We start from the raw sequence: 57,295 nt of genomic DNA on the forward strand, positions 1-57,295 counted from the left end.
GACTGCTCGGCGGCAGCTGGGTGACGCCGGTAGAGGTCACCGCGGCGGCGTTGGTCATCGTGGGTGTGGGCATGCTGGTGGGTGCCTGGCTCCGCAGCGGCTACGCCCTGCTCTTTCTGGCAGTCCCGCTGGCCGGATTCGTCATCGTGGCATCCTCGATAGGGCCGCTGGAGGTGTCTCTCAACATCGGCGACCAAAGCTACCGCGTCACAGAGGCTTCCGATATCGACGACTACTACGAGGTCGGCATTGGCACCATCACCCTTGACCTGACGGAGGTCACACTCACCGGCGACAAGACGGTGAACCTCGACGTCGGGATGGGCGATATCCACGTGCTGGTTCCGTCATCCATGAACGTGCGAAGCAGATGCGAGGTGAGCGTCGGCAGTTTCGACTGCCTACCCTCACCAGCCGGCACCGGCCCGGTACTGACCATCAACGCCACGGCCAACGTAGGAAGTATTGAGGTGCAACGTGTCTGAGAACACCGACGAACCAGTGACCAACGCCGATAGTGCCGACTCCGAGGTGCAGAATCAGGCGGAATCCGCACCTGAGGCCGTCGACAGCGAGAAGACCAGGCCCTCCATCACCCTTGCCCTGTCCGGACTGATCGCCGTGCTCGTCGGCGGGTGGGCCCTCACGGGCGAGGACTTCGTCGCGCTGATTCACAGCGATCTGCTCGGCTGGGTCGCAATCGCCATAGCGATCGCCATCGGCGTTGCGCTGGTGGCAGTTCCGACCCGGCATAACCGCAGTTAGAGGATCACTCCCATTCGATGGTGCCGGGCGGCTTGCTGGTGATGTCCAGCACCACCCGGTTCACCTCGGGAACCTCGTTGGTGATTCGCGTCGAGATCCGCTCCAGCACTTCGTAGGGCAGCCGCGTCCAGTCCGCGGTCATCGCGTCCTCACTGGAGACCGGTCGCAACACGATGGGATGCCCGTACGTGCGTCCATCGCCCTGCACCCCGACCGAGCGCACATCGGCCAACAGCACCACCGGGCACTGCCAGATATTGCGGTCTTGGCCCGCGGCGGTAAGTTCCTCGCGCGCAATGGCATCGGCACGACGCAAGGTATCCAGCCGGTCGGCAGTGATCTCGCCGACGATCCTGATGGCCAGACCCGGTCCCGGGAAGGGCTGGCGGCCAACGATCTCCTCAGGTAGACCCAGCTCGCGGCCGACGGCGCGCACCTCGTCCTTGAACAGCAGCCGTAGCGGCTCCACCAAGGTAAAGGTCAGGTCCTCGGGCAACCCGCCCACATTGTGGTGGCTCTTGATGTTGGCCGTACCGCTGCCGCCCCCGGACTCGACAACATCCGGGTACAGCGTGCCCTGCACCAAAAACTCGATTCCGTCCTCGGAGTTGCCGATCGCATCGGAGACAGCGCCCTCGAACGCCCGGATGAACTCACGGCCAATGATCTTGCGTTTGGTTTCCGGGTCGCTGACACCGGCGAGCTCACCGAGGAACTTCTCCGCTACATCAACAGTCACCAGCTTGGCGCCGGTGGCTGCCACGAAATCGTGTTCCACCTGCTCACGCTCTCCGCTGCGCAGCAGACCGTGGTCAACGAACACACAGGTCAGCCTGTCTCCGATGGCGCGTTGTACCAGGGCTGCCGCCACCGCCGAATCGACCCCACCAGAGAGCCCGCACAATGCGCGGCCGTCACCGATCTGCGCGCGCACCTGCTCGACCAGGGTCTCGGCGATATTGGCTGCCGTCCACGCCGACTCAATGCCCGCGAACTCGTGCAGAAAGCGGCTGAGTACCTGTTGCCCGTGCGGCGAATGCAGCACCTCGGGGTGATATTGCACCCCGGCCAGGCGCCGCGCCCGGTTCTCGAACGCCGCCACGGGAGCACCCTCGCTGCTGGCTACCACGGTAAAGCCTTGGGGCGCTTCGGTTACCGCATCGCCGTGGCTCATCCATACGGGCTGAACGCCGGGCAGACCGTCATGCAGGTCTCCGCCCACCACGTTCAGCTCGGTGCGGCCGTACTCGCTGGTACCGGTGTGCGCGACGGTTCCGCCGAGCACCTGCGCCATGGCCTGAAAGCCGTAACAGATACCGAAAACCGGAATGTCCAAATCGAATACGCCGGGGTCGAGCTGGGGTGCACCCTCTTCATAGACGCTCGACGGGCCACCGGACAGCACGATCGCCCGGGGGTTGCGTTCCTTGATCTCCTCGATACTCGCCGAATGAGGAATCACCTCAGAGAACACCCGCGCCTCACGCACGCGACGTGCGATCAGCTGTGCGTACTGTGCCCCGAAGTCGATGACCAGAACCGGTCGGTCGCCATGCTGCTCCGTTTGCGCCACCGGCTTAGCTTAGTGGTGCAGCTATCCCGGATCTAACTGGCCGAGCTCACCGGTTCGATCGGTAGACGCCGCAATGCGCCGGGAGCACCGGCCGGGACCACCGGGTGCGCCGGGGGCACCGGCGCCATCCGCTGATAGGGCAGACCCTGCTCCGGGCGCAGATCTATCTCCCCCTTGTTGGGCCACAACGACGCCGCCCGTTCGGCCTGCGCGGTGATGCTCAGCGACGGGTTGACGCCCAGGTTCGCCGAGATCGCCGCGCCGTCCACCACGTACATGGTCGGGTAGCCGTACACCCGGTGGTAGGGGTCGATGACGCCATCTTCGGGGCTTGTCCCGATGACGGCGCCGCCCAGGAAGTGCGCGGTGAGCGGGATGTTGAACAGCTCGCCCCAGGTGCCGCCCGCGACGCCGTCGATCTTGGCGGCGAGGCGGCGAGTCGCTTCGTTGCCTGCGGGAATCCAGGTGGGGTTGGGCTCACCATGGCCCTGCTTGCTGTCCAAACGCCGCCAGAACAGCGTCTTCTTGGTGAACGTGGTGATCGAGTTGTCCAGGTGCTGCATGACCAGCGCGATGACAGTGCGCTCACTCCACTGCGTCACGTTGAGCATGCGCATGGTGCCGCGTGGATCCGCACGCGCCGCCTCGATGAGCTGGCGCCACCGCGACTTCTCGCCATCGCCGTCGGTCATCAGAGTCTGCAGCAGGCCCATCGCGTTGGAGCCCTTGCCGTACCGCACCGGCTCGATGTGCGTGTCACTGGTCGGGTGGAACGAGGACGTGATGGCCACACCGTGGGTGAGGTCCAGATCGTCCTTGTACTCCAATCGCCCTGCACCGACGATGGATTCGGAGTTCGTGCGGGTCAGCACACCCAGGCGCTGGGAGAGTTTGGGCAGCAGGCCCTTGTCCTTCATCTTGAACAAGAGGTTCTGCGTGCCCCAGGTGCCGGCGGCCAGCACCACGTGCTTGGCCGTGTAGGTCTTGCGCTGTTTACGCAGCCAGCGACCGGTGGACTTGGTGGACACCCGCCAAACCCCGTCGGCACCCTGCTGCACCGCGGTGACCGTGGTCAGCGGAATGACCTGGGCGCCAGATGATTCGGCCAGTCCCAGGTAGTTCTTGACGAGGGTGTTCTTGGCGCCGACCCGGCATCCGGTCATGCAGGAACCACATTCGGTGCAGCCCACCCGGTCGGGGCCTGCACCACCGAAGTAGGGATCGGGCACCTTGACGCCGGGTGTCTTGGTGCCATCGGGGCCGAAGTACACACCCACGGGGGTCGCGACAAAGGTGTCACCGGCACCCATGTCGTCGGCGACCTCCTTGATGAGCCGGTCGGCGTCGGTGAAGGTGGGGTTCTTGACCACGCCGAGCATCCGCTGGGCCTGCTCGTAGTGCGGTGAAAGCTCGGCGCGCCAGTCGGTGATGCCCTTCCACTGCGGGTCGTTGAAGAACGGCTCCGGCGGCACATACAGGGTGTTGGCGTAGTTCAGCGAGCCACCGCCCACCCCGGCACCGGCCAGGATCATGCAGTTGCTCAGCAGGTGGATCCGTTGAATCCCGAAGCACTTGAACATGGGCGCCCACAGGAACTTGCGCAGATTCCAGGACGTCTCGGCGAATTCTTCGTCGGAGAACCGGCGACCGGCTTCCAGGACACCTACGCGGTAACCCTTTTCGGTCAACCGCATGGCGGTGACACTTCCGCCGAATCCGGATCCGACGATGAGCACGTCGAAGTCGGTGTCTGCTTCAGGTTTCACAGGGACTGCTACCGGTGATGACATCGTTGGCCTACCTCCGCATGGTCACGTTACCGACCAGTATGGAATACAACGAGGGGGGTATTGTAAATTAGGTCACCCTAAGTAGACACATGTCTAAGAGTTGACGGTCAGCCCGACCTTCTGAAATTCCTTGAGATCGCAGTATCCGGACTTGGCCATCGAACGGCGGAGCCCACCAACAAGATTCAAGGTGCCAAACGGGTCATCGGACGGGCCACCGAGAACCTCGCTCAACGGCGGCCGCTCCCCCACCGCCACCTGCAGCAGCGCGCCACGAGGCAACGAGGGATGCGCGGCGGCATTCGGCCAGAACCATCCGTCACCGGCGGCCTCCTGCGCCGCGGCCAACGGGGTCCCCAGCACAACGGCGTCGGCACCACAGGCAATGGACTTCGCAAGGTCTCCCGAGGTGTGGATGTCGCCGTCGGCCAAGACATGTACGTACCGGCCGCCGGTCTCGTCCAGATATTCGCGGCGCGCGGCCGCGGCATCGGCGATGGCGGTCGCCATAGCGACGCTGATGCCCAGCACCTCTCCGCTGGTCGTCGCGCCCGCGGTCTGCCCGTACCCGACGATGACGCCCGCGGCTCCGGTCCGCATCAGGTGCAGGGCCGTGCGGTGATCGATCACGCCACCGGCGACAACGGGGATATCCAGCTCGGAGATAAAGGTTTTCAGGTTCAGCGGCTCGCCGTCGCGGGCCACCCGTTCGGCCGACACGATGGTGCCGTGGATGACCAGCAGATCGATACCCGCGGCGATCAGATGCGGGGTGAGCAGCTGCGCGTTCTGCGGGCTCACCCGCACCGCCGTGGTCACGCCGGCCCCACGCACCTCGGTGATGGCCGCCGCCAGTAGCTCCGGATCGATTGGTGCCGAATGCAATTGCTGCAACAGGCGAATCGCGGCGGAGGGCTCAGGCTCCTTCTGCGCAACCTCGACCACCTCGGCGATGCGGGCCTCGACATCGGCGTGCCGGCCCCACAACCCCTCGCCGTTGATGACGCCGAGCCCACCGGCCTTACCGAGTTCAATGGCGAAACGCGGCGAAACCAGCGCATCGGTCGGATGCGCCACCACCGGAATCTCGAATCGGTAGGCATCGAGCTGCCACGACGTCGACACGTCCTGCGATGAACGCGTGCGGCGCGCCGGGACAATGTTCACGTCATCGAGTTCGTATGTGCGGCGGGCGGTTCTGCCCATGCCGATTTCGACGAGGTCACGCATGTTGGCTTCCTTTACCGTGCCGAGGTGTTAACGCACGTAGTAGTTCGGCGCTTCGGCCGTCATGGTGATGTCATGCGGATGGCTCTCCTTGAGCCCCGCCGCGGTGATCTGTACGAACTGAGCGCGCTGAAGCTCCTCGATGCTCGACGCCCCGGTGTACCCCATGGCAGCCCGCAGGCCACCCGTCAGCTGATGCATGACCGTCGACAACGGGCCACGGAACGGAACCCGGCCCTCGATGCCTTCGGGCACCAACTTGTCCTCGGACAACACGTCGTCCTGGAAATAGCGGTCCTTCGAGTAGCTCCGCCCGGTGTTCCCGGCCGCGCCGCGTCCCTGCATGGCACCCATGGATCCCATGCCGCGGTAGCTCTTGAACTGCTTGCCGTTGACGAAGATCAGTTCACCGGGCGACTCTGCCGTACCCGCCAACAGTGACCCGAGCATCGTCGTGGACGCACCGGCGGCAAGCGCCTTGGCGATATCGCCCGAATACTGCATGCCGCCGTCGGCGATCACCGGAACACCGGCCAGGTGGCAGACCGCCGAGGCCTCCAGAATCGCGGTGATCTGCGGGGCACCGACACCGGCCACCACACGGGTGGTGCAGATGGAGCCCGGGCCCACACCGACCTTCACCGCGTCGGCGCCCGCCTCGATGAGCGCCGCGGCACCCGACCGGGTGGCGACGTTCCCGCCGACCACGTCGACGCGCTCGCCCACCTCGGCCTTGAGCTTGCCGACCATGTCCAGCACCTTGCGGTTGTGCGCGTGCGCGGTGTCCACGATCAGTACATCGACACCCGCGTCCACGAGCGCCATGGCCCGCGTCCACGCGTCATCGCCCACACCGACAGCCGCGCCGACCAGAAGCCGACCGTCGCTGTCCTTGGTGGCATTGGGGTGCTGCTCGGTCTTCGCGAAATCCTTGACGGTGATGAGGCCGGTCAGGCGGCCGTCGCCATCGACGATGGGCAGCTTCTCGATCTTGTTGCGCCGCAACAGCCCTAGCGCAGCGTCGGCAGTCACTCCCTGGCGTGCGGTGATCAGTGGCGGCTTGGTCATCACCTCGGCGACGGGCTTGGACAGGTCGGCCTCGAACCGCATATCCCGGTTGGTGATAATCCCCACGAGCGCGCCCTGCGGGTTCACCACCGGCAGACCCGAGATACGGAACCGTGCACATAGCGCGTCGACCTCGGCAAGGGTGTTCTCGGGCGAGCAGGTCACCGGGTTGGTGACCATGCCGGCCTCGGATCGCTTAACGGTCTCGACCTGCCCGGCCTGATCCTCCAGCGAGAGATTGCGGTGCAGTACACCCATGCCGCCGGCACGTGCCATCGCGATGGCCATTCTGGCCTCGGTGACAGTGTCCATCGCCGAGCTGACCAGCGGGACGTTGAGCCTGATCCGCTTCGTCAGCTGAGAGGAGGTATCGGCGCCGTTCGGCAGCACATCCGATGCCGCGGGCAGCAACAGCACATCGTCGAACGTCAACCCGAGCATGGCGACCTTGTGCGGGTCGTCGCCGCCGGTGTGGACGGACCCTGCCGCAATGGTCATTCAAGCCTCCATGCCAGATAGCCGTCGTATACATCCCAGGGGTGATATGGGAAGGAGTGCATCCATCCTATCGGCTCGCTCCGGCTCCGATATCCAAGGATATGTGCTCGGACATACCCCACGTGAGCTGGCGCACGAACCGGCGAACTGCGTACTCTAAGAGTGTGCGCGACCACTTTCCGCCGGGATTGCCACCGGACCCGTTCGCCGACGACCCCCACGATCCGTCGGCCGCGCTCGATGCGATCGAGCCTGGTCAGCCGCTCGACCCGCAGGAGCGGATCGCGGTCGAAGAGGATCTTGCGGACCTCGCGGTCTACGAAGCATTGCTGGCCCATAAGGGAATCCGCGGTCTGGTGGTTTGCTGTGACGAATGCCAGCAGGATCACTATCACGACTGGGACATGCTCCGCGCGAATCTGCTGCAGCTGCTGGTCGACGGCACCGTCCGCCCGCACGAACCGGCTTTCGATCCCGAGCCGGAAGCATATGTGACCTGGGATTATTGCCGCGGGTACGCCGATGCCTCACTCAACGAGGCCGCCACGGACCGCGACGGATTCCGCTGATCTTTCGCTTTTCGGCCTACCCGCCGACGTGCGAGCCCGATCCACTTCCCTGATTCGCCGACCCGCCTCCCGGATTGGCCGGAGCCACTGGAGCTGACGTCATCACCGGCATGTGCCGTGACGGGCCGTCGGCGCCCGAACCCGCGTTCCCGCCGCTGCCCGGATACCCGTGAAGGTTCCCCGACCCGGGGATGTTGACGGGTGCCTGATAGTTCGGCACCTGGTTGTCGGGAGTACGGGTAATCGGCGTCGGAGCTTCGATCGTCGTCGGCGCGGTGATCACGGGAGTGTCAACAACTCCGGGCCGGGTGGTGACGATGGTCACCCCTTCCGGAGTCGTCGGGACGGTCACGATGGGCGCAGTCGACGGCGCCGTGGTGCTCGCAATCACCCCCGGAGCAGAGACGGACGTGGTGGGCGCGGAGGGTGCCGTCGTCGTGAGTGTCACGCTGGACGACGTCGAGGTGGACGGGGTCGACGTGATCGCCGACGTGGAGCTCGGCGGCGTCGTGGTGGTGGTGGCCGACACGGTGGTCGACGTCGACGTGGACGTCTGGACAGATGTGGACGTGGAGCTCGTCGACGTGGAGCTGGAGGTGCTCGTCGATGTCGAACCGCTTGTCTCCGTCGTCGACGAGGACGTGGATGTGGACGACGTCTCCGACGTCGTGGTTGATGACGTTGTCTCGGACGTGGTGGTTACCGGCGTCGTCGAGGTCGTGGAACTGGTTGTGCTCGTGATGGGTGCGATCGCCGGCGGCGACAACATGATGCGCGGCGTCTCGGTCACCATCTCCGGCGGCACGGTCGCCTGCGGGTTCTTGGCGTCGATCCTGACTTCGGCCTGTTGCACCCGGCTGGCCAGCTCGGCCTTCTGCTGGGCGTCGCCCACCTCGTTGACGCGCGCAGCGGCAACCCCGAGCTGTTGCTGCGCCCCTTCCCAATCCCCTTGGGAAATAAGCTTTTCCACCTGCGCAAGTTCGGTTTGCGCCGAGAGCACCACCGGGTCCGTGCGCACCGTCGGGCCCGTGCCGAACAACGAGCTACGCAGCCCATACAACGCGTCACCGGGATGCGACTGGTACACGGCCGCACCGAATCCGCCGAACAGCAGCGTCACCGCGGCCGCCGAACCCACCGTCGTGGCCAGCAGCCGCGAACGGCCACCACGGTCGCGCAGTGCGTTACGCGCCTGCCCGAGTGTGGGTTTCGCCGGCATCGGATCGCGCCCGACATCCTCGCGCCAGGCCGCCAACATCATCGCCACGGCGTACTCGTCGGAATCGGACGTGGCCACCGGCAGATCCGCCGCGATGGCATCGATCATCCGGTTGGTGCGCCGCAGCGCCGCCAGGTCTTCGGGCCCCTCGTTCTCTTGCCAGCCCTGCGGACCGGGGAACCATCCGCGTCCATCAGCCACGGTGATCACCCGCCCGAGTCATCTCTGCCTTGAGTTTCTGCAGTGCCCGATGCTGCGCCACCCGGACCGCGCCCGCACTGCTGCCGACCGCGTCGGCGGTCTCCTCCGCCGACAGGCCGACGACCACACGCAAGATGAGGATTTCGCGTTGCTTCTCGGGCAGCACCTCCAGCAGCGCTTGCATGCGCCGCGAGGATTCGGAGTTCAGCGCCTCCTGTTCGGGGCCCGCATGGCGGTCGAACTGCTCCGGCAGGGTCTCGGCGGGGTCGGACTTGTCGCGGGCCATCGCGCGGTGCGCATCGGCTACCTTGTGCGCGGCGATGCCGTACACGAAGGCCAGGAACGGACGTCCCTGATCTTGGTAGCGAGGCAGCGCTGCGATCACCGCGAGACACACCTCCTGCGCTACGTCGTCGGCGGAGAGACCACTTCTTTCCGCCGTTCCAACTCGAGCGCGGCAATATCGCACCACGACGGGCCGGATGGCACTAAGTACCTCAGAGAGCGCGTCGCGATCGCCTTTGACGGCAGCAGCAACGACGTCGTCGAGCCCGCTCTCCGTACTTGTCATCGACTGCGCATTCCCCAGCGTTACGTGTGGTGCACCGTGGTGGTGCTGTCACCTAGGACAATAGCGTTGGACATCAGCGGGCAGCGCATTTAGTCCACCACCTCGAGGCGCCAACGCCCACCCGCGCGGGCTATCCACGCGGCACATTCGCGGCGAACAGCAACGAGGTCTTCACGAGGTTGCCCCGCCCCGTCGAACGACGGCAGACCGGACAACATCGCCGCCAGCGCCCAGCGCAGCGGCACCAGCTCATTCGCCGTCGCGGCCTGCAGCCCGCGCGCGGCGACAACCGCCGATTCATTCATATCGCCAACGCTGCTGAGCGCCGCGGCCAGCACCATCGCCGTCTTGACCTGGTGTCTTACCGAAGGCACATCACGCGCGAGCTGCTCGGCCGTGCGCGCGTACCGCAGCGATCGCTCCCCGTCGCCGGACACCATCGCCAGCTCGGCGTGCACCCAGGCCAACCGCAGGGGTAGGCGCCATGGCCACCGAACGTCACCGCGCACGGATAGCGCATCGGCCCGTTCCAGTAACGCGTGAGCAAGCGGAAATCGCCCCAGTCCCAGTGCATCCGCCGCCAACCCGACGAGTGCATCGGACCGCGCCTCGGCGTCGGTGCCGGCCAGCATCAGTGCGCGGCCATCCAGCCCGCGCGCATGCGTGTGCCAGCCGAGCTGACGCACCAGTGATGCGCGTGTACTCAGCGCCAGCGAGGCACGTCTGCCGGGGCGCGAGGTCACGATGCCGCTCAATTCGGCGTGCGCCGCCGCATAGCGTCCCGCTCCACCCAGCGCGACGGCACGAAACCAGGCATCCTCAGGTGTTGAAGCGCACGGAAGCGGCCACGTAGCTGGACTCGGACCAAAGGCGGCATTGCTGAGCACGGCCGTTACGGAGGTAAGGGAAGTCACCATGGGAGCGGCCACCGTACCAATTCCGTCAAATATGGCGTTAACAGTTGATGCTGCGGATGTTAAATCGATGTCAACCGGACCTGTGAACACTTCACCAACACAGCATTAAGGAAACGGAAAACCCACGGCCAAAACCCGCTGACCACGCAGGTGAGCGACCGCTACGTACCAGTCATGAGCAAAGACGATGAACGTGATGTTAATTCTGGACCTAATGGCGTGATGTTGCCATGATCATCGCCTATTGACTGGATTTCTACCGCGCACCTACGTTGTGTACACCGCTTGTCATTGGCGACACGTCTGGTGCAACTTCACTCACGCGCAGGTCGACTGCGCGCGCAGCGAGAGGGTTAACCACATGCCGCAGCCACAGCAGTTGCCTGGGCCCAACGCAGATATTTGGGATTGGCAGATGAAGGGCGTTTGCCGAGGAGTCGATTCGTCGGTCTTCTTCCATCCCGACGGTGAACGCGGCCGTGCCCGCGCACAGCGGGAGATGAAGGCCAAGGAGATGTGCCGGGCATGCCCGGTGCTGGTGCAGTGCCGCGCACACGCGCTGGCTGTCGCCGAGCCGTACGGAATCTGGGGCGGGCTCTCGGAGTCCGAACGTGAACTGATTCTGCGCCGCGGAGTACGCCGCACCGCGTAATACGCTGAGCAAACGTTGGGCCCCCGCACCCAGATGGTGGCGGGGGCCCAACGTTTGCGGGGGTCTTTAGGTAACGGGGCCCGCCGGCTGGTCATCGACCTTCCAGTTGAAGAAAATCTGCGATCCCTGCACATCGGTAGTCCTGACGGTGACCCCGATCGTCTTGCCCTCGCCGTCGACGACCGCACACCGCTGAGTGGCACCCTTCTCGCCCTTCAACGCCCCCTCACAGCTGACGCTGGCGAGCGTGACACCGGTCTTCTCCTTGATCCCGTCCTTGAGCCCGGCCTCCAACTTGGCCTTGGTGAGCTCAGGGGAAGACGACCCCAAGCTGAAGTGCGCCTCGCAGCCCGAGAGCAGCAGCCCCGCCAGGACCAACGCCGTCAGCCGCGACATGTGACTAGCCATCCGCTTAGTAAACCCCCGTTTTAGCGCGGCGCCACGGCCACCCTGGCCGATCGACGAGGACGGCAACCCCATCGACGTTGACGATCGCGAAGGCCACTAGGCCGCCCACACCGCCTTGTACGGGCCCCATTGCCACAAAACGCAAGACGCCCCCGACCCGTGGGCCGAGGGCGTCTGCATTGCTCTCTAGTGGGCGTGACCGTGGTGACCGTGACCGTGACCGTGGTCGGCCTCGACGGCCGGCTTCTCCACGATGCTGGTTTCGGTCGTCAGGATCATCCGCGCCGCCGACGCCGCGTTGATGACGGCCGAGCGGGTCACCTTCACCGGATCGATGACGCCATCGGCGATCAGGTCGCCGTACTCGAGCGTCGCCGCGTTGAAGCCATGCCCGGCATCCAGCTCCGCCACCTTGCTCACCACGACGGCTCCATCCAGCCCGGCGTTGGTGGCAATCCAGAACAACGGCGCGGACAGCGCGGCTTCGAACACGTCGACACCCTTGGCCTCATCGCCCTTGAGCTCCACACGCAATCCGTCCAGCGCCGAACGAGCCTGCACCAGGGCGCTACCGCCGCCGGCGACGATGCCCTCTTCCACGGCAGCCTTGGCCGCCGCGACAGCATCCTCGACGCGGTGCTTGCGCTCCTTGAGGGCGGTATCGGTGGCAGCACCCACCTTGATCACCGCAACACCGCCGGCCAGCTTGGCCAGACGCTCCTGCAGCTTCTCGCGATCCCAGTCCGAGTCGGTGGTTTCGATCTCCGCCTTGAGCTGCGCGACGCGCGCCTTGATGGCCTCCTCGGAACCGCCACCCTCGACGATGACCGTCTCGTCCTTGCTCACCACGATGCGGCGGGCGGTGCCCAGCACCTCGATGCCGACCTCACGCAGCGACAGGCCCACATCGGGGTTGACCACCTGAGCACCGGTGACGATCGCCAGGTCCTCCAGGAACGCCTTGCGGCGGTCACCGAAGAACGGCGCCTTGACCGCGACGGCCTTGAGGGTCTTGCGGATCGCGTTGACGACCAGGGTGGACAGCGGCTCGCCCTCCACGTCCTCGGCCACGATCAGCAGCGGCTTGCCCTCCTTGGCCACCAACTCCAGTAGCGGCAGCAGGTCCGGCAGCGAGCTGATCTTGTCGCGGTGCAGCAGCACCAGCGCGTCTTCCAGGATCGCCTTCTGCTCGTCGAAGTCGGTCACGAAGTACTGCGACAGGTAGCCCTTGTCGAACTGCACACCGTCGGTGATGACGAGCTCGGTGTTGATGGTCGAGGACTCCTCGACGCTGACGACACCGTCGCCGCCGACCTTCGTCATGGCCTGGCCGACCAGCTCGCCGATCTCGGGATCGCGCGAGGACACGGTGGCCACCTGCGCGATGGCGTGCTCGCCGGACACCGGCGCGGCCACTGTCAGCAGCCGCTCGGACACGGCGTCGGCGGCGCGGGCGATACCGGTGCCGAGCTCGATCGGGTTGGCACCCGCGGCCACATTGCGCAGACCGGCCTTGACCAGTGCCTGCGCCAGCACCGTGGCGGTGGTGGTGCCGTCACCGGCAACGTCATTGGTCTTGGTGGCCACCGACTTGAGCAGCTGGGCGCCCAGGTTCTCGAACGGATCTTCCAAGTCGATATCGCGGGCGATGGTGACGCCGTCGTTGGTTACGGTGGGCCCGCCGAATGCCTTGGCCAGCACCACGTTCCGTCCGCGTGGACCGAGCGTGATCTTGACCGCGTCGGCCAGCTTGTTGACCCCGGCTTCCAGGGCGCGGCGCGCGGTCTCATTGAATTCGATCAGCTTGCTCATGTGTTCTCTCTAGTCGGCTGATTCAGCACTGGACAGGTTTGGGCAAAACGCGTGCCGCCCCGGAAACGCCTGCAATACAGGTGGTTTCCGGGGCGGTCACAGGGTGTTACTTGCTAACGACAGCCAGCACGTCGCGAGCCGACAGGATCAAGTACTCCTCGCCGTTGTACTTGATCTCGGTGCCGCCGTACTTGCTGTAGATGACGACGTCGCCCTCGGACACGTCCAGGGGGATCCGCTTCTCGCCATCCTCATCCCAGCGGCCGGGGCCAACTGCGACGACGGTGCCTTCTTGCGGCTTCTCCTTGGCAGTGTCCGGGATAACCAGACCGGAAGCGGTCGTGGTCTCGGCCTCATTGGCCTGCACGAGGATCTTGTCCTCGAGTGGCTTGATGTTCACGGCCACAGTGATCCCTTTCCCTCTCAGGGTGGCTCGGTGGGCCTGGTGCCCATGAGCCTGGATTGTCAATAGATGTTTCGGCGGCCGGATGAGTGTCGCGTCGTCGTCGCGGGTGCCGACACAACGTCAACCGATCGCCATCTAGCACTCTATACATGAGAGTGCCAGCGCTCAAGAGTGGGCTGTGACCTAACCGCTCAAAGCACCCGGATCCATGAGCAGATGGGCCGACACATCACCGACCATCTCGACATCTACCCGGCGCGAGCTGAAATACCACCCGTGCTCGTCGCGGCCGAAGGTGTCGCGGTATCGGCCCACGACAATCGCCTGCAGCGGCAGCTGTTCGGTGGCCTGCACCACGCAAAACGTCGATCGGGCCGAGGCCGTGCCGTCGTCGCCGACCTCCACGATCGGGTTGAGCACCAAGTGCCGGGTGCGCGGCGTGCCACCGGTCTCCCGATAGCGGCGGGTGGTGGTGACGAAGAGCTTGGTGATCGCCGAGGCACCGGACCCACTCCCCTGTTCCCCACCGAACGAACCGCGGCCAAGGAGCTCGCCGACCCCACCGAAATCGCCTGCGTCCATCAGCTCGGCGTACCGGTACAGCAGATCGGTGATGGCGAGCCGGTCTGCGATGCTCACCGCACCTGCCCCTTCACCACGGGTAACCCGGGGTCCGCCGCGGCCTGCAACGAGGACGGCTGCGCGCCCGCGGCCACCAGGTGCGCCGCGAAGGAGGCGATCATCGCGCCGTTGTCGGTGCACAACCGCGGCGGGGGCACCCGCAGTGTCACGCCGGCCTCGGCGCACCGCTGCTCGGCCAATGCACGCACCCGCGAGTTGGCGGCCACACCACCGGCGATCAGCAGGGTCGATACCCCGAGGTCGGTGGCCGCGCGCACCGCCTTCATGGTCAGCACGTCGGCCACCGACTCCTGGAAGCCCGCAGCCACATCTGCGGGAGAGAAATCGCATGTTTCACCGTGTTTTTCCAGGTAACGGGCCACCGCGGTCTTGAGTCCCGAGAAGCTGAAGCTGTGTCTGTCGTCGCGTGGTCCCGTCATGCCCCGCGGGAACGGAACCGCCGACGAATCACCGTGTTGTGCAAGCTCGTCGAGCACCCTGCCACCCGGATAACCCAGCCCGAGAAGCCGCGCCACCTTGTCGTAGGCCTCACCGGCGGCATCGTCGACCGTGGCGCCGAGCTCTTCGATGGGCTCGGCCAGCGACCGCACGTGCAGCAGACTGGTGTGTCCGCCCGAAACCAGCAGGGCCACGCATTCGGGCAGCGGCCCGTTTTCGTAGACGTCGGCGGCGATGTGGCCGCCGAGATGGTTCACGCCGTAGAACGGCACACCCCAAGCCAGCGCCAGCCCCTTGGCGGCGGAGACCCCGACAAGCAGCGCACCCGCCAGGCCCGGCCCGATGGTCGCGGCGACCACATCGGGCTTCTGCACCCCCGCGATGTCCAGCGCACGCCGCGCGGTGACGCCGAGCGCCTCCAGATGCGCGCGGGAGGCGATCTCGGGCACTACCCCGCCGAAACGTGCGTGCTCGTCGACGCTGGAGGCGACCTCGTCGGCCAACAGCACCACCGACCCGTCGGGGGTCAGCTCGGCGATACCCACTCCGGTTTCGTCGCAGGAGCTTTCGATGGCGAGGATGACTGTCATAGCAGCGTCAGCCTATTTCACGATGCCGTGTGCAGGGCGTTTCATGGTGAAGGCATCGGCTCCGCTGCCCGGGTAATACCGCTTGCGCAGGCCGACGGTCTCAAACCCGGTGCCGTGATACAGCGCGATCGCGGCCTCGTTGTCGGTGCGGACCTCCAGGAACACCGGGCCCGGATCCTGGTCGGCGTGCGCGAGCAGCGCATCCAGCAGACGCCGTCCCAAGCCCTGTTTCTGGTAGGCGAGATCCACCCCGATGGTGTGGATCTCGTACTCCGGCTCCTGATGCCCCAAGCGGGAGATGCCGCCGTACCCCACCAGCGTGCGTCCGTCCCTGGCCGCGAGGTAGAAGACGTGCGCCGCGGCGAGCTCGGAGCGGAAGGCCGACTCCGGCCACGGATCGTCGCCCTGAAACAGGATCGCCTCGAGTTCGGCGCACCGACGGGCATCGCGGCGGCGCAGCGGGCCGAGCTCGATGGTCATCGGCCAGGTTCTTTGGCGTCGGGGCGACGCAGATACAGCGGAGTCAGGGCATCCGGGGGCCCATCCCAGTCGGCCACCTGGACCAGCCGGGACGGCGACGGGTACTGGCGGTCCAGCACCGGGAGATCGAAAAGCGTTGTGTGATCTGGCGATCCGGCTACCTGGGCGTAACCCTGGACCGACACGTCGGCGGGCGCATCGACGGCCGGACCGCTGATGCGCGCGCCATCGCGATATCCGGCCCAATACACCTCACGCCGGCGGGCGTCGGTGACGACGAGGACGCCGCCGGTGGTGCCGTAGCCGATGGCATCGAGGGTGCACACCGGGTACACCGGAATGTCCAGCGCCAGGCCCATGGCCGCCGCGGTCGCCATGCCGACACGCAGTCCGGTGAACGGGCCCGGTCCACAGCCCACCACGATCGCGCCGAGCTCGCCGACCGCGACGCCGGCATCGGCACATGCCGCTGCGATGTTCGGCGTGAGAGCCTCGGCATGGCCCCTGGCGCCCATGGTGATTCGTTCGGACAGTGGCTGTACCGATCCATCGGGGGCGCGCCTCACCAGCCCCGCCGTGATGGCGGGGGTGGCGGTGTCCAGGGCGAGTATCACGCTCACGGCTCACAACTCCAATGCCAGGTTGCGGTGCGTTCATCGGAGTCGGCGGCGCGTTCCAGCCGGATGTCCAGGTGATGTGCCGAGAGCCGTTCGGCCAGGCCTTCTCCCCATTCGACGACGACCACCGAGTCGTCCAGCTCCGTGTCCAGGTCCAATGAGTCCAGTTCGCCTAGCAGGTCCGCACTTTGGTGTTCCAGCAGCCGGTAGACGTCCACATGCACCAACGTCGGCGCTCCCGGCTGCCGCGCCTCGTGGACCCGCGCCAGCACATACGACGGCGAGGTGACGGGACCATCGACGTCCATGCCCTGCGCAATCCCCTTGGTCAGCGCGGTCTTTCCCGCCCCCAGCGGCCCGCTGAGTACGACGACGTCACCTGCGACGAGGTCGCGTCCGATACGTGCGCCGAACTCCAGCGTGTCCTGCAGCGTCGGCAATGCGACACTTCCCGATTCGTCGATCAACGGCCGGTCCGATCGCGCAGACGCTGCTTGATGGCGGCGAAAAGTGTTGGTGTCGAGCGCCTGACAAGCCGGTCAATACCGTCGTTGACGATTCCCGGGTGTTCCAGCTGCACGAGGTGCCCCGATTCACGCACCAGGATCAGCTCATTGTGGCCGCTGGGCCCCAATTGTGCTGCCATGGACTCTGATTGGGTGTGTGGGGTGAGCATGTCGGTGTCGCCGCATATCACCAGGCTGGGTAGTGGCGCGATGGTCGGCAGCGCCGCTGTCTCGTCGTGCTCCTCCAGTGCGCGCAGGAAATCCACGATGGTGGTGACGGGCGTCTGGTGAATCATCCGCTCGCTGAACCTCACCAGCGTGGGACTCACCCGCTGGCCCCCATACGACGCGGCCTGCAGGACCGGGCCCACGAGTGATTTGACGGCGCCGCGCCCGTGGTGAGCCGGCCGCGGCGCGTAATGCACGGCCGTGCGTAGCACGCGCAGCGCCGGATTGCGCAGCCCCGCGCCGATCGCGGTGTGTGAAAGACCTTCGGCGGCACTGGCGATCAAGCCGACACCGACGATCCTGCGGCCATACTGCTCGGGGTGGCGCCCGGCGTGCGCCAGGATGGTCATGCCGCCCATCGAGTGGCCCACCAGGACCGCGTTGCCCCGTGGCACCAGCACGCGCAGCACCGACTCGAGGTCGTCGCCGAGTTGTCGGATGGTGCACGACGCCGGGGCGGGTAGGCCCGAACGCCCATGTCCGCGTTGGTCGTAGAAGACCATCCGGACATTGTCGCCCCAGCGGCTCGCCAGCTCGCGGCGTTGGAAATGAAACGACGCCATCTGCAGACAAAAACCGTGCACGAACACAACGGTCAGTGGCGCGTTCGACGGGCCTACCTCGCGAACCGCAAGCGGGATACCGTCATCGGTCATCACGATGCTGCCGCGATCGGTCTCCAGCAGATCGAAATCCTCACCGCGATAGGGGTCATCGAAGCTGCGTCGACCGATGGAGCGCGCGGTGCCGACACCGGCCACAGTGACCACGGCACCGATCCCCGCGACACCGGCCAGCCAGGCGTTCGACTTATTGCTCAACGGTCCTGGAATCCCGGTACGTCCGCACCACCCGGCCCCGTGGGCCGGTGACCACTTCGTAGGCGATGGTGTCGAGCAGCTCCGCCCATTCCTGCGCTGTCGGCTCACCCGCCGCACCCGGCCCGAAAAGCGTTGCGACATCGCCGGCTTGCACTCCGGCCCCGTTGTCACCCAGATCGACCACGAACTGGTCCATGCACACCCGCCCGATGTTCGGGTATCGGCGCCCGCCGATGGCCACCTCGAAACGGTTGCCCAGCCCGCGGACCACGCCATCGGCATAGCCGAGCCCGATGAGCGCCGCGTTGGTGTCGCGTGGGGCGGTCCACACGTGCCCGTAAGAGACCCCCTCACCGGCCCGCACCGGCTTGACCGAGGACACCGCACACGTCAGCGACATCGCCGGGATCAGCTCGGTCTCCACGGCCCCGGGCATCGGGTTGATCCCATAGACCGCGATACCCGGACGCACCATGTCGTACCGCGTATCGGGACGGGTCAACGTGGCCGCCGAATTCGACAGATGCGCCAGCTCGTAACGCAACCCAAAGCTGCGCGCCACCTCGAGCGCGTCGTTGAACCGGCCGATCTGCATGTCGATGGTGGAGTCGCCGGGCTGATCGGCATACGCGAAGTGAGACATGATGCCGCGCACCCGGATTGACTCCTCGGCCTGCGCCTTGGCCAACGCCTCGAAGAGATCGCGGGTGTACTCGGCCGGCACTCCGTTGCGGTTGAGCCCGGTGTCCACCTTGATGCACATGATCGCCTGTCGCCCGGTGGACCGCGCCGCCGTGAGCAGCTCACCGAGCTGATCGAGCGATGAAATCGCGACCTCGACATCCGCGTTCAGCGCGGCGGCGTAGTCGGCTCCCGGTGCGTGCAACCAGGCGAGCAGTGGCGCGTCGATACCGGCGGCACGAATCTGCAGCGCCTCGGTGACGGTGGTGACCCCGAGCTCGTCGGCCCCCGCAGCCAGCGCGGTACGCGCCACCCGCACCGCGCCGTGCCCGTAACCGTCGGCCTTGACCACTGCCATGAGCCGGGCCGGGCCCGCGTACTCACGCAGCAACCGCACATTGTGCGCGACGGCACCCAGGTCGATGACCGCCTGTGCGGTCGTCTCGCCTGTGTTCGGCGGGAGGCCGCCCGTAGTCGTCGAAGTCGTGGTCACCGGCTCCATTGTCCCATCCGCTCGCTAATGGGCGAACGGCTGCACCTCGTCGAAGTGCCCATTGGGTTTCAGCTCGTCCAGACCCTTGAGCACGGTGATGAGGTCATCGCGCAGCGCCCTGGCCAGGTCGCCTGAGAAGCCCTCGCGCACGACCACCCGCAGCACCGCGATATCGGTGACGTCGTCGGGCATGGTGTACGCCGGAACCTGCCAGCCGAAGGCACGCAACGAATGCGAGATATCGAACTCGGTGTACGGGTGATTGCCCTTCAGCCGGAACGACACCACCGGGATCGCCGAGCCGTCGGTGATCACCTCGAAATGCTCACTCTTACCCAGCTCATCACCGAACCAGCGCGCGGTCTCCGACAGACAACGCATCACCTGGGCGTATCCGGCCCGGCCCAGTCGCAGGAAGTTGTAGTACTGCCCCACCACCTGGTTGCCCGGCCGGGAGAAGTTGAGGGTGAACGTCGGCATGTCACCGCCCAGGTAGTTGACCCGGAACACCAGCTCTTCCGGCAGGTGTTCCTTACTGCGCCACACCACGAAGCCGATCCCGGGATAGGTCAGCCCGTACTTGTGCCCGCTGACGTTGATCGACACCACCCGCGGCAGCCGGAAGTCCCAGTGCACTTCGGGGTGCAAGAACGGCACCACGAAACCGCCACTGGCGGCGTCGACATGCACCGGGACATCGGGCTTGCCGGGCGTGGCGGCGAGTTTGTCCAGTGCGGCGCAGATCTCGGCGATCGGCTCCAACTCACCGGTGAAGGTGGTGCCCAGGATGCCGATGACACCGATGGTGTTCTCGTCCACCGCATCAAGCACTTGCTCGGGCGTGATCACGTACCGGTCCCTGGCCATCGGCAGATACCGCGGCTCGACATCGAAGTACCGGCAGAACTTCTCCCACACCACCTGCACGTTGGAACCCATCACCAGATTGGGCGTGCGCCCCTTCCAGTCGTCACCCACCTTGGCGCGCCAACGCCACTTGAGGGCCAGCCCGGCGAGCATCACCGCCTCACTGGATCCAATGGTCGACACACCCACCGCCGACGACGGGTCCTCGGTGGACAGATCTTCGGCGTGAAACAGGTCGGCCACCATGGCCACGCACCGCGACTCGATGGCGGCGGTCGCCGGGTACTCGTCCTTGTCGATCATGTTCTTGTCGAACGTCTCGGCCATCAGCTTCTCGGCCTCGGGATCCATCCACGTCGTGACGAAGGTCGCCAGGTTCAGCCGGGAGCTGCCGTCGAGCATCAGCTCGTCGTGAATGAACCGGTACGCGGCCTGCGGGTCCATCGGCTCATCGGGCAGCCGCAGTGCCGGGATGGGGGCCGTGGACAACCGGCCGGTATAGGCGGGGCTGAACGAGGAGGCGTTGATCTTGCCTGCATGGGCCGAGAGGCGGAACTGATCGCGGGTATTCGACATAAACCGATTCTCACCCTATTTCGGCGATTGCCCACCGCAGATGTCCAAGAAGACGGGAAGCCGAAATGGGAGCTTTACCCGGACCCGGGTCTGCCGCGGCGGCAGCAGCCGCACGCGCGTGCACGTAAGCCCCCATCGCAGCGGCCTTGTGCGCCGGAATTCCCGCCGCCAGCAGCGTCCCGATCACCCCGGCAAGCACATCACCCGAGCCCGCGGTGGCGGCCCACGAACCATGGGCCCGATTCAGATACGCCGTCCCATCCGGCTGGGCGATGACGGTGACGTTCCCCTTGAGAAGGACCGTGGCCCTGAGCCGTGCGGCCAGTGACCGCGCCGCACCGACCCGATCGGGACCGGGCGGTGCGCCTGCCAACCGCGCGAACTCACCGGCGTGCGGGGTCAGGACGGTGGCCGCGGCGCGCGATGCCACCAGCTCGGTCAGATCGTGATGCTCGGCCAGAATCGTCAGAGCGTCGGCGTCGACGAGGACGGGCAGGCCACCCGACAGCACCCGGCGCAGGGTCCGCGTCTGACGCTCGGCGGTTCCGTACCCCGGACCGATCACCCAGGCCTGCACCCGGCCGGCAGCCTCTTCCGTCTGCGTGGTGATCGTTTCCGGCCAGTGCGAAACCACCTCGGCGGCAGCCGTTCCCGCGTAACGAACCATCCCGGAGGTCGCGGCGACGGCGGCACCGGAACACAGCACGGCCGCTCCCGGGTAGGTGCTCGATCCGGCCAGCACGCCCGTGACGCCCTGCGTGTATTTGTCGTCGGCCGGTCCGGGGATCGGCCACGCGGCCGCCACATCATGGGCATCCAGTTCCCGCAGCGTCGACGCGGGCAGCTCCAACCCGATGTCGATAAGCCGGACGTCACCGCAATCACCAAGAGCATGAACGGGTTTGTGCCCACCGAACGTCACCGTGACCGCGGCGCGAAAGGCCGGGCCGTCCACCGCCCCGGTGTGTACGTCGACGCCGCTGGGAATGTCCACCGCGATCACGGGTATGCCCGCGGCGGTGACCTCATCGGCGATCTCGGCGGCGCCGGGCCGCAGCGGGCCGTTACCGGAGATGCCCACCACGCCGTCGACGACGAGGTCGGTGTCAGAGGGCACCGCGGACACCACCCGGCCGCCGGCCTTACGAAAAGCCGTCAGCCCGTCACGGTGGGCGCGATCGGGGTTCAGCAGCACGGCGGTGACCGACACGCCACGCCGACGCAGGAACGTCAACGCCCACAAGGCGTCTCCCCCGTTGTCCCCAGAACCCACGATGGCGCATACGCGGCGCCCGGCCACCACACCCGCGCGCCGCGAGAGCTCGCCCGCGATGACCGTAGCCAGTCCATATGCCGCGCGCCGCATCAGCGCCCCGTCCGGCAGGGCAGCCAGCAGGGGGGCCTCGGCGTCTCTGATCTGTTGGGCGCTGTAGTAGTGCCTCATCACGCTATCTTCGCCGAGAACGCGTAATGCACGCTGTTCCTGCGGCTTTTGCGCGCTCCGTGTCGTCTGGATCCGGAACTATTCGACGGTGACCGATTTGGCCAGGTTCCGCGGCTTATCCACGTCATACCCGCGAGCCTGCGCCACTGCCGCGGCGAAAACCTGCATCGGAATCGTGGACAGTAGCGGTTGGTACAGCGTCGATACGGCGGGAATCTCGATCAGATGGTCGGCGAAGGGGCGGATCGTCTCGTCGCCCTCTTCGGCGATGACGATCGTCCGCGCTCCACGGGCCTGAATCTCACGGATATTGCTCAGCAGCTTCGAGTGCAGCAGCCCCATGCCCTTAGGTGACGGCATCACCACGATGACCGGCAATCCCTCTTCGATCAACGCGATCGGCCCGTGCTTGAGCTCGCCGGCCGCGAAACCCTCGGCGTGCATGTACGCCAGTTCCTTGAGCTTGAGCGCACCTTCGAGCGCCACCGGGTATCCGACGTGGCGCCCCAAGAACAGGATGCTGGAGGACTGCGCGTACTGCCGGGCAAGGTCGGCGACCGGATCCATCGCGGAGATCACGCGCTGGATCAGCTCGGGCATGGCCTCCAGCTCGTGGAACTCACGGGCCACCTCGTCCGGGTACTTGGTCCCGCGGGCCTGCGCCAACGCAAGGCCCACAAGGTAATTGGCCGTCACCTGCGCCAGGAAGGTCTTCGTGGCGGCCACACCGATCTCCGGCCCGGCGCGGGTGTACAGCACCGCATCGCACTCACGGGGAATCTGCGAACCGTTGGTGTTGCAGACGGCCAGCACCTTGGCCTTCTGTTCCTTGGCGTGCCGCACCGCTTCCAGGGTGTCCGCCGTCTCACCGGACTGCGAGATGGCGACCACCAACGTGCTGCGATCCAAAACCGGATCACGGTAACGGAACTCGCTGGCGAGCTCGATTTCCACGGGCAGCCGCGTCCAGTGCTCGATGGCGTACTTGGCCAGCAGACCAGAGTGGAAGGCCGTGCCGCACGCCACCACGAACACCTTGTCGATATCGCGCAGCTCCTGATCGGAGAGCCGCTGCTCGTCGAGCACTATCCGACCGAGGTCGAAGTGGCCCAACAAGGTGTCGGACACCGCGGCGGGCTGCTCGGCGATCTCCTTGAGCATGAAGTACTCGTAACCGCCCTTTTCCGCGGCCGACAGATCCCAATCGATCTTGAACACCCGCGCGTTGTCGGTGTCGTCATTGCCGTCGAAGTCGGTGATGCGGTAACCGTCCGCGGTGATGACGACAACCTGGTCCTGCCCCAATTCGACAGCATCCCGGGTGTATTCGATGAACGCGGCGACATCGGACCCGAGGAACATCTCACCGTCGCCGATGCCGACAACCAGCGGGGTGGACCGGCGGGCGGCCACAATCGTGCCCGGGTCGTCGGCGTGGGAGAAGACCAGAGTGAAATGCCCCTCCAACCGTCGCACGACGGCCTGTACCGAGGCCACGAAGTCACCCGCCGTGTCCCCAGATTCATACTGGCGCGACACCAGATGCACGGCCACCTCGGAATCGGTGTCGCTGGCGAACTCGACGCCGGCAGCCTCCAACTCGGCGCGCAGCGCCGGGAAGTTCTCGATGATCCCGTTGTGGACCACCGCGACCTTGCCGGTGGCATCGCGATGCGGGTGGGCGTTGCGGTCCGTGGGGGCACCGTGGGTGGCCCAGCGGGTGTGTCCCATCCCGGTGGTCGCGGCGAAGGATTCACCAGATTCGGCGATCGCGGACTCCAGGTTCGCCAGTCGACCGGCCTTCCGCTGCACCAGCAGCCCGCCGCTGCCGTCGGCCAGCGCAACCCCCGCGGAGTCGTAGCCGCGGTACTCGAGCCGCCGAAGCGCCTCAAGGACGACACCAAGAGCGTCCCGGTGGCCGACGTACCCGACGATTCCGCACATAGCCCAACAGGGTAGTTCAGTTCCCGCTGCGGTCCGCAACGCCGGCGATCAGCTACGGTCATGCAATGGTTGTCGGTCTTCGCGCAAGCGGCTCATCCCATGGCTAGCACCCGCACCCTATTCAAAGCCCTGACCCGCCGTGGTCCGCACAAGGTTCTGCGCGGCGACCTGGCCTTCGCGGGGGTGACCGGCGTCGTCTACACACCGGATTCGGGCTTCAATCTGCCTGCGGTGGCGTTTGGCCACGACTGGCTGACCGGTACGGACAAGTATCGAGGGACCCTCGAACACCTCGCGTCCTGGGGAATCGTCGCCGCCGCCCCGGACACCGAGAAGGGGTTGATCCCGTCACACCTGAATCTGGCCGCCGACTTGGCCACAACACTCGAGATCGTGACTCGGGTGCGCCTCGGCGACGGCAAGATCAGCGTGCATCCCACCAAGCTGGCACTCGCCGGCCACGGCCTGGGTGCCTCCGCAGCGGTCTTCGCGGCGACCCGGACCCCGGCCCTGGTGGACAAGAAAAATCGGCCGGTAGGCGCCAAGGCCGTGGTCACCCTGTTTCCCAGCGCGACGCAGCCGCCGGTGGAGAACAGCGCCGCCGGCTTGACCGTCCCCGGGCTCGTGGTGACGAGCACCGAGGACGCGCAGTCGTTGCGATCCAATGCCGTGGCTCTCGCGCACGCCTGGCCGGGCGGCGAGCTGCGGTGCATCGCGAAGGCGAAATCCGGCGGCCTTCCCGAACACAGCTGGGTCCGTCGATTCGTCGGTCTCGGCGGATCCCACCGCGCCACCCAACGCAACACCCGGGCCCTGCTGACCGGCTACCTGCTGTTCCAGCTGACAGGCGACAAACGCTACCGAGATTTCGCGGACACCGCCGCCGAGCTGCCGAACACCTCGCTGCCCGCGGCCGCCGAGCTGGAGATCAGCGACCTCGACCGTATGCAATCGCTGCTGAAGTAACTCAGCGCCGCCACTGCTGCCAGCGGTAGACGTCGTCCTCGTCGAAATCGGATTCGGTCAGGTAGATCTGCGTGGGCATGCGAAATTCGTTGGCGGACTTCACCGTCGTCGCGGCCACCTGTTCCTCGGGCACTGACTCCCCGTGCACCGCGTCCGCCTCGTCACGCAACTGATCAAGTGTGCTCTCGAAGTCCGCGACGATGCCCGCCAGCGCATCGGTGATGTCGATCATCGTCCGGCCTTGGGCAATTCGTCCGCGGCGATCTCGCAGGGCGTCTCCCCCGCGTCGGCCTTCGCGGCCCGGGGTTGTGCCGACGGGTTGTCGGGTCCGACCGACGGCAAGGGGGACGCCTGCTGCTGCTCGGCGTGCTGGGCCGGCGCCGGCTGCTGAGCCTGGACAGGATGCGGGGCCACCGGAGCCGTGGAACCCACGGACTGCGCCGCTGGCATCCCACCGGCGGCGGGCGGAACCGCGCCGGGCGGTGTGGCACCAAACGGCGCACCCGGGGTGGTCTGACCGGGAGTACTGGGCGGTGTGGCCTCTAGCCCGCCGGCACCCGCGAGCTGAACTCCCGGTGCCGGCTTGCCGTCCGTCGCGAAGGTGCCCCCGGCATCGGCACGCGCCTCGTGAATGGCAGCATCCTTGGCCGCCGCCATCTTGGCGTCCGGATCCTTCTTGTCGGCCTTGTCGGCGCCCCCATCCTTGCCCTCGTCCTTCTTGTCGGCGGCTTCGTCGGCCGTACCGTCGAGCTTGTCCCCGGGATTGCCGTCGTGTCCCCCCATCTGGTCGAACGGGATGTTGGAGAGGCCTTCGGTGATCGCGCTGACGATTCCGCTTGCCGCCTGACCAATGGAGCTCAGCGCACCCGTCAGGGCACCGGTGACACCGCTGACCATTTGGCTCGGGTCCATGCCCTGCTGGCCCTGACCCTGACCGGCGCCCTGCTGTTGGCCGGCGTTGGACATTTGACCACCCTGATTGCCCATCGCGGACGCCGGTGTGGCCGTGCCCTGCATGCCGCCACTTGCGGTACCGCTGGCTGCTCCGCCACCTCCATCGGAGCCCCCACCAGTGCCCTGGTCGTTGGTGACGCGTTTTTTGACTTTGTCCTTGTCCTTGGGCGGAGTCGAATCGTCGGTGGAGTCCGCCTCCGGGCCAAACACACCGGGCGGCAACGTGAATCCAGGAGGCAGCTTCGACTTCAGCCCATTGATCAAGGTGTCGTAGGCTCCGCCGCCGGCCCGCCACGCATTCTTGAGAGCGGGCAGCAGCTGACCCTCGACGTTATTCTTGACGTGCGGACCGATCATGGTCGCATTGGTCTCATCGGCTTTCGACTTATCGCCCGTGCCGGTCTTGTAGGTCGCGACGGCGCTGTCGAAATGCGCGCGATCGGTCACCAGCCCGTCGACCATGGTCGAGGCCTGCTTCTTCAGATCGACGATGTTCCACAAGGCGTTCCGCAGCCCGTCCAGACCCGTGGACACCTTCCCGAATTCGTCGGTGACCGAATCGGCAGTCGAATTGTGGTTCTTCAGAAAGTCATTCGCGGCCTCAGAGCCCTTGCCTTCCCACAAGCCGACCAGCTGCTGCAGCTGTCCGTGCTGACGTTCGGCGGCGGCCTTCATAGTTGCTGCCGCGCTCTTGAACAGCTCAAGGTCCGCACCGAGCTTGTTCAAATCCATGCCGGCATCCATGTCGTACCAATCGAACAGCTGGCGCTCGTTGGCAGTGAGATCAGGGTTCGTGATCGTGACAGGAGACTTGCCGTTGCCCCGGATCGCGGCGGTGACGTAGTTCTGCGAGTTCGCAATTGCCGACAGTCCCTCGCCGCGCAGCGCCTCGATATCCCATTTGCTAGCCATAGACGCGGCTCACCTTTTCCGCGGTCTTGGCCTCTTGCTCGGCATACCGTTGCGCGGTCGCACGAAGCTGCTCGGCGATCGCGGTGTTGGTGCGATGCCAGTCCTCAAGATGGGTCACTACTTCACGCAGTCCACTCCTGACGTCGTCTCCTTTGGCGGTGTGCCACCGCCCGGCCGATGCCCCGCCAAAGGACAAACCGCGCAGCTGCTCAATTGCTTTTTGCAGCTCACCAGCTATGTTGTCGAACTCTCCGGCGACCCCCTGGACACCAGCGACGTCGATCCTGGTTTTTCCCATACTGACTACGACGGGTGCCTACCGATTCCGGTTCCATCTTTTTTCACCGATCTGTGGCTCACAGCATCTTCCCGTTCAACCGCTTGGTCGGGTAGGGTCGCCGCATGCGCATTGGAACCACGCTGAGCTACGCCGGCGGATTCACCGAAGTGGTCGACGAACTCGCTGAACTGGAGAAAGTCGGCCTGGATATCGCATTCGTCGCCGAGGCTTACTCATACGACGCCGCGAGTCAGCTCGGATATCTCGCTGCCAAGACATCCACCGTAAAGCTCGCGTCGGGCATCTTCCAGCTGTACACCCGCACCCCCACCCTGCTGGCCATGACGGCCGCCGGTCTGGACTACGTCTCCAACGGCCGGTTCGTTCTCGGTATCGGCGCCTCGGGACCCCAGGTGATCGAGGGATTCCACGGCGTGAAGTACGACGCACCGCTCGGCCGCACCCGCGAGACCGTCGAGATCTGCCGCAAGGTGTGGCGCCGCGAGCGCCTCGAGTTCGAGGGCAAGTACTTCACGGTGCCGCTTCCCCCGGAGCAGGGCACCGGTCTTGGCAAGGCACTCAAGCTCATCAACCACCCGGTGCGCGACCGCATCCCAGTTCTCATCGCCGCGCTCGGTCCCAAGAACGTGGCGCTCACCGCCGAGATCGCCGAGGGCTGGCAGCCCATCTTCTTCCTGCCCGAGAAGGCCAATGACGTGTGGGGCGCAGCCCTGGCCGAGGGCAAGGCCAAGCGGGACCCGTCCTTGGGTGAGCTCGAGGTGTACGCCGGGCCCGCGCTCGCGATCGGCGACGACGTCGAGGCGCTGTACGGATTCGTGAAGCCGAGCCTCGCGCTGTACATCGGCGGCATGGGCGCCAAGGGCAAGAACTTCTATCACAATCTCGCGACCGCCTACGGGTTCGGCAAGGAAGCAGACACCATCCAGGAGCTCTACCTGGCAGGCAAGAAGGCCGAAGCCACCGACGCGGTGCCCGACGAGCTGGTGAGGAACATTTCCCTCATCGGGCCGAAGAGCTTTGTCGCCGAACGGGTTGCCGCCTTCAAGGAAGCCGGGGTGACAACTCTCAACGTGGCCCCGCTCGCGGCCGACGCAGCAGGGCGGATCAAGCATGTCGAGGCGCTGCGCGAGCTGCTCTGATTCGCGCGCCGTTCGCCTAGCGTTCGGCGTGCGTTCGCCCATCACGTCGAAGGTGGTGGGATGACAGTCATCCCGCGTCGCACGGTGCTGCGTGCCGCCCTGCTGGGGCTCGCGGTTGCCCCGGCGGCCGCGTGCGGACCCGCATTGGCGACAACGCGGCCGAGGCTGACGCACGGAGTCGCCAGCGGATTCCCCCACACCGACGGCGCGGTGATCTGGGCGCGCTCGGATCGGCCCGCCACCATGATTGTCGAAACGGCTGCCACCGAACGCTTTACGGGTGTGCAACGTTTCACCGGCCCGGCCCTCACCCCGGAAACGGACGGAACCGGCCGGCTGCGCCTGACTGGTCTTCCCGCGGACGCCGAGGTGCACTACCGGGTGACGCTCGACTCGGAAGGAACGCTGAGCGAGCCGCTCACGGGCGTCTTCCGGACCGCACCGACGTCGGCACGAAATGTGCGGCTGATCTGGTCCGGCGACGTCGCGGGACAGGGATTCGGTATCAATCCCGATATCGGCGGAATGAGGGTCTTCCGCACGATGGCCGAGCGGAATCCACAGTTCTTCATTCACAGCGGCGACACGGTGTACGCGGATGGGCCGATCCCGGAGACACTGACCCTGCCCGGCGGGCGGATCTGGCGAAACGAGGTATCCGAGGCGAAAAGCGCTGTCGCGCAGACCCTCGACCAGTATCGCGGCCAGCACGCATACAACCTCACCGATGCCAACTACCGGTACTTCAACGCGCACGTGCCGCAGCTTGTGCAATGGGACGACCACGAGGTGATCAACAACTGGTACCCGGGCGAGGTTCTCGACAACGACAAGTACACCGAGAAACGTGTCGACGTACTCGCCCAGCGTGGCCACCGGGCATTCCACGAGTGGCAACCGCTCGAACCCCGCGAAGCGGTGGATGGCCGCGTATACCAAAGGGTTTCGTACGGACCGCTGCTGGACGTGTTCATTCTCGACATGCGGAGCTACAAAGACCCCAACTCGCCCAACCGGCAGCAACACGGCGCCATCCTGGGTGACCGTCAGACCGCATGGCTCATCGACGCCATGGCCTCATCGAAGGCCGTATGGAAAATCGTTGCCAACGACCTGCCCCTGGGGCTGGTGGTACCCGACGGCAAGACCGACTTCGAGGCCGTCGCCAACGGCGACAACGGTCCACCGCTCGGACGGGAAACCGAACTGGCGCACATTCTCTCGCAGCTCAAGGCGCGCCAGGTGCGCAACGTGGTGTGGCTGACGGCCGATGTGCACTACACCGCGGCGCACGAATACTCGCCGGCGCGAGCGGCCTTCGCAGATTTCGACCCGTTCTGGGAATTTGTCTCGGGTCCACTCAACGCGGGCGCCGGGAAGGAGGCCGTCCTTGACGGAACCTTCGGTCCACGAGCCGATTTCGTCCACGCAGCCCCGGCCGATCAGCAGTCACCACTGGACGGCTATCAACACTTCGGGCAGATCGACATCGACGGCGGCAGTGGCGATCTGACCGTCACCCTGTGCGACGCGGTGGGCTCGGCGCTGTACACACGCACCCTGGCACGCGTCTAGACCGCGCCGACCACCTGAGCCACCCGCTCGGCGAGGCGCTGCGCGGTCGACTGTTCGTCCGCCTCCACCATGACGCGGACCAGCTGTTCGGTCCCCGAGGGGCGCAAAAGAATTCGGCCATTGCCGGCAAGCTCGGATTCCACCGCGGCGACGGCGGCAAGCACCTCGGGCGCCTGCGCCACGGTGTGCTTGTCCGAGACAGGCACATTGATGAGCGTTTGCGGCAGGGTGCGCATAGCGGATGCGAGCTCGGCCAATGACTTACCCGTTTGCGCCATGCGCGACATGAGTCGCAAGCCCGTGACGATACCGTCGCCGGTGGTGGCCAGGGACGGCAGCACGATGTGGCCGGATTGTTCACCGCCCAGGGCGAATTGGCCAGCGCGCAGCTCCTCCAGCACATACCTGTCGCCAACCCCTGTCACCTTGACGTCAATGCCCGCGGCGCGCATGGCGATGTGCAGCCCCTGATTGCTCATCACCGTGGTGACCAAGGTGTTGTCGGTCAGCTCGCCGGCTTCGGCCATCGCCGCGGCAAGCACGACCATGATGGCGTCACCGTCAATCGCGTTCCCGTCGGCATCCACGGCGAGGCATCGATCGGCGTCGCCGTCGTGCGCGAGCCCGAGGTGCGCACCGTGGGCGCGGACCGCTGCCTGCAGCGGGCCGAGATGTGTTGACCCACAGCCGTCATTGATATTGAGCCCGTCGGGGTCGGCATTGATGTCGATGACGTGCGCACCCGCCGCCCGATAGGCCAGCGGTGCCGCATCGGAGGCCGCGCCGTGCGCGCAGTCGACCACCACGGTGACCCCGTCCAGCGGGTGGGTGCCGGCGTTCTCGACATGGTGTAGGTACCGATCGAGAGCGTCCGCGGCATCACGTACCCGGCCGATTCCCGCGCCGGTCGGACGTACCGCAGGAGCCTCAAGCTGCGCCTCGATGGCGTCTTCGGCGTCGTCGTCGAGCTTGTGACCGCCGGCGCCGAAGATCTTGATCCCGTTGTCCGGCATGGGGTTATGCGAGGCAGAGATCATGACACCAAACGCCGCGCCGTACGCGCCCGTCAGGTAGGCCACCGCCGGAGTGGGAAGCACCCCGACCCGAAGCACGTCCACACCTTCTGCCGCGATACCCGCGACAACCGCCGCCTCCAGCATCTCACCGCTGGCGCGCGGATCGCGGCCCACGACCGCGGTGGCCTGCCCCTTCGTCAACGACCGCGCCGCAGCAGACCCCAGTGAGATCGCTAGCTCGGCCGTGAGGTCTGCATTCGCGACACCGCGAACGCCGTCCGTACCGAAGAGTGAGCCCATGCACTAAACCTTCCATAACCGGTCATCCAACCGGCCCAATAAACGCGATTGCGCCGACACACAGGTTGTGTGCCGGCGCAATACGCGGACGAACAGGATCGATCAGCGCTTCGAGTACTGAGGCGCCTTACGGGCCTTCTTGAGGCCGTACTTCTTACGCTCGATCGCACGCGGATCACGAGTCAGGAAGCCGGCCTTCTTCAGCACCGGACGGTCCTCGGGCTCCACGATGATGAGCGCACGGGCGATGGCCAGGCGCAGCGCGCCGGCCTGACCCGAGGGGCCACCACCGGTCAGGTGGGCGAAGATGTCCACACTGTCGACGCGGTTCACCGAGACCAGCGGGGCCTTGATGAGCTGCTGGTGCACCTTGTTGGGGAAGTACTCCTCCAGGCTGCGGCCATCCAGGTGGAACTTGCCGGTGCCGGGAACGAGGCGGACGCGAACGACGGCTTCCTTGCGGCGGCCGACGGTCTGGATGGGCTTGTCGATGACGACGGGCCCACGAGGAGCGGCCTTGACGACCTCCGTCTCCTCGACCACGACCTCGACGACCGCCTGGTCAGCGGTGTCGGTGTTCGCAGCGTCCTCTGCGGGGGTCTGCTCTTCGGCGATATCGGTCACTGAGCCACCTGCTTAATCTCGAACGGGATCGGCTGCTGTGCGGCGTGCGGGTGCTCGGCACCGGCGTACACCTTCAGCTTGCGCTCGATCTGACGGCCGAGCTTGTTCTTGGGCAGCATGCCGATGATTGCCTTCTCCACCGTGCGGGTGGGGAACTTCTCCAGCTGCTCGCCCATGCTGCGCTTGCGCAGACCGCCCGGGAAACCCGAGTGACGGTAGGCGAACTTGTCGGTGAGCTTCTTGCCGCTGAGGGCAATCTTCTCCGCGTTGATGATGACGACGAAGTCGCCACCATCGGCATGGGGGGCGTAGGTCGGCTTGTGCTTGCCGCGCAGCAGAGTGGCTGCTTGAACGGCAAGACGGCCGAGCACTACATCCGTGGCGTCGATGACATACCAGCTCGTGGTGATGTCACCCGCCTTCGGCGTGTAGGTAGGCACAATCTTTCCTTGTCTACTCGGGTGGATCCCCGGACGGTTTCATCCGTTCGGAGGGACTGGTCACGGCGCGCGGTGGAGGTTGATCTCGGCGACCAGTGGTGACCCGAGCCTCGTGTGCATGACATACCGCACGCCAACGGGGAAGCTTACCGGGACACGTCGCCGCAGGTCAAAACGCGGTCGAGCGCCGCGACACCGGCGCATACGTCAGCCACCCCAAAAATAAACCGCGGGGCCTTGGTGGCTCTCCTCCACCAAGGCCCCGCAGGGTCTACTTCCTAACCCAAGGTTAGCCGTGCCAGCGGCCCGCGTTGGACTTGTCGGTCTGGTGCATGTCCGAGTTGGCCTGATCCACAACGGAATTCAGCTGGCTCTGGATCTGATGAACCGTGTCCGCCTGCTGGTGCCAATTCTTCTGAACCTCTTGGTACGCACCTGCGTCGTCACCCAAGTTATGAGCCAACGGTGCGACATCATGCTGAAGATCAGCAAGGGTCTGCGAGTAATTGTTGGCGATACTCTTCAGTTGGTCGACCAAGGCGTTGATCTGAGCGTGGTCATATGTAATTACGTCACTCACTGCAATTTCCTCCCATTACCTTCGTGGATGTACTGGCGCTTAGTTCGCGATGCCGCCGATGGACTGCTGCTGGTTGGCAATTTCCTCCTCGACATGCTTCCGGTTGCCTTGCATCACTTCGCCAATCATCGCGAGCGACTGATTGGTCTTGCGCATCTCTTCATGCAGCCGAGCTACTGCCTGGTCGAAGGACTGCCTTGCGCCGCCCTGCCAGACGGAGTGAGGCACGCTCTCGCACTCATTCTGAAGCCGCGTTGTCAGCGTCGAAAGTTCATCATGCCGACCATTGATATCCGACTCGGCCTTGATGATCGCCCCGAGATCCTGCTCCATTGTCATTCGATAACCTCCCTGTTCTCCCCAGGCCCGGCCAGTCACGGGTGTGACGTCCGGTTTCTGGCCGGTTTTGTCCTTACAACTACATACGATGGCCCTACCGTCAGATCGGTTCCATCTTTTTTAAAGTTTTTTTCAGCAATCTTGCTAGCTACTGGACTTTACCGCATGAGCAGTCCGAATTGCTAGTTCACAGGCCTGTTGAACATCAACATAGCTACCTTTCTCAGACTGGCAGCCAACGCCTATCCGCAGGTCTCCGTCCAGAAGTACGGTCCACGCTATGTCATGACCCTCCCGAACCTCGGTGTAGGTGACCGCCGGACGGTCCATCTTCCTGTCCTCGGCGGTGAAATCGGTGAATGATCCCGGCGGCTCCTTCTCCATGGCAGCGCGCAACGTCTCGGCCGTCGCCGCCAGCGTCTCCGTCGGCTTCACCCGCACCTGGGTCACGTGCACTATCGCCTCGGGATTCTCCGGTGATATCACCTCAACCCGGGCCGACCCGGCGCCACCGGCAGGTATCCGTCGCACCGCCCACTCGGCGGGCACCATGAGTTGCACACGCCCCTCCACCAGCAACGAGGTCGCAATCGTGGGCGCCACCGGCTGCTGCGATGGGTCGGCCCGCCGCTCCCGCGTGGACGCCACGGTCAGCACCACACCCGTCACCACAATCGCCGCAGCCAGACCCATCGCAGCAGCCGGCCACCACCTCGAAAGCCGTGGGGCCGATCGTGCGGGCGCCGCGGGCGTCCATTCGGACACTCTGGCCACGGCGGGCTCGTCAACAGCCTGGTCGATAAACGCCGAACCGCGCGGCGCTTGGCGCATATCGCGGAACACCGAATCGGCGGTCACCTGCGAAACCCCGGGAGTCAGGCCGATCCGATCGATCGCGTCGACAATCGCCTCGCCCAAATCCTTGTCGGCGGAATCGACGAGAATCGCGGCGACGCCGGGTCGCTCATCCCGGACCACCTGCTCGACAGCGCGCCCCACCGCACGCGCAACCTCGGCGGCGCTTCTGGTCTCCCAAGACCGGTCTTCGAGATGACGAACCGTCGACGCCGGCTCACCGTCCGAACCGTGCCCCACCACGATGACCGCGACCTCGTTCGCCGATACCTCCACCACCACCAACGAACGGCCGGACAAATCGGTGCGCACACCGCGCTCGGCCAGCGCAAAGGCCCGCGACCGCACCGTCAACGTCGCCGCCATCATCCGCGCGGCACTCGACAACAAGGTGCGCCGTCCCGGGCCCCACGCCGTCGGGTGGATCAGCACCATCGAATCGAGACGGACCGGCGCATTCCGATCGGTAAGCAGCGACTCGAACAACGCTGCCCACAAGGCGCGGGAGGGGACCACCCGACCAGGCAGCAGGGCCATGTCGTCATCGAGTGCGGCCACCGCCGATCGGACATCGGAGCGCCCGGCCTCTCGAACACCGCCCTCGGTTCGCGCCCGGACGGCGGTTTCGGTCACTTCGATCGCTACCCGCGTCCCAGTCTGCGGGTCGCGATCGAGAGTCACTGCGGATCGCTCCACGCGACTTGAACCAGCTGCTGACCACCCGAACGCATGACCAGCGTGCCCCGGCCCGGCGGCTGCTCACTCGGCCGAACCGTGCCCAGCAGCACGCCCTCGTCCTTGTTACCGCTCATCTGCAGGCCGATGCAGGAGAGATCCTTCATGCGCGCCATCATCGGCTCGAACATCGCCCGGGAAGCACCACTGGTGCGCCGCGCGATGACGACGTGCAGGCCGATGTCCTTCGAGTGTGGCAGATATTCGGCCAACGGCAGCAACGGGTTTCCGCTGGCCAGCGCCACCAGGTCGTAGTCGTCGACCAAGATGTAGATCTCGGGACCGGACCACCAGGACCTGTCCCGCAACTCCTGTTGTGTCACATCGGGTCCCGGCATACGCGACTTGAGCAACTCGATCAGCGCCGGTACCTCATCGACCAAGGTGTTGCTCGACATCGCGTACTTGGCAAGGTGTTCGGTCTCGACGACACCGAGCAAGGTGCGGCGGTAGTCGACGATGAACAGTTGCACCTGCTGCGGGGTGGTGGTGCGGACGATCTCGCGGCACATGGTGCGCAAGAGACCGGTCTTACCGCACTCGCTGTCGCCGAAGATCATCATGTGCGGCTGCTCGCCGAACTCCAGGAACATGGGAGCCAGCTCGGACTCGTTGATACCCACGAGGATCCGCAGGTTGGGCTGATCGTTTTGCGGCGCCTGCGGAACCAGCGCGGCGTAATCGATCTTGTGCGGCAGCATGCGCACCTGCGGAGCTTCCGCCGAGCTGCGCTGCCGCATGCTCGCGGCGGCAGCGCCGATGGCATCACCGAGGTCTTGATTCGACGAGACGCTGTCGACACGCGGCAGCCCGATGAGCATGTGCCGGCGGTCGCGGGTGATACCGCGGCCCGGCCTGCCATCCGGAACAAGCTGTGCCAGCTTGCGGTCGAAGTCCGAGTCCAGTGGATCACCGAGACGAAGCTCGACACGCGTGCCGATCTGGTCCTTCAGGGCCGGGCGGATTTCCGCCCAGCGCGATGCCGTCACGACCGTGTGCACACCGAAACCGAGCCCCTGGGCCGCGAGCGCGGTGACCTGCGGCTCGAGAGCCTCGAACTCCTGACGGACGGTGGACCAACCGTCGATGATGAAGAACACGTCACCGAACGGATCGCTGGCGAGCTGGGGATCACCGGCGCCCTTACGTCGCCGGTACTCCGCCATCGAGTCGATACCGTAAGCGCGGAAGGCGTTCTCGCGAGATCTGACGATCGTCAACATCTCGGCGAACGTGCGGCGAATCAGATCCGATTCCAATCGGCTGGCCACCGAACCGACATGCGGTAGTTGGGCCAGCGAGGTCAACGTGCCACCACCGAAGTCCAGGCAGTAGAACTGCACCTGGGCCGGGCTATGGGTAATGGCCAGAGACGTCACCAAGGTGCGCACGGCCATCGACTTACCGGACTGCGGCGCACCGACGATGGCGACATTGCCCGCGGCAGCGGACAAATCGACGATGTAGGGGTCACGCCGTTGCTCGTACGGACGGTCCACGATGCCGATCGGGACAGTCAAACTGCCCACCGCGTCGAAACCGGCGCGGCCATGACGAGGGATCAGATCGCCGAGAGTGGGCGAATCGTCCAACGGCGGCAGCCACACCTCGTGTGCCGGATTACCGTGTCCCTCAACGCGATCGAGGATGGTGTCGATGACAGACCGTCCGGTGGCTTCGGACACGGCCGGCGAATCGTCCTCGACCACTTCCGTGGGACGCATCTGCAGTGCCACCGGCGCCGCGGTGAAGAGGCGCGGCGCCGCACCCCCGCCGCCCGAGGACACGGCCCGGCGCGTCGGGCCGTACGGCACATACGCGCCAGACACGTAAGAGGTTTGGAATCGCGTCAACTCGCCCGAGTCGTCTTTGAGATAGCAGGAACCGGGAGTGTTGGGCAGATGATAAGCATCCGGCACGCCGATCGCGGCACGGGATTCGTTCGCAGAGAAAGTCTTCAAGCAGAGCCGATAAGACAGGTGCGATTCCAGTCCGCGCAGACGACCCTCATCCAGACGCTGCGAAGCGAGCAACAGGTGAACATGTAGCGACCGGCCCAGACGTCCGATCGCCACGAACAGCTCCGCAAAATCCGGGTGCTGGCTCAGCAATTCGGAGAACTCGTCGACGATGATGAAGAGTGCGGGCAAGGGGGCGAGGGACGCTCCGGCGGCGCGAGCGCGCTCGTATTCGGTGACATTGGCGAAGTTGCCCGCGGCACGCAACAGCTCCTGGCGCCGGTTCATCTCACCGGCGAGCGCGTCCTTCATGCGGGACACCAGGTTTGCCTCTTCGGCGAGGTTGGTGATGATGGCCGCGACGTGCTGCGCTCGGTCCAGACCGAGGAACGTCGCGCCACCCTTGAAGTCGACGAGCACGAGGTTGAGCGCATCCGGCGAATGGGTCGCGATCATGCCGAGCGTCAATGTGCGCAGGAACTCCGACTTGCCCGAACCGGTCGCACCGATGCAGAGCCCATGCGGCCCCATGCCGTTCTCGGCGGCTTCCTTGATATCCAGTTCCATCGGGGTGCCGTCGACCGCGATGCCAATCGGAACCCGCAGCCGGTCACGACCAACTCTGTTGCGCCACACCACTTCCGGATTGAGCAGCCCAGGATCGCCGATGCCCACGATGTCGGACCAGCGCGTGCTGACCTCGGTTTGGATCTGAACCTCGTCGCCGCTGCCGGTCAGCACCCGGTAGGGCGCCAGTCGGCGCGCACACGCCATCGCCTCGGTGATGGTGAGGTGATCGGGGTGGGCGAAGACCTCGGACCCGACGTTTCCCTTAGCGCCCAGCCCGCGTTCGGTCAGCTCCAGTTGCATACCACGGCGGGCGGCGAGTGGATCGACCCTGGTGCCGATCTCGACGAGGGTCACCGAGTCGATGCCGTGGTCGACGATGAGGCGTTCGGAACCGATCAGCGTGCCGCTGTCCACGACGATGAGAATCTGTGGCCGATCGGGCGAGGGCTGCGCGGTCCGGGAGAACCGTTCACGCTCGGTAATCAGCGATGCCAGCGACTCCTCCACCTCACCGAGTGAGTGGTAGACCAGGCGCGATGAGCCGACGCCGTCGAAGGCACTCGGATGCTGGGAATGCGGAAGCCATTTGAGCCAGTCCCAGTGCGGTGCCGCGTGCCGGTTGACCACTGCCGCGACCAGGAATTGATCGGGGCCGTGGAACATCGCGAGCTGGCAGATCATGGCGCGCAACATGCCTCGTGCCACCTCTGGTGAACCGTCGATGGTGACGGCCGCAAAACCCCTCAGGTTCAACGCGATCGGCAGCTCCGGAACCAGCGAATGGGTTCGAACGAATCGGCGCAGCGCGACGGAGGCGACCGGCTCCAGCTCCTCGACCGGCCCGATCTCGGGTGCCACCAGTTGCGCGGCGAGTCGCTGATCGCCAGTTCCCACGCGCACATGGCAGTAGTCACTGTCGCCGGGACGCCGCTCCCACATGCGGCGGCCGCCGGCCAACGTCCAGAGCGCAGCGGGATCCGGGTTGTTCCATAGCAGGGCCTTGCGCTGAGCGCCACCGGTGTCGGTGACGTTCTTACGCACCACTTCGAGGTACCGCAGGTAATCCTTGCGGTCCTCGTTGATTTCGCTGGTCTTGGCGCCCTTGCCCCCGCTGTTGGACACCATGCTGACCATCGAGACCATCATCATGATCGGAAAAAGCATGAACATCGGGCTGCGCATCATGCCGCCGCCCGCGCCACCGCCGAAGCTCCCCGAAGTGACGAAGAAGGCGATCATGCCGACCATTGCCACCACCATGACCAGCGGCATGATCTTGGCGATGATCGGTGACGGCACCGGCCGTGGAATCTCCGGTGGCGGCTGCACATTGACCTCGCCGCCCGGCACGCGCGGCACGGCAAGCCGAGGCCGCCGAATAAAGATTGTGGTGTTCACTCGGTGCTCACCCCTGGCCCTCCGGTTCCCCCGCGTCGCATCTCGTGGCAATCTACCGAGTCCACGCTACCGCCCAGCCCACGGCGGGCTACAGGATAGGGCCGTTATATCCGGTGCCGCAACGAATTCGCCCATAAGATGGCCGCTACCGCTGGTCATCGGGTTGACGCCCGCCCGGATGCACCGAACCGCTGGCGGCGTTCAGTCGCGTTCGGCTAGTGTGCATGCGCAAAGATCAATGATCGTGGGGGCAGGCAGGGGGCACAGCATGACACATGCGCAGTCGGGCGCCGAGCAACGTTCGGCGGTTCTCGAACTGTGCCGCGTTTCCATTCAGGCTGAGCGCACTCAGGTAGACCTGGCGCTGCCGACGAGTGTTCCGCTGGCTCTTTTGGTCGGCTCGGTCGTCGACATCATCAACCAGCATGTCGGTGTCCCGGAGCTGACCAGCCCCGAAGACGCTGTGGAAACGCATTGGCGTTTGTCCCGGCCTGGTCAGCCACCACTGCAGATGTCCAGCACCCTGGGGGAACTGGAGGTCCGCGACGGCGATCAGCTGATTCTCACCCGGTCCGATGTCGCGGCGCCGGACCCGCTGTTCGACGACGTGTTCCTCGCGGTGTCGACATTCCGTACGGTGTCGGCTCATCCGTGGAGCCGGAACGCCGCCCGGATTCTCGGCGCGACGGTGTGCGGGCTATCTGCCGTGCTGGGCGCTACCGCGCTGTTGCGCGCCGGCGCCACCAACCCCGGCCTACTCCTGCCCATCATCGCGGTGGCAATCGCGTTGGTGGCGATGACAGCCGCGGTGTTCGCGAACAGGGTTTACGACGATTCACTCGCCTCGGTGATGCTGAGTCATTGCGCCGTCGGCTTTTCGGCGGTGGCGGGCGCGCTTTTCGTGCCCGGAAAGTACGGCGCTCCACACGCGATGTTGGCGCTCATGGTGGCGATGGTCGTGTCCATTCTTGCCATGCGCGCGACCGGCACCGGCACGACCTCACTGGTCGCCGTCGCCTCGGCATCATTTCTCGGGTTCGCGGCGGCCTTGGGCTACGTGCTGTTCGAGCCTCCGATTTACAGCCTGGGAGCCGTACTCGGCTCGGTGGGAATCTGTGCGGTAGCGCTTTCGCCGCGAGTGGCGATGGTTCTCGCCCGGCTCCCCCTGCCCCCGGTGCCCACCCAGGGCGCACCATCTCGTCCTGAACATTCCACGGCGCCAATCGAAGCCATCGAAGGTCTGGACGGACTCGATACCGAGGGCGACGACGTAGAGGACGCCACGGCGCTGCCGCCTCTCCCCGACCTTCGTGAGAAGGCCCTGCGAGCGCATGCCGTGCTGACCGGATTGGTGTGCGGAACATCCGCTGTCACCGCCGTGGGCGCCATGCTTGCGGCGCTGACCTTCTCCGGGGCGGGCGCTCATCATCCCACCGGTGCGCACCGGTTCAGTGGTGTGGTGCTGGCCGGATTGATCGCGCTCGCGATGATGCTTCGCGCGCGTTCGCATGCCGACTTGGCGCAGACGGTGGCCATCAACCTGGGCGGCATCGCCATTCCGGTGGCGGCATTCGCGTTCGTCGCGGTCGCATATCCGGCGGGCGCGGTCTTCACCACCGTGTTGACGGCCATTGCGGCCGGATCTGCCATCGCGCTGGGCTTCCTGGTGTCGGCACGCAAGTACTCACCCGTTGCGCGTCGTACCGTGGAGATCATCGAATACATTGCGCTATCTCTCATCGTTCCGGTGGCCGTCTGGGTGTGTGGCGTGTACAGCGCCGTGCGGGGATTGAACCTGCCATGAGCCTCGGCGTGGCCCGCCGTATCGCCACCGCTGGAGCCGTTGCGATGCTGGCGATGTCGTCACAGCTGGCGACAGGTTCGATGCACATGCTGGCGACGGCACACGCCTTCGCCCCGCTGCCGGTCGACCCGAGCATGCTGCCCGGCCCGCGTCCCCCCGCCCCGATCGAGCCCACCGAGCAGAAGGAACTGTGCCGTTTCCCGGGCATCGATCCCAAGCGCGACCTCAACAAGGTCCCCACGCAACAACGCGGACTCGACCTGCCGCTGGTCTGGCAGCTCTCGCGCGGGGCCGGTCAGACGGTCGCCGTGATCGACACCGGTGTGGCCCGCAGTCCCCGGCTACCACCCGTGATCCCCGGCGGTGACTACGTCTTCGAGGGCGGCAACGGCACTCAGGACTGTGATGCCCACGGCACCATCGTCGCCGGAATCATCGCGGCAGCACCGGATCCCACCGGAGCAAGCGCATTCAGCGGAATCGCCCCGGACGTCAGCCTCATCAGCATTCGTCAGTCCAGCGCCAAGTTCGCGGTGAAGAACAAGGGCGGCAGCGATCGCGACGATCCCTCCAAGATCAGTGGCGTCGGAAACGTGGACACCCTGGCCATGGCGGTGCGCACCGCGGCAGACCTCGGCGCGACCGTCATCAACATTTCCGAGGTGGCATGCGCCTCGGCCAAACAATTCCTGGACGATCGGCCGCTGGGCGCCGCACTGCAATACGCCGTGGACGTCAAGAACGTCGTCGTCGTGGTCGCCGCCGGAAACGTCGGCGACGGGCAGTGCAAGAGCCAGAATCCCCCGCCCGATCCGGCACGCCCCAACACCCCGGACTGGGACTCCGTCCTGGAGACCGTGAGTCCGGCGTGGTACAACGACCTCGTCCTCACGGTGGGTTCGATAGGCCCGGACGGGCAGCCCTCCAAGTTCAGCCTCGGTGGCCCCTGGGTGGACGTCTCCGCTCCCGGCGAGGACATCGTCTCCCTGGATCCCAACCGCGACGCGCTGACCAACGCCTACATGGGCGACCAGGGGCCAGTCCCCATTCAGGGCACCAGCTTCTCCGCGCCGGTGGTCAGTGGCGTTGTCGCGCTGGTGCGTTCACGATTTCCTCAGCTGAGTGCGCGCGAGGTGATGGATCGCATCAAGAACACGGCGCACCGCCCACCCGGCGGCTGGGATCCATATCTGGGCTTCGGCGTGGTGGACGCGCTCGCGGCGGTAAGCGATGACCTGGGCACCACCAGCGACCTCTCGCGGGCCAACGCGGCCAAGAAGCTGGTGCTACCACCCGCTCCGGCACCGCCCGACCCCCGCCCGCGACGCGTCGCACTCATCGGAATAGCGGTCTGCGCAGCATTTCTCGCTGCCGCCCTGGCGATGTTGGCACCGGTTCGCCGGCTCCGGCAGAGCCGGGAAAACCCAGAGGAGTAGCGCGACAGTCGGGACCGGCGGTGAGGCCGTTTAGGACGGCGCCTGGGTGGCCGATGTCGACGGGTTGATCGCCAGACCGGTCTTGTCGGGCGGCATGCCGTCATGCACGACGAGTGCGTCTTCCTTACTCAACCGCGGACCCGGGGGCAGCAGCCCGACGATGGGCCACGGTGCGGGGACCGGTTCAACGGTGAGCCCCAAGGCCTTCGCGGCCTCCAGGCTCCCGATACCAAAGCGCACACCGGTGTCGAGGACGAGGTAGAGCGACTCGGCGCGCCCGGTATCCCCGCCCAGGCCGGTCGAGCGGACGAAGGCGCTGTGAGCGGGCGGAATGTACGCCGTGTCGACGTTGGGGCCTTCCTTGTCGGCCTGCGCCAACACCACCGGCACCTGGTCGGTCTTCAACGGCAGCGAGCTACCCATCAAAAGCTTGGTGGAGGCGTGCTCCTGGGTCTTCTCTTGACCCGGCTTCCAGCTGCTGCACAACACCGACTTCTCCGGGACGTCCACGATCTTCCCGGCGCGATCCGGAAATGTCTGCACCGCAAGCAGATTGAGGCTGGGGTGGCCCGCGATAACATCGGGCGCGACGGACAGGATGTCCTGTGCGCCCTGCGAGTCGGAGAACCTGATGAGATCCGCGGTGACCTCGTTGATGCGTTGCACCCCGCCCGCGAGTACCACGTAGTACTCGGCGGAATCCGCGCGGCTCATCTTGATGACCGACCCCACCCGAACACCCGCGGTCGTGATGGGCGACGGCGCCCCGGCGTCCGGGATGGGCGGCGGAGCGATGGCCGGCACCTCGGGAATCGCGTTCAGCACGTTCATCGAAATCGGCCTGGGCGTCACGCCTTCCAGGCGCAGCGCGCGGGTCACGGCGGGGTTGGTCAGGTCAACCGCCGCGCGCTTTCCGTCGTAGAGCAGGTACATCTGACTGTTCACGGTCACCAGGGCGTACCGGTCCTTCGGCATCTCCTGGTTGCCGTTCTCCAGGGTCACCTTGCCGGCGATGACGGTGGTGGTGACGGTGGAGCTCGGCGGAGGCGTCGCGACGTCACACACCGTCCAGATGGTGTCGTCACCCGACAAGGCCCCCGGAATCGATGCCGGCGCACCCGGAATCCCGACCAGCGGGCCGCGGCGCGCCTTGGCAAGCTCCGAATCCTTGACCGGCTTGGGATTCTCGTTGTTGCCGGAGATCAACCGTGCGGAGGCCAGGTTGAGCGCGGGATGAAGTGTGTCCTGGATCCGGACGTAGACGGCTCCGGTGTCCTTGCCCATCACGATGGGCTGATCACCCAACGGCATGTTCGGCCGAAAGAAGGCCAAGATCGCGCAACCCGCAACCATGACGGTGGCCAGCACGATGCCGACCACGAGTGAGCTCGACTGCGACCGCATCGGGTCGTGGATCATTCGGACGTCGCGGCGAACCAGTGCATGCTCCATGCGCCGCACCAGGAACCGGTACCCACTGACTTGCAGCCGGGTTGTCGGTTGTCGCGCCATCGTCCCCCCTCCAGGAAATACTGCGAAAATCGAATCTACGACCTGAGCGATGCCTCTAGGCCGGCCCCAAAATCTTGTTAGATCCTACGTACCGGCCACACGGCCATGCAGCCTATTGCAATACTGGGCAACCACGATAGGTTGCGGGTGGTGGCCCGGGTGGCGGCCAAAGTGACCGAACGGGTCGTGCGGCGATATCCACCGCTGTTATGGCGGAACAGAAGGGGGAATGGTGACCTCGAGCGGGGCGGCTCCGGAGCAGGTACGCCGGGCGACGATGCCGATCCAGATCATGGTGATCTCGCAGTTGCTGGTGCTCGCCGCGGTCCTGGTTTCATTGCTGTTCGGCTGGCCGTGGTGGGCTGCTCTGTTGATCGCCATCGTGTCACTGGCACTCGTCCTCGGCCGATGGGGCGGCCAGACCGTCAGGCATTGGGCAGTTACCGGGTTCAAGTACCTGACGGGCCGCACCTACCGAAGCTCGGGCAGCATCGCCGACACCACCCCCAGCAGCCAGGACAGCTGGACCGGGACCCGTTGGGAAAACGGCAAACTCATCACCGTCCTGGAAATCAGTGCCACCCAGCGCCACCCCTCGGTCATCACCCCGGATCACTGCGCCACCGACTCTTTGGTGCCGCTGCGCGTGCTGCGCGAGTGCATGCATCAAAACGACATCGAACTCGAAAGCATCGATGTCATCAGCAACGGCCAGCGCACCGCCCAAGGCACGGTCTTGCGGGGTGGATACGACCGGCTGGTAGGCCCGCTGCCGGCCGTCGCCATCCGCACCGTCTGGGTGGTGCTGCGGTTCGACCCCGGCGTGAACGTCGACGCGGTATTCCGCCGCGGGGGCGGCCGTCGCGGCGCGGAGAGATGCGCTGTCATCGCCACGGCACGCGTCCGGCGCGCTCTGGCCACGGCCCATTGCGCCAGCACCATCTTGCAGGCCGGCCAGATTCACCGCATCAGCGCCGAGATGCTCCGCCAGTACGCGGGCGCGCCCATGCACGAGGAGTGGAGCGGGCTCATGCTCATCGACTCCTACAACGTGGCCATGGGAATCGACCCGTGGTACATCACCGATGCGACCCTGACCGGATTGTGGGCCCGTCCGACGCTGGAAACCAGCGTGACGGTTCGGCTACGCCCCGCCACCAAGGGCCGCACCTCGGTGGGCGCGCTGGTGCGGTGGGCCACCGACGAACAGATGCCGGTGCGCCGCTCTACCGGAATGACTTCGCTCAACGGCAGCCAGCGTGACGCGTTCTTCGCCGGACTTCCGGTGGGCGCCATCGGGTTGGAGTACCTGACCCGCAGCATCGAGATGAGCAACGAGGAACTCGACGGCATCCATCTGCCGACATCGGGCTGCGGTCAGCTGATCGGATCCGATATGTCAGGCCGCGCCATCGCGGCGCGGCTGTCTGGACAGGGCGTACATACCGTGGTGGTGCGCGCCGAGTTGTACGTCTGCCAGCAGGTGGTACTCCGAGCGGTCGCGATCGGAGCACTCGTCGTCGTCTACACCGACCGTCCGCACATGTGGGATGTCATGGTGACCTCGATCGGCGATGCCAATCGCATCCAATTCGCCAGTGGCCCAGGATTTATCGATCCCCGATGCAGCCTGGCAGTGGTAGACGGCATGCAGCCGACCGCGTTGCCCAGCAACTGCACCGCACTGCACATCATCAGCAGCGAGTACGACGCACTTCCGGCACGGCCCGATGTCATCATCGACCAGCCCAACGGATACGGCGATCACATTCTGCTGACCGCGGGCTCCGAGACCATCCAGGTCCGCCTCGTCACGGTGAGCGATGAGCTCGCCTATCTGGGCCGGCCGATACAGGCCTTCGCGCAGTAGCGTTTTCGTGCACTAGGGCTCGTCGCGCAGACGCTCCCGGTAGGCGGCGACATGCTGCCGATTGCCACAATTGCCGGTGTCACAGAAAATCCGGGATCTGTTGCGCGACAGGTCAACCAGGACGGCATCACAGTCCGGGGCAGCGCACGTCTTCAGGCGCCGCTGTTCCCCGGTGCGCACCAGGTCGGCGAACACCATGGCGGTCTCGGCGCCCAGGCGATCCGCCAGCGGCGCATCACTGGCGGCCATATGCAGGTGCCAATCGGGCTCTTCAACGTGCCGGGTCAGCCACGGCGAAGCATGGGTATCGGCCAACAGGGCGTTGACCTGCTGCACCACATACTCCTCGTCGTTGATATGGGCCCAGATATCTCCCAGCCGGGTCCGCAAGGCCTTGACGGCCGCCAGCTCGGCGTTGTCCCCGTCCCGCCTGCCCGTCCATCCGTACCGATCCAGCAGCGGCGGCAATGCCGCCAGATCCGGGAGCAGTTCCCGGTCGTTGCGGCCGGTGTTGATCAGCTCGGCGGCCGACCGCAAACCCTGCTCCGTGTCATGAGTGAAAAGCATTTGACACCTTACATCCTTCGCCTATACGGTCATGACCGTATTCGATTTTACTCATGACATGCGGGAGGTGCGGTGAACGACAAGGCCAATTTCCGGGCCGGCGTGATTCTCGCCCTCGTCTCCGCCGCCACCTTCGGGTTTTCCGGTCCCTTCGCCAAGTCGCTCATGGCGGCGGGCTGGTCGTTGACCGCCGTGGTCACCGCGCGCCTGGCGACCGGCGCGGCAGTCATGATCGTGGCCGCCTGCATCGTGGCGCCCGGCTGGTTCTCCGAGGCCCGAAAGCACGCCAAAGTCGTTGTGCTCTACGGAATCATCCCCGTTGCCGGCGCCCAGTTCTGCTACTTCGGCGCGATCAGGCACATGTCGGTCGGGGTGGCGATGCTCCTGGAGTTTCTGAGCCCCATCTTGGTGATCGCCTGGACCTGGTTGTACACCCGACAACGGCCGCACACCCGGGTACTCGCCGGCGCAACCCTCGCCTTGTTGGGAATGCTGTTGGTGCTCAACATCTTCAGTGGATCTCGCGTGGAGCCCGTAGGAGTCCTGTGGGGACTGGGAGCCGCGGTATGCGCCGCGTACTACTTCATCTCTTCGCACCGTGCGGGCGGCAAGGCCGAAGGGCTGCAAACCATCACGCTGACAACGAGCGGGCTGCTGGTCGGAGCCATCGCCGTCGGCGGCTTCGGGCTCACCGGAATCATGCCGATGACCTTCTCCACCCAGGACGTGCACGTCGCCGGCTGGCATGCACCGGTGTATATCCCCATTCTTGTTCTCGGCGTAGTTACCACCGCCATCGCCTATCTCACCGGTATCGCCGCCATTGGCCGACTCAAGCCGAGCTATGCGTCGTTGATCGCCCTCACCGAGGTGCTGTGCGCCGTAATCGCAGGTTGGGCACTACTCGGGGAAACCATTGCGCCCATCCAGTACGCAGGAGCCGCCGTCATCCTCGCCGGACTGGTGCTCGCGCACCGGGGTTCAGATACCCCTCCGGAGCCCGAATCCAGCACAGCCGGACTCACAGCTTCTCTACCTGCGGGATTGAAATCACATGGCAACGACAGCGAATTATCCGTAATCTCGGTGTGTGACGCTACAACCGAATCCACGCCCAGCCAGTAAGTTGCTCACCGCCGCCGCCCGCGCGGCGGTTATTTCGGTTGCGGCCGTCATGTTGACTACCGGGCTGGCGGTCATCATTCCCGCCACCGCATCCGCGGCCTGCCACAACGTCGAGGTGTCGTTCGCCCGCGGCCGCTCCCAGCCGCCGGGCGCCGGAAATGTCGGCGACGCGTTCATCAGCGCGCTACGCAACCGCGTCAAGGATGTGGGCGTGTACACCGTGCAGTACGACGCCAACACCGATGTGGGCGGCGGCGCCAATGATCTCAGCGCACATCTGCAGCAGACCGCGAACGCCTGCCCCGACAGCAAGTTGGTGGTCGGTGGGTACTCGCTGGGCGCCGGTGTGGTCGACACCGCACTGGGAGTGCCCGGACCGGTGCAGATCGGCAACCTCTTCTCCTTCGACAACCCGGTGCCTCCGGAGGTGGGCGACCACATCCGCGCGATTGTGACGTTCGGCAACATCGTCAATCGCTTTGCACCGGTTCAGAATCTGGCCGGCGCGTACGGCGATCGGGTGCTGGATCTGTGCAATGACGGCGATCCGGTCTGCATGGCCGGAGACAACGAGACCTGGAAATCGCACACCTCCTATCCGCCCGCACTGATCAACCAGGCCGCGGATTTCGCAGCCGCCAGGGTCAACTAACCTCGGCCGGGTGACTGCCCCTCAGCTCACCCATCATCAGTTGTCGGTCAATGGAATCGACATACATGTCGTCGAGCAGGGCGAGGGCCCGGCAGTGGTGCTGTGCCACGGCTTTCCCGGCCTCTGGTACACCTGGCGTCACCAACTGGCCGCACTGTCCGCGGCCGGGTACCGGGCCATCGCACCGGATATGCGCGGCTATGGACGCACGACGGCCCCGCGGGATGTCACCGCGTACGACCGCGCCACCACCGTCGGGGATCTCGTTGGGCTACTAGACGCCCTGCATCTCGGAGATGCGGTGTTCTGCGGGCACGATTTCGGGGCACATCTGGTGTGGGACATGCCGGCGTGGGCGCCGGATCGAGTCCGTGCACTCATCCAGCTGTCGGTACCACGGACCCGTCGCCTTCCGGTCACGCCGAGCGTGGGTTTCAATTACCTTGCCTCTCAGCACTTCACACATCTGGAGTATTTCCAGGAGCCCGGTGTGGCCGAATCCGAACTGGACGCACAGCCAAAGCTGTTTCTGGCCACGCTGTTCCACGCCCTCAGCGGAGCCAACCGCTATCTGGATTGCTGGGACCATCCGGCGCGGATGGACGGGAAACGCAACGGATACCTAGACGTACTTCCGGGTCCTCCTCCCCTGCCCTGGAATTGGCTTTCCGAGCAGGACCTCGACTACTACGCCGCTGAATTCGCGCGGACGGGATTCACCGGCGGCCTCAACTGGTACCGCGCCGAGGACCTGGTGTGGGCACAGAACGCAGACCGGCACGACAAACCCATCGGCGTACCGGTGGCCTTCATCGCCGGTTCGGCCGACCCGGTCCTGGAAATGCTCGGCCGCGATCCGATGACCGCCATGGCCGATCTCGTTCCCGGTCTGAGATCAGTCCTGGTCATCGAGGGAGCCGGGCACTTCGTGCAGATGGAGCGCCCAGATACGGTCAACCACGCGATGGTTGAGTTCCTCGACGCGCTTCCGCCCAGGTGATGCGGCCCATACCGCACCGATATGACAACTAGGTTGACTCACCCGTAGCATTTGCCTGTGACGACGCACAGTGCTGTTTCACCTGCAGTCTCGTACATCCGGCGGCCCGGATACCTGCTAGCCGCACTGCTCATGTTCACCAGCCTGGTGGCCATTTCGCAGCCCGCACCCGCAGCAGCCGATCCGTGTGCCGCCGTGGATGTCTCCTTCGCCCGCGGGCGTGACGAGCCGCCCGGCCTTGGCCGCGTGGGCCAAGCGTTTGTCGATGCGCTCGGGCCCAAGATCGGCAGCATGAACGTCTATGCCGTGGACTACAGCGCCGGCCTGCTCTCCACCGGAGAAGGCGCGGACGACCTGCGCAACCACCTCAGCCAGGTCGCGGCGTCATGCCCCAACACCAAGTTCGTGATCGGCGGCTACTCGATGGGCGCAACCGTCGTCAATGACGTCGCAGGCAACCCGCCGCCGGACGTCGCCGGCCGGATCAGAGGGATCGCGACATTCGGCAACATCGACCGCCGCGGAGGCGCGATGACCGGCCCCCTTGCCGGACGGTGGATCGACCAGTGCAACCCCGGTGACCCGGTCTGCCAGGAAGGCGGCCGCTCGTGGACCGCGCACCAGACCTATGAGCAGACGAACCTGCCCGCACAGGCAGCATCGTTTGTGGCAGGCAAGCTGTAGCACCGGGCACTCCACAGAAACGGCGCGCGAGAACTTCCTGAGCCGTAGCATCGTGATGTGACCACGCATCAGCGGGGCACGAGGGTCGGCGTTGTCCTGAGTTACTTTGTTGCCCTGACGGTGTTTGCGCTGGCAGCGGCAAATGTTGTCGGGCTTGTCTATGCGGCACCTCACGCCTCGGCAGATCCGTGTTCGGATGTCGATGTCTCCTTTGCGCGGGGACGCAAGGAGCCTGTCGGTCTGGGCCGGGTCGGCGACGAGTTCGTCGACTCCCTGACTCCACGCATCCAAGCCACCGGTGCCAGCATGAACGTCTACCCCGTCAACTACGACGCGGGCATCTTCTCGGCCGGCGGCGGGGCCAATGACCTGAGCAATCACCTGCAGTCGGTAGCGGCGAGCTGCCCGCGGACCAAGCTCGTCATCGGCGGATACTCCATGGGCGCCGAGGTGATCGACACGATTATCGGTGTTCCGAACGTCGGCATCGGATTCAACCGCCCGCTGCCGCCTGCGGTGGGCGATCGCATCGTCGCGATCGCGACATTCGGCAATGCCACCCACCGTACCGGCGGCCCACTGAGCGGCATCGCCGGCGTATTCGGTTCGCGTGCAATTGATCTCTGCAACCAAGGAGACCCGATCTGCATGGCCGGGCCCAACAACAGCTGGGATGCCCACACGTCCTACGAGCGCACCGGATTACCCGCTGAGGCCGCGACGTTCGTCGCCTCGAAACTCAACCGGCACGGCGAAAGCGAAGCCGAGTAGTACTGGCGCACTGCCTAACTCGCGTTGGCGACCTTGTTGATCGAGGCGGTGACCAGTTGATCGAACAGTGAACGATCCGGCGCGTCGCCCCCCACGGTCCTCATCCGGACCCACAGGGCGTTCCCGTCCACACTCGCATATGCGGTGTACGCATCCTGTTTGAGCACTGCTCCGGGCACGTTCTCTTCGACGAGTACCAACTCATCGGCCTTAGATTGCGCGCCATCCAACAGGGTGTAGGTGGTCTCGATCGAGGTACCTTCACGTGTCTCACGCACGGACTTGCACTTGTCGAAGAACGTACGGATTTCGGCGAGAGCAGGCCGCTGCGCCACGACGGCCTCGTTGAAGTACCCACGCCCAGCTTCTCCGACAACGACACCCAACGTTGCCGCATCCACGGGCGCCGATGCATCGAACATCGACGGCCGCCGGCAATCTGCGGGCTCAAACACAGCGCCCTTATCCGCCGAACCGGTCAGTTGATCCAGAATCGCCTGCTTCTCGTCGCTTTCAATCGCGGACGTGGTCAAACCCGGCGGCAGCTCGGCGGCGGTGAGGACCAAGTCCTTGGCCGCCTTGGCAGGTTTTGTCGCGGTTGTCGCGGTTGAGCTGCTGATGCTGGGTGGGACGTCCGTCTTCGCTGCGCCCCCGCACCCGGCGACACACATCATGCCTGCGACCGCGGCCACCCCGAGCCAACGTACGTTCGTCATGCCGAAAGGCTAGTCGGACGGCCTGATACGCACATCACGGGTGATCATCACGCGGGCCGCCATCTCGTCGTCCGGCGGGTAATCGACCCCGACCAGCGTCAGCCCGCGCGCCGGCGCGGCTGCGAAATCGCTTGAACGTCTTTCCTTCTTCAGCAGATCGGCACACCACTGCACCGGCCGCCTGCCCTCCCCCACCGCGAGCACCGCGCCCACCAACGAGCGCACCATCGACCAGCAGAAGGCGTCGGCGCTCACATGTGCGGTCAGTTGATGTCCGTCCGCAACCCAGTCGAATCGCTGTAGCTCGCGGATGGTGGTGGCGCGCTCACGGTGGCGGCAGAACGCCGCGAAATCGTTCAAGCCCAACAGTTCCCGGGAGGCCTCGTTCATGGCATCGACATCCAGCGCGCGGTGCCACCCCACGACGTCATGGCGCTGCATGGGCAGCACACCGAACGACGCCGTGGAGAAGCGATACTCGTAGTGGCGTCTCAGCGCAGAGAACCTGGCATCGAAATGTGCCGCGGCCCGGCAGATGTCGAGGACTCGCACATCGTTGGGCAGAAAACGCGACAGCCGCCGGATCAGCCGGTCGAACTCGGGAGCGCCAACAGGGCGGTACCGGCCGAGCAATTCGGGCAGGCATGCCGCCGGAACGTCCAGGTGCGCAACCTGACCCGTGGCGTGCACGCCCGCATCGGTGCGCCCCGCGGCATGCAATAAGACCGGCTCGCCCACAATGGTCGTGAATGCCTCACCCAGCACCCCGGCGACGGTGCGCTGATTGACCTGGGTCGCCCAACCGGCGAATTCGGTTCCGTCGTAGGCGATGTCGAGCCGTAAACGAACCAGCCCGCCACCGTCTCCGGTAGCGGGCTGGTTGTCAGAGGTGACCAAAGGTCACTCCTTCTTGTCTGTGTCCTCAGCAGCGGGAGCCTCGGCCGTGTCAGTTACGGCGCCCGCCGCACCTTCGTCCTCGGCGGCCGCGTCATCGGCGGTGTCGGTCTCAACCTCGACAGCCTCTTCGGCGGGAGCCTCGGCCTTCTTCGTCGACGCGACCCGGCGGGCCCGGTCGGCCTCGGAAGTGACCGTCTTCTCCTTCACCAGTTCGATGATCGCCATGGGCGCATTGTCGCCCTTGCGGTTCTCGACCTTGATGATGCGGGTGTAGCCACCGTTGCGATCGGAGTAGAACGGACCGATCTCCTCGAAAAGGGCGTGCACGACGTCCTTGTCACGGATCTTCTTGAGCACCTCGCGCCGGTTGTGCAGATCGCCCTTCTTGGCGTGGGTGATCAGCTTCTCGGCGTAGGGCCGCAGCACGCGGGCCTTGGTCTCGGTGGTCTTGATCCGGCCGTGCTCGAACAGAGCGGTGGCCAAGTTGGCCAGGATCGCCTTCTGATGTGAAGACGACCCACCGAGCCGCTGACCCTTTTTGGGCTTGGGCATTGCAACTATCTCCTATTCGGGGCCGGCCCCCGTATCAGGTAGGGCCGGGACGGATCCGGGCGGGCGAAGCCCCGGGGTTATATGCCCAGTTAGAGCTGTTCGGTTTCGGCGAAGTCCTGATCGCCATCGAAGTCGTACGAGCCGGTGTCAGACCAAGTGCCCGTGGCGACGTCGTATCCGGCGACCTCCGACGGATCGAAGCTGGTCGGGCTGTCCTTGAGCGACAGACCCAGCTGGTGCAGCTTGATCTTGACCTCGTCGATGGACTTCTGGCCGAAGTTACGGATGTCCAGCAGGTCCGACTCGGTGCGGGCAACCAGCTCGCCGACGGTGTGCACACCCTCGCGCTTGAGGCAGTTGTACGAACGGACGGTCAAGTCCAGGTCCTCGATGGGCAGCGCGAACGAGGCAATGTGGTCTGCCTCGGCCGGCGACGGCCCGATCTCGATACCTTCGGCCTCGACGTTGAGCTCGCGTGCCAGCCCGAACAGCTCGACCAGCGTCTTGCCGGCCGAAGCCAGCGCGTCACGCGGGCCGATCGAGTTCTTGGTCTCGACGTCCAGCACCAGCTTGTCGAAGTCGGTGCGCTGCTCGACGCGGGTGGCCTCGACGTTGTAGGTCACCTTGAGCACCGGCGAGTAGATGGAATCGACGGGAATGCGCCCGATCTCGGCACCCGAGGCCTTGTTCTGCACGGCCGGGACGTAACCGCGACCACGCTCGACGACGAGCTCGATCTCCAGCTTGCCCTTGTCGTTCAGCGTCGCGATGTGCATGTCGGGGTTGTGCACGGTCACACCGGCGGGCGGCACGATGTCACCAGCGGTGACGGCGCCCGGTCCCTGCTTGCGCAGGTACATGGTGACCGGCTCGTCCTCCTCCGAGGACACCACGAGGCTCTTGAGGTTCAGGATGATGTCGGTGACGTCTTCCTTCACCCCGGGAACGGTGGTGAACTCGTGCAGCACACCGTCGATCCGGATGCTGGTGACGGCCGCGCCCGGGATGGACGAGAGCAGGGTGCGCCGCAGCGAGTTACCCAGGGTGTAGCCGAATCCCGGCTCCAGGGGCTCGATGACGAAGCGCGACCGGTTCTCGGCCAGCGTCTCCTCGGACAGGGTGGGTCGCTGAGAAATCAGCATTCTTTGTGTATCTCCTTCTCGGCACCCGCTATTTGATGCCGGTCAGTGGACTTGTAGCAGGATCGCTACAAGCGATTACTTGGAGTAGAACTCGACGATCAGCTGCTCGGTGAGCGGCACATCGATCTGCGCGCGCTCGGGCAGCTGGTGCACGAGGATGCGCTGGCGCTCGCCGACAACCTGCAGCCAGCCCGGGATGGGCCGGTCGCCCGCGGTCTCGCGTGCGACCTCGAACGGCAGGGTGTTCAGCGACTTCGGCTTGATGTCGATGATGTCGTACTGCGACACCCGGTAGCTGGGCACGTCGACCTTCACGTTGTTGACGGTGAAGTGGCCGTGGCTGACCAGCTGGCGAGCCATCCGGCGGGTACGTGCCAGGCCGGCGCGGTACACGACGTTGTCGAGACGGCTTTCCAGGATCTGCAGCAGCTGCTCACCAGTCTTGCCGGAGTGCCGGTTGGCCTCGGCGTAGTAGCGGCGGAACTGCTTCTCCATGACGCCGTAGGTGAAGCGGGCCTTCTGCTTCTCCTGCAGCTGCGTGCGGTATTCGCTCTCCTTTACCCGCGCGCGGCCGTGCTGGCCGGGGGGGTAGGGACGCTTCTCGTACGCGCTGGAACCACCGACCAGGTCGACGCCCAGACGACGGGACTTGCGAGTGACGGGTCCGGTATAACGAGCCATTAGTTCTTTACCTCTCTAGCCCTAGACCCGGCGCCGCTTGGGCGGACGGCAGCCGTTGTGCGGCTGTGGGGTGACATCGGAAATCGCGCCCACCTCGAGGCCGGCGGCCTGCAGCGAGCGGATGGCGGTCTCACGGCCGGAGCCGGGACCCTTGACGAACACGTCGACCTTCTTGACACCGTGCTCCTGCGCCTTGCGGGCAGCGTTCTCGGCAGCCAGCTGTGCGGCGAACGGGGTCGACTTACGCGACCCCTTGAAGCCGACGTGACCCGAGGACGCCCAAGAGATCACGTTGCCCTGGGGGTCGGTGATCGAGACGATCGTGTTGTTGAACGTGCTCTTGATGTGCGCAGCACCGTGCGGGATGTTCTTCTTTTCCCGGCGACGAGTCTTCTGCGTCTTCTTGGGGCCGGAAGCCGCGCCCTTCTTTGCTGGTGGCATGCTGGTTTACCTGGCCTTCTTCTTGCCGGCGATGGTGCGCTTCGGTCCCTTGCGGGTACGCGCGTTGGTCTTGGTCCGCTGACCGCGCACCGGCAGGCCACGACGGTGGCGCAGGCCTTGGTAGCAGCCGATCTCGATCTTGCGGCGGATGTCGGCCTGTACCTCGCGGCGCAGGTCACCCTCCACCTTGAGCGAGGCTTCGATGTATTCACGCAGCTGGGTCACCTGATCATCGGTCAGGTCCTTGCTGCGCTGCTCGGGGCTGATGCCCGTGGCGGCCAGGATCTCCTTGGAGCGAGTCCGGCCGATGCCATAGATATAAGTGAGCGCGATTTCCATACGCTTATCGCGCGGTAGGTCAACGCCTACGAGACGTGCCATGCGGCAGTTCCTCTTTCATTCAACGAAGGTCTGTTCCCAGTCCGCCCCCTCTAGGTTGGGGCCCCGGCCTCCGTTCCGGGGGTGTCTGGCCGGCGTACCCGGTCAGTGGATCTGGGAGGTCATCATTCAGTTATGTAGCTGGTCAGCCAGGTTCCTTGCGGAGGTCCTGACTAGCCTTGCCTCTGCTTGTGGCGGGGGTCCTGGCAGATCACCATGACCCGCCCGTGCCGGCGAATGACGCGGCACTTGTCGCAGATCGGCTTGACGCTCGGGTTTACCTTCACGTTCCCAATCCTGTTCTTCTGTTACTTGTACCGGTAAACGATCCGACCGCGGGACAGGTCGTAGGGAGACAACTCCACTACCACTCTGTCCTCGGGCAGGATGCGGATGTAGTGCTGCCGCATCTTGCCGCTGATGTGGGCAAGTACCTTGTGTCCGTTCTCCAGCTCAATGCGAAACATCGCATTGGGCAGGGGTTCGACCACCCGGCCCTCGACCTCGATGGCTCCGTCTTTCTTAGCCATATCCTCCGCGATTCTGATTGCCTGCTCCGGCTGTCGCCGGCATGACACGGCAAACACTCACCGACCTCGAACGTGAGCCGGTGACAGGAAATTCCAGGACAGGGCACGCAGACAGTCGGCACGTAAGCCGCACCGTTGGTCAAGGATACCCGTGTAACGCCGCCAAACCAAACCGGCGAGGAGGCCGCGCTCCCCCACACGGCTCAGGACCAGGTGACTCCCGACCTGCTGATATGTGGAATCGCCGTCGGCCGCACCAGACCTGCCGTCAGCCAGGCTCCCGCGATCCAGAGGTGGGGTGCGGATTTGGCGGCCATGGTGCGCCTGGCCCGCATCGATACGTCCGAACCGTCGAGCACCCGCTGGGCCCTGGCGGACAGCATCCGGTTACGCACTCCCGAACGGCGCCGTTCCCGCGCGCTGCGGTTGATCGCCAACCACGCCGCGGCCAGATCGCTGGACTCACCCAACGCCTCCGCGATGGCCTCCGCGGCCGCGACCGCGTCTGCCACGCCCGAATTGAGGCTGCGCCCGCCCAGCGGAGCGAACTGATGGGCGGCCTCACCCGCAAGGAGTACCCGACGGTTGACGTCGGTGTAGCTCGCGGCCACGCCCTGGACGGTCTGATGTACCTCCACCGATCTGATGTGATCCGCGTACCACTCGTCGCGGGTCAGCGCGGTCACCCAGGAACGCACGTGTTCGGCCGTCGGAGTCGCCTCGTCCTCGGACAGGAATTGGACATCCAGACGCAGACCATCCGGGTACGGCAGGCGTATGGCGTGCCGTCCGCCCAGATCGGGATGGTGGTACTGAATCTGCACGGGCAGATCCACCGTGCCGCCATCCGGGTGCGGTTCGACGTCGATCACCACGCACGCCGGGGACGGTGGACGCTCCGACATACCGATGCGCAATGCCTGACGAATCGCCGACTTGGTGCCGTCGGCGGCGATGACATAGCTGGCGCGCACCCGGTCACCACTGGCGAGCGTCAGGCGCGCGCCGGTGTGATCCGTGCTGATGTCGGTGACGGCGGTGCCCGGGTGGTACTCCACCCCCAGCTCCAGCGCCTCTGCCAACGTCTCGTCCTCAATGGTGCGCTGCGACAAGCTCATTCCCCATGCCGCCGGGTTCCACGGGCCAGGGATGCGGGACGGCGCGTACGAGGACATGACGAATACCGGCCGACCCTGATAGAAGGTCTGCACCCCGTGCACCGCAAGCGCGGATTCGCGCAGCCGCGCACCCAATTCGGGTGCCACGCGGTCGTATCGACGCAACGTCGAATGCCCCACGAAAGTGGCGCAATTCCGGTGCCGCTGACGCTCTTTCGAACCGGCGGCCTCCAGCACCACGACGCGAATCCCTCGGCGCGCGAGCACCGTGGCGGCGAGCAACCCGACAGGACCACCGCCGACGATCACGACGGCGTCGTCGGTGATGTCCCGGCGCGCGTCTGCCGAAACTGCCGCGAGGTGAGCCACACCATGACGGTACCGCGCGAGGCCAATCGGGCGCCCATCGAGATTTCGGTCCATATATTGGGGCCCATCACATACCCGCTAGGGGGCTGCCAGATGACGATGCCGCAACCTCAGTTCGGCCATCCGGGGGCTACCAGGCCCAATGGTGGGTCGTCGACAGCCGTACGTCTGCTGGTGGTGTCACTGCTGCTGGTATTTGTCCTCGGTTACGGTCTGGCTGTCTTCCTCGCCTTCACCTCAGCGTCCTACGTAACTCTCGGAGCGACCACCATGTCCATGGTGCTGCGAGTGGCGATCGTCGCTCTGGGCATTGCCGTCACGGCAGTCGCGATCCTGGCGGTCATCTATCTGGTGCGACGTCCCCAAGCCCGAGCATGTCAGCGCA

The 57,295-nt window shown here is 65.6% G+C and carries 58 protein-coding genes (2 of these 58 running past the window's edge); 16 read left to right on the forward strand and 42 right to left on the reverse strand.

From position 1 onward, the window contains the following. Together B4393_RS04040 and B4393_RS04045 are read left to right on the forward strand one after the other, a co-directional pair. Positions 1-485: the 3' end of a PspC domain-containing protein gene (locus B4393_RS04040; protein ID WP_078333070.1), read on the forward strand. It extends 688 nt beyond the left edge of the window; only the last 485 of its 1,173 coding nucleotides appear in the window; its start codon lies off the left edge, out of view; it ends in the stop codon at positions 483-485. After that, positions 478-765: a hypothetical protein gene (locus B4393_RS04045; protein ID WP_070938602.1), complete on the forward strand. Its 288-nt coding sequence runs from the start codon at positions 478-480 to the stop codon at positions 763-765. The genes B4393_RS04040 and B4393_RS04045 overlap by 8 nt, the downstream gene beginning before the upstream one ends. 4 nt (positions 766-769) lie before the next feature. On the opposite strand, the gene guaA is transcribed toward B4393_RS04045, so the two are convergent. The 4 genes from guaA to guaB all read right to left on the reverse strand — a co-directional run bounded on the left by guaA (position 770) and on the right by guaB (position 6,921). Then, positions 770-2,338, reverse strand: a complete 1,569-nt coding sequence (gene guaA / locus B4393_RS04050) for a glutamine-hydrolyzing GMP synthase (RefSeq protein ID WP_078280216.1) — start codon at positions 2,336-2,338, stop codon at positions 770-772. A 32-nt stretch (positions 2,339-2,370) separates the two neighbouring features. Continuing rightward, positions 2,371-4,128 (reverse strand): FAD-dependent oxidoreductase, encoded by a 1,758-nt coding sequence (locus tag B4393_RS04055; RefSeq protein ID WP_078280218.1) that lies wholly within the window; start codon positions 4,126-4,128, stop codon positions 2,371-2,373. Positions 4,129-4,221: 93 nt separating this feature from the next. Beyond that, a complete protein-coding gene (locus tag B4393_RS04060; RefSeq protein WP_070938599.1) occupies positions 4,222-5,358 on the reverse strand; it encodes a GuaB3 family IMP dehydrogenase-related protein in 1,137 nt (378 codons plus the stop codon). Between the two features lie 27 nt (positions 5,359-5,385). Beyond that, entirely contained in the window at positions 5,386-6,921 is a 1,536-nt protein-coding gene (gene guaB, locus B4393_RS04065; protein WP_030096781.1) for an IMP dehydrogenase, read from the reverse strand. Between the two features lie 164 nt (positions 6,922-7,085). Between guaB and B4393_RS04070 the strand changes: the two genes are divergently transcribed. After that, positions 7,086-7,490 (forward strand): DUF5319 domain-containing protein, encoded by a 405-nt coding sequence (locus B4393_RS04070; RefSeq protein WP_005056069.1) that lies wholly within the window; start codon positions 7,086-7,088, stop codon positions 7,488-7,490. A gap of 16 nt (positions 7,491-7,506) precedes the next feature. On the opposite strand, the gene B4393_RS04075 is transcribed toward B4393_RS04070, so the two are convergent. The 3 genes from B4393_RS04075 to B4393_RS04085 all read right to left on the reverse strand — a co-directional run bounded on the left by B4393_RS04075 (position 7,507) and on the right by B4393_RS04085 (position 10,398). Beyond that, complete coding sequence (locus B4393_RS04075) at positions 7,507-8,910, reverse strand: anti-sigma-D factor RsdA (RefSeq protein ID WP_078333326.1); 1,404 nt, start codon at positions 8,908-8,910, stop codon at positions 7,507-7,509. Beyond that, positions 8,903-9,481 carry a sigma-70 family RNA polymerase sigma factor gene (locus tag B4393_RS04080; RefSeq protein WP_070938597.1) on the reverse strand — a complete coding sequence of 193 codons (579 nt, stop codon included), beginning with the start codon at positions 9,479-9,481 and terminating at the stop codon, positions 8,903-8,905. The genes B4393_RS04075 and B4393_RS04080 overlap by 8 nt, the downstream gene beginning before the upstream one ends. 89 nt (positions 9,482-9,570) lie before the next feature. Then, entirely contained in the window at positions 9,571-10,398 is an 828-nt protein-coding gene (locus tag B4393_RS04085; RefSeq protein WP_109558535.1) for a hypothetical protein, read from the reverse strand. A gap of 361 nt (positions 10,399-10,759) precedes the next feature. Here B4393_RS04085 and B4393_RS04090 point away from each other — a divergent pair, with 361 nt between their 5' ends. After that, complete coding sequence (locus B4393_RS04090; RefSeq protein ID WP_005056056.1) at positions 10,760-11,050, forward strand: WhiB family transcriptional regulator; 291 nt, start codon at positions 10,760-10,762, stop codon at positions 11,048-11,050. 66 nt (positions 11,051-11,116) lie between these two features. On the opposite strand, the gene B4393_RS04095 is transcribed toward B4393_RS04090, so the two are convergent. From B4393_RS04095 to glmS, 13 genes are all read right to left on the reverse strand, one after another. After that, positions 11,117-11,446 (reverse strand): DUF4333 domain-containing protein, encoded by a 330-nt coding sequence (locus B4393_RS04095; RefSeq protein WP_078280800.1) that lies wholly within the window; start codon positions 11,444-11,446, stop codon positions 11,117-11,119. Between the two features lie 198 nt (positions 11,447-11,644). Continuing rightward, positions 11,645-13,270, reverse strand: a complete 1,626-nt coding sequence (gene groL / locus B4393_RS04100) for a chaperonin GroEL (protein WP_078280225.1) — start codon at positions 13,268-13,270, stop codon at positions 11,645-11,647. Between the two features lie 106 nt (positions 13,271-13,376). Further along, positions 13,377-13,676 carry a co-chaperone GroES gene (gene groES, locus B4393_RS04105; protein WP_005056050.1) on the reverse strand — a complete coding sequence of 100 codons (300 nt, stop codon included), beginning with the start codon at positions 13,674-13,676 and terminating at the stop codon, positions 13,377-13,379. 183 nt (positions 13,677-13,859) lie between these two features. Next, positions 13,860-14,315 (reverse strand): nuclear transport factor 2 family protein, encoded by a 456-nt coding sequence (locus B4393_RS04110; protein WP_078333072.1) that lies wholly within the window; start codon positions 14,313-14,315, stop codon positions 13,860-13,862. Then, positions 14,312-15,346 carry a tRNA (adenosine(37)-N6)-threonylcarbamoyltransferase complex transferase subunit TsaD gene (gene tsaD / locus B4393_RS04115; RefSeq protein WP_078333073.1) on the reverse strand — a complete coding sequence of 345 codons (1,035 nt, stop codon included), beginning with the start codon at positions 15,344-15,346 and terminating at the stop codon, positions 14,312-14,314. The genes B4393_RS04110 and tsaD overlap by 4 nt, the downstream gene beginning before the upstream one ends. A 12-nt stretch (positions 15,347-15,358) precedes the next feature. Beyond that, on the reverse strand, positions 15,359-15,826 hold the full coding sequence (gene rimI, locus B4393_RS04120; protein ID WP_078333074.1) for a ribosomal protein S18-alanine N-acetyltransferase: 468 nt from the start codon (positions 15,824-15,826) through the stop codon (positions 15,359-15,361). After that, positions 15,823-16,446, reverse strand: coding sequence for a tRNA (adenosine(37)-N6)-threonylcarbamoyltransferase complex dimerization subunit type 1 TsaB (tsaB, locus tag B4393_RS04125; RefSeq protein ID WP_078333075.1), 624 nt, complete (start codon positions 16,444-16,446; stop codon positions 15,823-15,825). The genes rimI and tsaB overlap by 4 nt, the downstream gene beginning before the upstream one ends. Continuing rightward, the gene (gene tsaE, locus B4393_RS04130; protein ID WP_078333076.1) at positions 16,443-16,910 is read right to left on the reverse strand and encodes a tRNA (adenosine(37)-N6)-threonylcarbamoyltransferase complex ATPase subunit type 1 TsaE; all 468 of its coding nucleotides are present in this window, start codon (positions 16,908-16,910) and stop codon (positions 16,443-16,445) included. The genes tsaB and tsaE overlap by 4 nt, the downstream gene beginning before the upstream one ends. Next, positions 16,907-17,998, reverse strand: a complete 1,092-nt coding sequence (locus B4393_RS04135) for an alpha/beta fold hydrolase (protein ID WP_078333077.1) — start codon at positions 17,996-17,998, stop codon at positions 16,907-16,909. Before B4393_RS04135 ends, tsaE begins: the two co-directional genes overlap by 4 nt. Beyond that, a complete protein-coding gene (gene alr / locus B4393_RS04140) occupies positions 17,988-19,181 on the reverse strand; it encodes an alanine racemase (RefSeq protein ID WP_078333078.1) in 1,194 nt (397 codons plus the stop codon). The genes B4393_RS04135 and alr overlap by 11 nt, the downstream gene beginning before the upstream one ends. A gap of 15 nt (positions 19,182-19,196) precedes the next feature. Continuing rightward, a complete protein-coding gene (locus B4393_RS04145) occupies positions 19,197-20,615 on the reverse strand; it encodes a glutamate decarboxylase (RefSeq protein WP_078333079.1) in 1,419 nt (472 codons plus the stop codon). 10 nt (positions 20,616-20,625) lie between these two features. Beyond that, positions 20,626-22,059 carry an NAD(P)H-hydrate dehydratase gene (locus B4393_RS04150; protein WP_078333080.1) on the reverse strand — a complete coding sequence of 478 codons (1,434 nt, stop codon included), beginning with the start codon at positions 22,057-22,059 and terminating at the stop codon, positions 20,626-20,628. Between the two features lie 78 nt (positions 22,060-22,137). Continuing rightward, positions 22,138-24,003, reverse strand: a complete 1,866-nt coding sequence (glmS, locus tag B4393_RS04155) for a glutamine--fructose-6-phosphate transaminase (isomerizing) (protein ID WP_078280257.1) — start codon at positions 24,001-24,003, stop codon at positions 22,138-22,140. 99 nt (positions 24,004-24,102) lie between these two features. Between glmS and B4393_RS04160 the strand changes: the two genes are divergently transcribed. Further along, positions 24,103-24,969, forward strand: coding sequence for a dienelactone hydrolase family protein (locus B4393_RS04160; RefSeq protein ID WP_078333327.1), 867 nt, complete (start codon positions 24,103-24,105; stop codon positions 24,967-24,969). A gap of 1 nt (position 24,970) precedes the next feature. Here B4393_RS04160 and B4393_RS04165 read toward each other — a convergent pair whose 3' ends face one another. Genes B4393_RS04165 through B4393_RS04175 form a run of 3 tightly spaced genes read right to left on the reverse strand, consistent with a single transcriptional unit; the run spans position 24,971 to position 27,133 of the window. Beyond that, positions 24,971-25,201: a hypothetical protein gene (locus B4393_RS04165; protein ID WP_078333081.1), complete on the reverse strand. Its 231-nt coding sequence runs from the start codon at positions 25,199-25,201 to the stop codon at positions 24,971-24,973. Continuing rightward, the gene (locus tag B4393_RS04170) at positions 25,198-26,835 is read right to left on the reverse strand and encodes a hypothetical protein (RefSeq protein ID WP_078333082.1); all 1,638 of its coding nucleotides are present in this window, start codon (positions 26,833-26,835) and stop codon (positions 25,198-25,200) included. Before B4393_RS04170 ends, B4393_RS04165 begins: the two co-directional genes overlap by 4 nt. After that, complete coding sequence (locus B4393_RS04175) at positions 26,828-27,133, reverse strand: WXG100 family type VII secretion target (protein WP_078333083.1); 306 nt, start codon at positions 27,131-27,133, stop codon at positions 26,828-26,830. Before B4393_RS04175 ends, B4393_RS04170 begins: the two co-directional genes overlap by 8 nt. A 104-nt stretch (positions 27,134-27,237) precedes the next feature. On the opposite strand from B4393_RS04175, the gene B4393_RS04180 reads away from it, so the two are divergent. Both B4393_RS04180 and B4393_RS04185 read left to right on the forward strand, forming a co-directional pair. Next, positions 27,238-28,275 (forward strand): LLM class F420-dependent oxidoreductase, encoded by a 1,038-nt coding sequence (locus B4393_RS04180; RefSeq protein ID WP_078333084.1) that lies wholly within the window; start codon positions 27,238-27,240, stop codon positions 28,273-28,275. A 60-nt stretch (positions 28,276-28,335) separates the two neighbouring features. Next, complete coding sequence (locus B4393_RS04185) at positions 28,336-29,850, forward strand: alkaline phosphatase D family protein (protein WP_078333085.1); 1,515 nt, start codon at positions 28,336-28,338, stop codon at positions 29,848-29,850. Here the strand turns inward: B4393_RS04185 and glmM are convergent. The 7 genes from glmM to eccCa form a co-directional block, all read right to left on the reverse strand. Next, complete coding sequence (gene glmM / locus B4393_RS04190) at positions 29,847-31,166, reverse strand: phosphoglucosamine mutase (protein ID WP_078333086.1); 1,320 nt, start codon at positions 31,164-31,166, stop codon at positions 29,847-29,849. The two genes, B4393_RS04185 and glmM, sit on opposite strands and share 4 nt — an antisense overlap. A gap of 102 nt (positions 31,167-31,268) precedes the next feature. Further along, complete coding sequence (gene rpsI / locus B4393_RS04195; protein ID WP_078280276.1) at positions 31,269-31,790, reverse strand: 30S ribosomal protein S9; 522 nt, start codon at positions 31,788-31,790, stop codon at positions 31,269-31,271. Beyond that, complete coding sequence (gene rplM, locus B4393_RS04200) at positions 31,787-32,230, reverse strand: 50S ribosomal protein L13 (RefSeq protein WP_070938577.1); 444 nt, start codon at positions 32,228-32,230, stop codon at positions 31,787-31,789. Before rplM ends, rpsI begins: the two co-directional genes overlap by 4 nt. A 289-nt stretch (positions 32,231-32,519) precedes the next feature. Beyond that, positions 32,520-32,810 carry a WXG100 family type VII secretion target gene (locus B4393_RS04205; RefSeq protein ID WP_236737575.1) on the reverse strand — a complete coding sequence of 97 codons (291 nt, stop codon included), beginning with the start codon at positions 32,808-32,810 and terminating at the stop codon, positions 32,520-32,522. A 39-nt stretch (positions 32,811-32,849) separates the two neighbouring features. Continuing rightward, entirely contained in the window at positions 32,850-33,149 is a 300-nt protein-coding gene (locus tag B4393_RS04210; protein WP_078333087.1) for a WXG100 family type VII secretion target, read from the reverse strand. A gap of 144 nt (positions 33,150-33,293) precedes the next feature. Beyond that, a complete protein-coding gene (locus B4393_RS04215; protein ID WP_078333088.1) occupies positions 33,294-34,685 on the reverse strand; it encodes a type VII secretion-associated protein in 1,392 nt (463 codons plus the stop codon). Beyond that, on the reverse strand, positions 34,682-38,665 hold the full coding sequence (gene eccCa / locus B4393_RS04220) for a type VII secretion protein EccCa (protein WP_078333089.1): 3,984 nt from the start codon (positions 38,663-38,665) through the stop codon (positions 34,682-34,684). Before eccCa ends, B4393_RS04215 begins: the two co-directional genes overlap by 4 nt. Positions 38,666-38,933: 268 nt before the next feature. Between eccCa and eccD the strand changes: the two genes are divergently transcribed. Both eccD and mycP read left to right on the forward strand, forming a co-directional pair. Next, on the forward strand, positions 38,934-40,469 hold the full coding sequence (eccD, locus tag B4393_RS04225; protein WP_078333090.1) for a type VII secretion integral membrane protein EccD: 1,536 nt from the start codon (positions 38,934-38,936) through the stop codon (positions 40,467-40,469). Continuing rightward, entirely contained in the window at positions 40,466-41,905 is a 1,440-nt protein-coding gene (gene mycP / locus B4393_RS04230; protein ID WP_078333091.1) for a type VII secretion-associated serine protease mycosin, read from the forward strand. Before eccD ends, mycP begins: the two co-directional genes overlap by 4 nt. 30 nt (positions 41,906-41,935) lie before the next feature. Here the strand turns inward: mycP and eccB are convergent, their stop codons facing one another. Beyond that, on the reverse strand, positions 41,936-43,417 hold the full coding sequence (gene eccB / locus B4393_RS04235; RefSeq protein ID WP_078333092.1) for a type VII secretion protein EccB: 1,482 nt from the start codon (positions 43,415-43,417) through the stop codon (positions 41,936-41,938). Positions 43,418-43,649: 232 nt separating this feature from the next. On the opposite strand from eccB, the gene eccE reads away from it, so the two are divergent. Beyond that, a complete protein-coding gene (gene eccE / locus B4393_RS04240) occupies positions 43,650-45,287 on the forward strand; it encodes a type VII secretion protein EccE (protein WP_078333328.1) in 1,638 nt (545 codons plus the stop codon). Between the two features lie 12 nt (positions 45,288-45,299). On the opposite strand, the gene B4393_RS04245 is transcribed toward eccE, so the two are convergent. Then, positions 45,300-45,854 (reverse strand): CGNR zinc finger domain-containing protein, encoded by a 555-nt coding sequence (locus tag B4393_RS04245; RefSeq protein WP_078333093.1) that lies wholly within the window; start codon positions 45,852-45,854, stop codon positions 45,300-45,302. Positions 45,855-45,926: 72 nt separating this feature from the next. Between B4393_RS04245 and B4393_RS04250 the strand changes: the two genes are divergently transcribed. From B4393_RS04250 to B4393_RS04270, 5 genes are all read left to right on the forward strand, one after another. Then, positions 45,927-46,979, forward strand: a complete 1,053-nt coding sequence (locus B4393_RS04250; protein WP_078333094.1) for an EamA family transporter — start codon at positions 45,927-45,929, stop codon at positions 46,977-46,979. A gap of 1 nt (position 46,980) precedes the next feature. After that, positions 46,981-47,631, forward strand: coding sequence for a cutinase family protein (locus B4393_RS04255; RefSeq protein ID WP_078280301.1), 651 nt, complete (start codon positions 46,981-46,983; stop codon positions 47,629-47,631). Positions 47,632-47,641: 10 nt separating this feature from the next. Further along, positions 47,642-48,631 (forward strand): alpha/beta fold hydrolase, encoded by a 990-nt coding sequence (locus B4393_RS04260; protein ID WP_078333095.1) that lies wholly within the window; start codon positions 47,642-47,644, stop codon positions 48,629-48,631. A gap of 132 nt (positions 48,632-48,763) precedes the next feature. Continuing rightward, positions 48,764-49,315 carry a cutinase family protein gene (locus B4393_RS04265; protein ID WP_078280801.1) on the forward strand — a complete coding sequence of 184 codons (552 nt, stop codon included), beginning with the start codon at positions 48,764-48,766 and terminating at the stop codon, positions 49,313-49,315. A 57-nt stretch (positions 49,316-49,372) separates the two neighbouring features. Further along, complete coding sequence (locus tag B4393_RS04270; protein ID WP_078333096.1) at positions 49,373-50,086, forward strand: cutinase family protein; 714 nt, start codon at positions 49,373-49,375, stop codon at positions 50,084-50,086. Positions 50,087-50,100: 14 nt separating this feature from the next. Here the strand turns inward: B4393_RS04270 and B4393_RS04275 are convergent, their stop codons facing one another. From B4393_RS04275 to B4393_RS04320, 10 genes are all read right to left on the reverse strand, one after another. Beyond that, entirely contained in the window at positions 50,101-50,802 is a 702-nt protein-coding gene (locus B4393_RS04275) for a hypothetical protein (RefSeq protein ID WP_078333097.1), read from the reverse strand. A 9-nt stretch (positions 50,803-50,811) separates the two neighbouring features. Next, positions 50,812-51,699: a tRNA pseudouridine(38-40) synthase TruA gene (truA, locus tag B4393_RS04280; protein WP_078333098.1), complete on the reverse strand. Its 888-nt coding sequence runs from the start codon at positions 51,697-51,699 to the stop codon at positions 50,812-50,814. Positions 51,700-51,702: 3 nt separating this feature from the next. Continuing rightward, a complete protein-coding gene (gene rplQ, locus B4393_RS04285; RefSeq protein WP_078333099.1) occupies positions 51,703-52,251 on the reverse strand; it encodes a 50S ribosomal protein L17 in 549 nt (182 codons plus the stop codon). A gap of 89 nt (positions 52,252-52,340) precedes the next feature. Beyond that, on the reverse strand, positions 52,341-53,393 hold the full coding sequence (locus B4393_RS04290; RefSeq protein ID WP_070938552.1) for a DNA-directed RNA polymerase subunit alpha: 1,053 nt from the start codon (positions 53,391-53,393) through the stop codon (positions 52,341-52,343). Positions 53,394-53,468: 75 nt separating this feature from the next. Further along, the gene (rpsD, locus tag B4393_RS04295) at positions 53,469-54,074 is read right to left on the reverse strand and encodes a 30S ribosomal protein S4 (protein WP_070938551.1); all 606 of its coding nucleotides are present in this window, start codon (positions 54,072-54,074) and stop codon (positions 53,469-53,471) included. A 21-nt stretch (positions 54,075-54,095) separates the two neighbouring features. Next, the gene (rpsK, locus tag B4393_RS04300; protein WP_070938550.1) at positions 54,096-54,515 is read right to left on the reverse strand and encodes a 30S ribosomal protein S11; all 420 of its coding nucleotides are present in this window, start codon (positions 54,513-54,515) and stop codon (positions 54,096-54,098) included. A gap of 6 nt (positions 54,516-54,521) precedes the next feature. Then, complete coding sequence (gene rpsM / locus B4393_RS04305) at positions 54,522-54,896, reverse strand: 30S ribosomal protein S13 (protein WP_030096736.1); 375 nt, start codon at positions 54,894-54,896, stop codon at positions 54,522-54,524. Between the two features lie 170 nt (positions 54,897-55,066). After that, a complete protein-coding gene (gene rpmJ / locus B4393_RS04310) occupies positions 55,067-55,180 on the reverse strand; it encodes a 50S ribosomal protein L36 (RefSeq protein WP_003886927.1) in 114 nt (37 codons plus the stop codon). 21 nt (positions 55,181-55,201) lie between these two features. Beyond that, positions 55,202-55,423, reverse strand: coding sequence for a translation initiation factor IF-1 (gene infA / locus B4393_RS04315; protein ID WP_003418601.1), 222 nt, complete (start codon positions 55,421-55,423; stop codon positions 55,202-55,204). 203 nt (positions 55,424-55,626) lie between these two features. Continuing rightward, positions 55,627-56,910 (reverse strand): FAD-dependent oxidoreductase, encoded by a 1,284-nt coding sequence (locus B4393_RS04320; protein ID WP_078333100.1) that lies wholly within the window; start codon positions 56,908-56,910, stop codon positions 55,627-55,629. 3 nt (positions 56,911-56,913) lie between these two features. Here B4393_RS04320 and B4393_RS04325 point away from each other — a divergent pair, with 3 nt between their 5' ends. Beyond that, positions 56,914-57,295 carry the 5' portion of a hypothetical protein gene (locus tag B4393_RS04325; RefSeq protein ID WP_083069985.1) on the forward strand. The gene runs 38 nt beyond the window's last position, so 382 of the gene's 420 nt are visible here — the first part of the coding sequence; the start codon lies at positions 56,914-56,916; its stop codon lies off the right edge, out of view.

This window comes from Mycobacteroides franklinii (assembly GCF_002013895.1).
Classification (GTDB): Bacteria; Actinomycetota; Actinomycetes; order Mycobacteriales; family Mycobacteriaceae; genus Mycobacterium; species Mycobacterium franklinii.

Excerpts from the sequence above, each read along its gene's own strand:
- B4393_RS04170 (WP_078333082.1), bottom strand. The coding sequence starts at position 26,835 with ATGGCTAGCAAATGGGATATCGAGGCGCTGCGCGGCGAGGGACTGTCG.
- rpsD (WP_070938551.1), bottom strand. The coding sequence starts at position 54,074 with ATGGCTCGTTATACCGGACCCGTCACTCGCAAGTCCCGTCGTCTGGGC.
- B4393_RS04210 (WP_078333087.1), bottom strand. The coding sequence starts at position 33,149 with ATGACAATGGAGCAGGATCTCGGGGCGATCATCAAGGCCGAGTCGGAT.
- glmS (WP_078280257.1), bottom strand. The coding sequence starts at position 24,003 with ATGTGCGGAATCGTCGGGTACGTCGGCCACCGGGACGCTCTTGGTGTC.
- B4393_RS04175 (WP_078333083.1), bottom strand. The coding sequence starts at position 27,133 with ATGGGAAAAACCAGGATCGACGTCGCTGGTGTCCAGGGGGTCGCCGGA.
- B4393_RS04085 (WP_109558535.1), bottom strand. The coding sequence starts at position 10,398 with ATGGTGACTTCCCTTACCTCCGTAACGGCCGTGCTCAGCAATGCCGCC.
- glmM (WP_078333086.1), bottom strand. The coding sequence starts at position 31,166 with ATGGGCTCACTCTTCGGTACGGACGGCGTTCGCGGTGTCGCGAATGCA.
- B4393_RS04160 (WP_078333327.1), top strand. The coding sequence starts at position 24,103 with ATGGCTAGCACCCGCACCCTATTCAAAGCCCTGACCCGCCGTGGTCCG.
- eccD (WP_078333090.1), top strand. The coding sequence starts at position 38,934 with ATGACACATGCGCAGTCGGGCGCCGAGCAACGTTCGGCGGTTCTCGAA.
- B4393_RS04265 (WP_078280801.1), top strand. The coding sequence starts at position 48,764 with ATGTTCACCAGCCTGGTGGCCATTTCGCAGCCCGCACCCGCAGCAGCC.
- B4393_RS04290 (WP_070938552.1), bottom strand. The coding sequence starts at position 53,393 with ATGCTGATTTCTCAGCGACCCACCCTGTCCGAGGAGACGCTGGCCGAG.
- groL (WP_078280225.1), bottom strand. The coding sequence starts at position 13,270 with ATGAGCAAGCTGATCGAATTCAATGAGACCGCGCGCCGCGCCCTGGAA.
- infA (WP_003418601.1), bottom strand. The coding sequence starts at position 55,423 with ATGGCTAAGAAAGACGGAGCCATCGAGGTCGAGGGCCGGGTGGTCGAA.
- B4393_RS04275 (WP_078333097.1), bottom strand. The coding sequence starts at position 50,802 with ATGACGAACGTACGTTGGCTCGGGGTGGCCGCGGTCGCAGGCATGATG.
- B4393_RS04165 (WP_078333081.1), bottom strand. The coding sequence starts at position 25,201 with ATGATCGACATCACCGATGCGCTGGCGGGCATCGTCGCGGACTTCGAG.
- guaB (WP_030096781.1), bottom strand. The coding sequence starts at position 6,921 with ATGACCATTGCGGCAGGGTCCGTCCACACCGGCGGCGACGACCCGCAC.
- rpsK (WP_070938550.1), bottom strand. The coding sequence starts at position 54,515 with ATGCCACCAGCAAAGAAGGGCGCGGCTTCCGGCCCCAAGAAGACGCAG.
- B4393_RS04245 (WP_078333093.1), bottom strand. The coding sequence starts at position 45,854 with ATGCTTTTCACTCATGACACGGAGCAGGGTTTGCGGTCGGCCGCCGAG.
- B4393_RS04180 (WP_078333084.1), top strand. The coding sequence starts at position 27,238 with ATGCGCATTGGAACCACGCTGAGCTACGCCGGCGGATTCACCGAAGTG.
- rplQ (WP_078333099.1), bottom strand. The coding sequence starts at position 52,251 with ATGCCCAAGCCCAAAAAGGGTCAGCGGCTCGGTGGGTCGTCTTCACAT.
- B4393_RS04095 (WP_078280800.1), bottom strand. The coding sequence starts at position 11,446 with ATGTCGCGGCTGACGGCGTTGGTCCTGGCGGGGCTGCTGCTCTCGGGC.
- B4393_RS04145 (WP_078333079.1), bottom strand. The coding sequence starts at position 20,615 with ATGTCGAATACCCGCGATCAGTTCCGCCTCTCGGCCCATGCAGGCAAG.
- B4393_RS04185 (WP_078333085.1), top strand. The coding sequence starts at position 28,336 with ATGACAGTCATCCCGCGTCGCACGGTGCTGCGTGCCGCCCTGCTGGGG.
- B4393_RS04080 (WP_070938597.1), bottom strand. The coding sequence starts at position 9,481 with ATGACAAGTACGGAGAGCGGGCTCGACGACGTCGTTGCTGCTGCCGTC.
- mycP (WP_078333091.1), top strand. The coding sequence starts at position 40,466 with ATGAGCCTCGGCGTGGCCCGCCGTATCGCCACCGCTGGAGCCGTTGCG.
- B4393_RS04150 (WP_078333080.1), bottom strand. The coding sequence starts at position 22,059 with ATGAGGCACTACTACAGCGCCCAACAGATCAGAGACGCCGAGGCCCCC.
- B4393_RS04060 (WP_070938599.1), bottom strand. The coding sequence starts at position 5,358 with ATGCGTGACCTCGTCGAAATCGGCATGGGCAGAACCGCCCGCCGCACA.
- alr (WP_078333078.1), bottom strand. The coding sequence starts at position 19,181 with ATGGAGCCGGTGACCACGACTTCGACGACTACGGGCGGCCTCCCGCCG.
- B4393_RS04090 (WP_005056056.1), top strand. The coding sequence starts at position 10,760 with ATGCCGCAGCCACAGCAGTTGCCTGGGCCCAACGCAGATATTTGGGAT.
- rimI (WP_078333074.1), bottom strand. The coding sequence starts at position 15,826 with ATGACCATCGAGCTCGGCCCGCTGCGCCGCCGCGATGCCCGTCGGTGC.
- eccB (WP_078333092.1), bottom strand. The coding sequence starts at position 43,417 with ATGGCGCGACAACCGACAACCCGGCTGCAAGTCAGTGGGTACCGGTTC.
- rpsM (WP_030096736.1), bottom strand. The coding sequence starts at position 54,896 with ATGGCACGTCTCGTAGGCGTTGACCTACCGCGCGATAAGCGTATGGAA.
- tsaD (WP_078333073.1), bottom strand. The coding sequence starts at position 15,346 with ATGACAGTCATCCTCGCCATCGAAAGCTCCTGCGACGAAACCGGAGTG.
- B4393_RS04055 (WP_078280218.1), bottom strand. The coding sequence starts at position 4,128 with ATGTCATCACCGGTAGCAGTCCCTGTGAAACCTGAAGCAGACACCGAC.